This window comes from Pseudoalteromonas sp. D15MCD-2 (assembly GCF_038562745.1).
In the GTDB taxonomy this organism is placed as follows: Bacteria; Pseudomonadota; Gammaproteobacteria; order Enterobacterales; family Alteromonadaceae; genus Pseudoalteromonas.
This window is the reverse complement of record NZ_JBCFQE010000002.1, coordinates 288,358-346,028: the sequence shown is the minus strand read 5'-3', so window position 1 is coordinate 346,028 and position 57,671 is coordinate 288,358. Positions and strand designations below refer to the sequence as shown.

General features: G+C 42.4%; 45 protein-coding genes and 1 pseudogene (1 of these 46 running past the window's edge). 28 read left to right on the top strand and 18 right to left on the bottom strand.

Annotation, left to right across the window (positions count from 1 at the left end; all coding sequences use genetic code 11):
• Positions 1-590: 590 nt before the first annotated feature.
• From AADY36_RS18205 to AADY36_RS18185, 5 genes are all read right to left on the bottom strand, one after another.
• A complete protein-coding gene (locus tag AADY36_RS18205) occupies positions 591-1,253 on the bottom strand; it encodes a class I SAM-dependent methyltransferase (protein WP_342409422.1) in 663 nt (220 codons plus the stop codon).
• A gap of 9 nt (positions 1,254-1,262) precedes the next feature.
• Positions 1,263-4,916: an SbcC/MukB-like Walker B domain-containing protein gene (locus AADY36_RS18200; protein WP_342409421.1), complete on the bottom strand. Its 3,654-nt coding sequence runs from the start codon at positions 4,914-4,916 to the stop codon at positions 1,263-1,265.
• Positions 4,913-6,145 carry an exonuclease SbcCD subunit D C-terminal domain-containing protein gene (locus AADY36_RS18195; RefSeq protein ID WP_054563149.1) on the bottom strand — a complete coding sequence of 411 codons (1,233 nt, stop codon included), beginning with the start codon at positions 6,143-6,145 and terminating at the stop codon, positions 4,913-4,915. Before AADY36_RS18195 ends, AADY36_RS18200 begins: the two co-directional genes overlap by 4 nt.
• 69 nt (positions 6,146-6,214) lie before the next feature.
• Positions 6,215-6,451, bottom strand: a complete 237-nt coding sequence (locus AADY36_RS18190) for a hypothetical protein (RefSeq protein ID WP_054553375.1) — start codon at positions 6,449-6,451, stop codon at positions 6,215-6,217.
• A gap of 134 nt (positions 6,452-6,585) precedes the next feature.
• The gene (locus AADY36_RS18185; protein WP_054563150.1) at positions 6,586-6,822 is read right to left on the bottom strand and encodes a hypothetical protein; all 237 of its coding nucleotides are present in this window, start codon (positions 6,820-6,822) and stop codon (positions 6,586-6,588) included.
• 271 nt (positions 6,823-7,093) lie between these two features.
• Between AADY36_RS18185 and AADY36_RS18180 the strand changes: the two genes are divergently transcribed.
• From AADY36_RS18180 to AADY36_RS18165, 4 genes are all read left to right on the top strand, one after another.
• Entirely contained in the window at positions 7,094-9,532 is a 2,439-nt protein-coding gene (locus AADY36_RS18180) for a M1 family metallopeptidase (RefSeq protein WP_055198914.1), read from the top strand.
• Positions 9,532-10,035, top strand: coding sequence for a DUF6702 family protein (locus AADY36_RS18175; RefSeq protein WP_054563152.1), 504 nt, complete (start codon positions 9,532-9,534; stop codon positions 10,033-10,035). The genes AADY36_RS18180 and AADY36_RS18175 overlap by 1 nt, the downstream gene beginning before the upstream one ends.
• Positions 10,036-10,159: 124 nt before the next feature.
• The gene (locus AADY36_RS18170; RefSeq protein ID WP_054563153.1) at positions 10,160-10,777 is read left to right on the top strand and encodes an HAD family hydrolase; all 618 of its coding nucleotides are present in this window, start codon (positions 10,160-10,162) and stop codon (positions 10,775-10,777) included.
• A 130-nt stretch (positions 10,778-10,907) separates the two neighbouring features.
• Entirely contained in the window at positions 10,908-11,633 is a 726-nt protein-coding gene (locus AADY36_RS18165) for a YebC/PmpR family DNA-binding transcriptional regulator (RefSeq protein ID WP_054563154.1), read from the top strand.
• A gap of 175 nt (positions 11,634-11,808) precedes the next feature.
• Here AADY36_RS18165 and AADY36_RS18160 read toward each other — a convergent pair whose 3' ends face one another.
• Positions 11,809-13,983 (bottom strand): malate synthase G, encoded by a 2,175-nt coding sequence (locus tag AADY36_RS18160; protein ID WP_446728745.1) that lies wholly within the window; start codon positions 13,981-13,983, stop codon positions 11,809-11,811.
• Positions 13,984-14,213: 230 nt separating this feature from the next.
• Between AADY36_RS18160 and AADY36_RS18155 the strand changes: the two genes are divergently transcribed.
• Positions 14,214-15,815 carry an isocitrate lyase gene (locus tag AADY36_RS18155; protein WP_054563156.1) on the top strand — a complete coding sequence of 534 codons (1,602 nt, stop codon included), beginning with the start codon at positions 14,214-14,216 and terminating at the stop codon, positions 15,813-15,815.
• A gap of 917 nt (positions 15,816-16,732) precedes the next feature.
• On the opposite strand, the gene AADY36_RS18150 is transcribed toward AADY36_RS18155, so the two are convergent.
• Positions 16,733-18,754 carry a S9 family peptidase gene (locus tag AADY36_RS18150; protein ID WP_342409420.1) on the bottom strand — a complete coding sequence of 674 codons (2,022 nt, stop codon included), beginning with the start codon at positions 18,752-18,754 and terminating at the stop codon, positions 16,733-16,735.
• Positions 18,755-18,916: 162 nt separating this feature from the next.
• On the opposite strand from AADY36_RS18150, the gene AADY36_RS18145 reads away from it, so the two are divergent.
• The 4 genes from AADY36_RS18145 (at position 18,917) to AADY36_RS18130 (ending at position 21,974) form a co-directional block, all read left to right on the top strand.
• On the top strand, positions 18,917-19,294 hold the full coding sequence (locus AADY36_RS18145) for a VOC family protein (RefSeq protein ID WP_054563159.1): 378 nt from the start codon (positions 18,917-18,919) through the stop codon (positions 19,292-19,294).
• 352 nt (positions 19,295-19,646) lie between these two features.
• Positions 19,647-20,102, top strand: coding sequence for a hypothetical protein (locus AADY36_RS18140; RefSeq protein WP_055021765.1), 456 nt, complete (start codon positions 19,647-19,649; stop codon positions 20,100-20,102).
• A 432-nt stretch (positions 20,103-20,534) separates the two neighbouring features.
• Positions 20,535-20,795, top strand: a complete 261-nt coding sequence (locus AADY36_RS18135) for a hypothetical protein (RefSeq protein WP_054553385.1) — start codon at positions 20,535-20,537, stop codon at positions 20,793-20,795.
• Positions 20,796-20,993: 198 nt separating this feature from the next.
• Positions 20,994-21,974: a WD40 repeat domain-containing protein gene (locus tag AADY36_RS18130; RefSeq protein WP_342409419.1), complete on the top strand. Its 981-nt coding sequence runs from the start codon at positions 20,994-20,996 to the stop codon at positions 21,972-21,974.
• 49 nt (positions 21,975-22,023) lie between these two features.
• Here AADY36_RS18130 and AADY36_RS18125 read toward each other — a convergent pair whose 3' ends face one another.
• The 5 genes from AADY36_RS18125 to AADY36_RS18105 are packed head-to-tail and all read right to left on the bottom strand — an operon-like array spanning position 22,024 to position 27,124.
• Positions 22,024-22,881: an aminotransferase class IV gene (locus AADY36_RS18125; RefSeq protein WP_055199349.1), complete on the bottom strand. Its 858-nt coding sequence runs from the start codon at positions 22,879-22,881 to the stop codon at positions 22,024-22,026.
• A 2-nt stretch (positions 22,882-22,883) separates the two neighbouring features.
• A complete protein-coding gene (locus AADY36_RS18120; RefSeq protein WP_342409418.1) occupies positions 22,884-23,747 on the bottom strand; it encodes a glutamate cyclase domain-containing protein in 864 nt (287 codons plus the stop codon).
• Entirely contained in the window at positions 23,732-24,463 is a 732-nt protein-coding gene (locus AADY36_RS18115) for a 5-oxoprolinase subunit PxpA (RefSeq protein WP_055199353.1), read from the bottom strand. The genes AADY36_RS18120 and AADY36_RS18115 overlap by 16 nt, the downstream gene beginning before the upstream one ends.
• A gap of 6 nt (positions 24,464-24,469) precedes the next feature.
• Positions 24,470-25,267: a putative hydro-lyase gene (locus AADY36_RS18110; RefSeq protein ID WP_287204460.1), complete on the bottom strand. Its 798-nt coding sequence runs from the start codon at positions 25,265-25,267 to the stop codon at positions 24,470-24,472.
• 48 nt (positions 25,268-25,315) lie between these two features.
• A complete protein-coding gene (locus tag AADY36_RS18105; RefSeq protein WP_342409417.1) occupies positions 25,316-27,124 on the bottom strand; it encodes a glycoside hydrolase family 3 protein in 1,809 nt (602 codons plus the stop codon).
• Between the two features lie 350 nt (positions 27,125-27,474).
• On the opposite strand from AADY36_RS18105, the gene AADY36_RS18100 reads away from it, so the two are divergent.
• Entirely contained in the window at positions 27,475-30,339 is a 2,865-nt protein-coding gene (locus AADY36_RS18100; RefSeq protein ID WP_342409416.1) for an FAD-binding and (Fe-S)-binding domain-containing protein, read from the top strand.
• 59 nt (positions 30,340-30,398) lie between these two features.
• Here AADY36_RS18100 and AADY36_RS18095 read toward each other — a convergent pair whose 3' ends face one another.
• Complete coding sequence (locus tag AADY36_RS18095) at positions 30,399-31,586, bottom strand: acyltransferase family protein (protein ID WP_342409415.1); 1,188 nt, start codon at positions 31,584-31,586, stop codon at positions 30,399-30,401.
• A 374-nt stretch (positions 31,587-31,960) separates the two neighbouring features.
• Here AADY36_RS18095 and AADY36_RS18090 point away from each other — a divergent pair, with 374 nt between their 5' ends.
• On the top strand, positions 31,961-33,574 hold the full coding sequence (locus AADY36_RS18090) for a sensor domain-containing diguanylate cyclase (RefSeq protein WP_342409414.1): 1,614 nt from the start codon (positions 31,961-31,963) through the stop codon (positions 33,572-33,574).
• A gap of 52 nt (positions 33,575-33,626) precedes the next feature.
• Positions 33,627-34,328: a M15 family metallopeptidase gene (locus tag AADY36_RS18085; protein WP_342409413.1), complete on the top strand. Its 702-nt coding sequence runs from the start codon at positions 33,627-33,629 to the stop codon at positions 34,326-34,328.
• A gap of 516 nt (positions 34,329-34,844) precedes the next feature.
• On the opposite strand, the gene AADY36_RS18080 is transcribed toward AADY36_RS18085, so the two are convergent.
• Positions 34,845-35,339, bottom strand: a complete 495-nt coding sequence (locus AADY36_RS18080) for a hypothetical protein (protein WP_342409412.1) — start codon at positions 35,337-35,339, stop codon at positions 34,845-34,847.
• Between the two features lie 127 nt (positions 35,340-35,466).
• Between AADY36_RS18080 and AADY36_RS18075 the strand changes: the two genes are divergently transcribed.
• Positions 35,467-39,480, top strand: coding sequence for a rhombosortase-dependent M36 family metallopeptidase (locus AADY36_RS18075; protein ID WP_342409411.1), 4,014 nt, complete (start codon positions 35,467-35,469; stop codon positions 39,478-39,480).
• Positions 39,481-39,537: 57 nt separating this feature from the next.
• Here the strand turns inward: AADY36_RS18075 and AADY36_RS20880 are convergent, their stop codons facing one another.
• Both AADY36_RS20880 and AADY36_RS18070 read right to left on the bottom strand, forming a co-directional pair.
• Positions 39,538-39,858, bottom strand: a complete 321-nt coding sequence (locus AADY36_RS20880) for a pentapeptide repeat-containing protein (RefSeq protein ID WP_446728749.1) — start codon at positions 39,856-39,858, stop codon at positions 39,538-39,540.
• 203 nt (positions 39,859-40,061) lie between these two features.
• Positions 40,062-42,227: a M3 family metallopeptidase gene (locus AADY36_RS18070; RefSeq protein ID WP_055021775.1), complete on the bottom strand. Its 2,166-nt coding sequence runs from the start codon at positions 42,225-42,227 to the stop codon at positions 40,062-40,064.
• Positions 42,228-42,658: 431 nt separating this feature from the next.
• On the opposite strand from AADY36_RS18070, the gene AADY36_RS18065 reads away from it, so the two are divergent.
• From AADY36_RS18065 to AADY36_RS17995, 15 genes and pseudogenes are all read left to right on the top strand, one after another.
• A complete protein-coding gene (locus tag AADY36_RS18065) occupies positions 42,659-43,990 on the top strand; it encodes a dihydroorotase (RefSeq protein ID WP_054563172.1) in 1,332 nt (443 codons plus the stop codon).
• 11 nt (positions 43,991-44,001) lie between these two features.
• On the top strand, positions 44,002-44,886 hold the full coding sequence (folE2, locus tag AADY36_RS18060) for a GTP cyclohydrolase FolE2 (RefSeq protein ID WP_342409410.1): 885 nt from the start codon (positions 44,002-44,004) through the stop codon (positions 44,884-44,886).
• 145 nt (positions 44,887-45,031) lie between these two features.
• Positions 45,032-47,191 (top strand): S46 family peptidase, encoded by a 2,160-nt coding sequence (locus AADY36_RS18055; RefSeq protein WP_342409409.1) that lies wholly within the window; start codon positions 45,032-45,034, stop codon positions 47,189-47,191.
• A gap of 186 nt (positions 47,192-47,377) precedes the next feature.
• Positions 47,378-48,019: a thermostable hemolysin gene (locus tag AADY36_RS18050; protein WP_342409408.1), complete on the top strand. Its 642-nt coding sequence runs from the start codon at positions 47,378-47,380 to the stop codon at positions 48,017-48,019.
• Positions 48,016-49,473 (top strand): annotated as a pseudogene (locus AADY36_RS18045) (AMP-binding protein); the annotation flags it as partial. The gene AADY36_RS18050 and the pseudogene AADY36_RS18045, both read left to right, overlap by 4 nt.
• Before the next feature lie 12 nt (positions 49,474-49,485).
• The gene (locus AADY36_RS18040; protein WP_200907870.1) at positions 49,486-50,175 is read left to right on the top strand and encodes a TenA family transcriptional regulator; all 690 of its coding nucleotides are present in this window, start codon (positions 49,486-49,488) and stop codon (positions 50,173-50,175) included.
• Positions 50,172-50,948: an SDR family oxidoreductase gene (locus AADY36_RS18035; protein WP_054563176.1), complete on the top strand. Its 777-nt coding sequence runs from the start codon at positions 50,172-50,174 to the stop codon at positions 50,946-50,948. The genes AADY36_RS18040 and AADY36_RS18035 overlap by 4 nt, the downstream gene beginning before the upstream one ends.
• Positions 50,949-50,968: 20 nt before the next feature.
• On the top strand, positions 50,969-51,616 hold the full coding sequence (locus AADY36_RS18030; RefSeq protein ID WP_054563177.1) for a hypothetical protein: 648 nt from the start codon (positions 50,969-50,971) through the stop codon (positions 51,614-51,616).
• A gap of 3 nt (positions 51,617-51,619) precedes the next feature.
• Positions 51,620-52,279, top strand: coding sequence for a response regulator transcription factor (locus tag AADY36_RS18025; RefSeq protein ID WP_342409407.1), 660 nt, complete (start codon positions 51,620-51,622; stop codon positions 52,277-52,279).
• Positions 52,279-53,589, top strand: a complete 1,311-nt coding sequence (locus AADY36_RS18020) for an ATP-binding protein (RefSeq protein ID WP_342409406.1) — start codon at positions 52,279-52,281, stop codon at positions 53,587-53,589. Before AADY36_RS18025 ends, AADY36_RS18020 begins: the two co-directional genes overlap by 1 nt.
• 19 nt (positions 53,590-53,608) lie before the next feature.
• Entirely contained in the window at positions 53,609-53,929 is a 321-nt protein-coding gene (locus AADY36_RS18015) for a cupredoxin domain-containing protein (protein WP_342409653.1), read from the top strand.
• On the top strand, positions 53,913-54,662 hold the full coding sequence (locus AADY36_RS18010; RefSeq protein ID WP_342409405.1) for an iron transporter: 750 nt from the start codon (positions 53,913-53,915) through the stop codon (positions 54,660-54,662). The genes AADY36_RS18015 and AADY36_RS18010 overlap by 17 nt, the downstream gene beginning before the upstream one ends.
• Positions 54,650-55,354: a hypothetical protein gene (locus AADY36_RS18005; protein ID WP_054563182.1), complete on the top strand. Its 705-nt coding sequence runs from the start codon at positions 54,650-54,652 to the stop codon at positions 55,352-55,354. Before AADY36_RS18010 ends, AADY36_RS18005 begins: the two co-directional genes overlap by 13 nt.
• Positions 55,355-55,554: 200 nt before the next feature.
• Positions 55,555-55,764: a cold-shock protein gene (locus AADY36_RS18000; protein WP_004587186.1), complete on the top strand. Its 210-nt coding sequence runs from the start codon at positions 55,555-55,557 to the stop codon at positions 55,762-55,764.
• A 172-nt stretch (positions 55,765-55,936) separates the two neighbouring features.
• A complete protein-coding gene (locus AADY36_RS17995; RefSeq protein WP_082422996.1) occupies positions 55,937-56,632 on the top strand; it encodes a substrate-binding periplasmic protein in 696 nt (231 codons plus the stop codon).
• Here the strand turns inward: AADY36_RS17995 and AADY36_RS17990 are convergent.
• Both AADY36_RS17990 and AADY36_RS17985 read right to left on the bottom strand, forming a co-directional pair.
• Positions 56,629-57,360, bottom strand: a complete 732-nt coding sequence (locus tag AADY36_RS17990; RefSeq protein ID WP_054563192.1) for a substrate-binding periplasmic protein — start codon at positions 57,358-57,360, stop codon at positions 56,629-56,631. The two genes, AADY36_RS17995 and AADY36_RS17990, sit on opposite strands and share 4 nt — an antisense overlap.
• Positions 57,361-57,517: 157 nt before the next feature.
• On the bottom strand, positions 57,518-57,671 hold the end of the coding sequence (locus AADY36_RS17985) for a NupC/NupG family nucleoside CNT transporter (RefSeq protein ID WP_054563193.1). Its footprint extends 1,070 nt past the window's final position; only the last 154 of its 1,224 coding nucleotides appear in the window; its start codon lies off the right edge, out of view — the gene reads right to left on this strand; its stop codon occupies positions 57,518-57,520.

Genomic DNA, 57,671 nt, shown 5'->3' with positions numbered 1-57,671 from the left:
TCTAAATGTTGTTTTCATGGGCTATTTTATCGTGCCAGGACTATTCAGTGAGCACTTTATCCAAGCCTACTTCGTAGGTGGCTTTTTTCTCATTCCATTTCAAATTATAGCGGTATTAGTTGCTAAACTATTAAGCTGTAAAATCAGCAAGTTAAAAGAGTTAAATAACATAAATCGCGCGAAATAAATTTCACGCCTACGCGATGTAACTTTACTCTTTCCCTTTGAAACTCGCTAACTTGTTGGGTTTCGCTGAGCTCTACCCAACCTACAAGCCATCGCGCGAAATAAATTTCACTCCTACGTGTTGTAGCTTTACTCTTTCCCCTCGTAGCTCGCTAACTTGTTGGTTTCAATCTGAGAGCTGACGGCTGAAAGCTGACAGCCCTCTTAGCTCGCTAACTTGTTGGGTTTCGCTCTGCTCTAGCTAACTTACAAAACATCGTGCGAAATAAATTTCGCGCCTACGCGATGTGACTTTACTTTTTCCACTTGTAGCTCGCTAACTTTCCCCTTTCCCCTTGAAACTCGCTAACTTGTTGGTTTCAACCTGAGAGCTGACGGCTGAAAGCTCACAGCTCTAGTTACTCCTAACTCCCAACCACATACCCTGCAAAACCAAGTACTTTAAAATACTGTTTTGGAGTGCTGAAGCGGGTTTCATTCATTAACTCTGCAAAACGAATTCGGTCTAATGGGTAAAACTCGTGCTCTAGGTTGTGGCGCATGCGTTCTACGCCGACTTCGGTTAAACCTAACTGTGTACACAGCTGTAGTTGAGATTCGCGCTCAAAAGTGGTTTCTGGGCGCATTAAATCGGCAATGTATAAGTCGCTCGATTTTTTAAGTTTGCTGTGGATCGCTTTTAACAGCGCTTTTTTATCGCCGTTATCTTCAACAAAGTGCATTACCAGTAAACACAGTGCGGCGTCACATTGAGTGTCGATGTCGTTGATATCGCCGCAGTGTACTGTTACGCGATCGCTGATGTTATGCTGGCCAAACTGTTGCTCGGCAATATCGAGCATGTCTTGTGAAATATCTTGAGCAATAAATTGCCAGTCTGGTTTTAGCGCCGCTAATTCGATGATTTCTTTACCAGTTCCGGCACCAACCACTAAAATGCACGCATCATCGCTCAGCGTGGTTGCTAATTGGGCTGCGGTTGCTTGATGTAATAGCTCATAACCTGGAACTAGGCGCAAAATGCGTTCGTCGTAGTGATTTGCTTCTTCGTGATTAAAAGTTGGCATGCTAATCCTTTAAATAACTGAGATGGTCGAATAACCACCTGGTTTTTTCGCTACATGCACTTGCGTGGCAACGCGTTCGGTCATTTCTGATACGTGAGAAATAACCCCTACTTTGCGGCCTTGTGCTTGTAGTGAATCAAGAGCATCCATCGCGATGCTTAACGTTTCACTGTCCAACGTACCAAACCCTTCGTCGATAAACAAAGAGTTTATTTGCACTTTATTCGACGACAACGAAGCAAGCCCTAATGCCAGTGCTAACGACACTAAAAATGACTCACCGCCCGATAATGTATTAACAGAGCGCTGCTCATCGGCCATGTCTTTATCGATAATAGCGATATCGAGCGTTTGCCCTATGGCTGTTAATTTGTAGCGTTTATTTAGCGTCTGTAAGTGACTATTCGCGTAGTGCAGCAGTATTTTTAAGGTTTGCGTTTGCGCTAAATTACGCATGGTTTTACCGCTGGCATCCCCGAGCACCTTATTGAGTAAATGCCAGTGCTCATAGCTTTTTTGCTGTTCAACCAATTGCTTTTGCTTATCAGCCAGCGCTTCGCTATTTTGTTGATGGGTTTTAAGCTCAGTTGCAACTTGCAATAGTGCATTATTCGCTTGTACTTGTTGTTCTGTGGCTTGATTAAGCTGTAATTGCAGCTCATCTTCACCGAAAGCTGGCTTGTCTTTTTGGTGCTGAGCCAGCGCCTGCTGTCGTTGTTTTAAAAGAGCCTCTGCGTCTTTTAAGCTATTCTCTGCGGTGTGGTAATCTGCCAGAGTTTGTTTTATTTCAGCGGGGTTTATCGTTAATAGCTGACTAACGGCTTGCTCATCCAAGCTTGGGTGCTGCGCTTTAAAATCGTTAAACCACAGGCTAAAACGATCATTAAGCACTGCTTGCTCAGCGGTGAGCTCTTTTTCACGCTCGTCAATATTGGCGATTTGAATGGCTTGTTCGTCACGCGCCTTCACCGCATTACTATGGTTTGTCTGGGCAAATTGCAGTGCCTGCTGCGCTGAATCTATCGCCTTTTCAAGCTCTGCAATAAACTCATCTACCGATATTGCTGCGTCACTAAATAAGCCCTCGCGCTTTGATTTTATCTGCGTGAGTTCGTTTTGAGTTTGGCTTAGTTGCTCGTTGCACTGAGTTAAAGAGGTATGTGCTTCGTTAAGCTGCGGCGTTACATGTGCAAGGTGCTGCTCAATGGCTTTTAAGCTAGTTTTAAGCTCATCTGCCGTTTGCAGCGAAGCTTGATAAGCTTCAACGTGTTCTGCAATGTTCTCTAAAGAAATGCTTTGTGTATTGAGTGCCTGCCACCAAGGTGCACTAGTGAACTGTTGATTCAGTGTCGTATAAAGCTGCTGATGCTCATCATTGAGCTCGTTTAAACGTGTTTGCTGATTATTCAGCTGTTGCTGTAATTCGTTTAACTGCTGCTCTTTGCTATGTAGCGTTTGCCCTTGCTGATTATACTCAGCTTGCTTAGCCGCAAGCGTGTTTTGCAGCTGCTGTTGCTGCTCGAGGGTTTTGTAGTATTGCTGTTTTTGCAAGCTGAGCTGTTGTTGACGCTCGTTTAACTGATCTTCGGTTAAATCATTTAGCTCCGTACGATTAGCTGCCATGGTTTCTTTGAGGCTCTGTTGTTGAGCGCTCAGTTCTGAGATTTGCCCAGTTAACGAGCTTATCTGTTGGCAGCATGCCGCCAGCTCATTACTTTTAGCTTGCTGTAATGCTTGCTGAGCTTTTAAGTGCTGTTTGGCGTTAGTTAACTGGTTGGTAAAGTCGTTAATAAGTTGACTAAATTGCTCGTTAACCATTTCTTCATGCATAAAGGGGTGCTCTTTTGAGCCACATACAGCACAAGGCTCTCCTGCTTTTAAGGTGGCACGTAACTGGCTGACCCCTTCACTAGCTCTTATTTGCACTTGTTGTAAGCTTTGCTCACAAAGCGAAACCTGCTGCTGCGCTTGCTCTGCCCCTTGCTGAGCATCTTTTAATCCTGTTTGTAGTTGCTGCTCAGTTTGGCTTAATGTGTTTAGCTGGGTTTGCCAATTTTTTAACTGCTGATGATTAGTTTGCCATACTTGGCGCTTTTCAATCAGGTGTTTAATCGCCTCAAGCCCCGCATCAATATCCGCCATTGATTGAGTATTTAAACTCGATTTAAAGGCGGTATCTTGCTCATTTAGGCGCTTAATTTCTTGCTCAAGGGCTTGGTATTGAGTTTTACACTGCTGCGCGGCTGTTTGCTGCTCATCAATCTTAGGTTGAAGAGCTTTTATGTTTTGCTGTGATTGGCTAATTGTGTGCTGTTGCTGACTAAAGCGGCTTAACTCACTTTTATAGAATGACCAGTCTTTCGCTAATGGTTGCCATTGTGCATGCGTTTCTAAATAGCTATTTATTTGCGCTTGTTGATCGAGCTGTTTTTGCTGCTCTGCTTTATGGCTATTTAGTGTATTAGTCAGCTCTTGATGATGGTGCTTTGCTTTCTCTGCTTGTAATTTTTGCGCTGCTGCTTGCTGGTTTAATACGGCAAGTTGCTTATCTAACTCACGGGCCTGGCTAATAATAGGCTGCGCGGCTTTTTGTGCTTGCTTTGCTTGATTTAGTTGCGCGGTTTGCTTCTCAAGTGTTTGCTCAGCGTCTTTGATCAGTGTTTCATGGTCAACATTTAAAAGCTGCTCACGGTTTTTAATAAGTTGCCCATGTTGAGCAGCAATCGAAGTGACGCGTTCGCGGTTATCTTTTATTTCTAGGCATTGCTGGGCTTGTTTCGCTTCGGTGGCTTTTTCAGCAAGCGCGTGCATTTGTTGCTGTAACTCTTGCTTTGCTTGCTCTGCCTGGTTTAGCTGTTGTTGCTGCTGAGATGCTTGCTTGTACCACCCTTGGTACTGTTCAAATTGTTTTATTTGCTTTTGCAACTCAGCAAGCTTTGCCTCAAGCGCTTTCTGTTCTGCTTGTTTCGTTTCGACCTGTTCAGGGCTTAAAACCTGATAATTACTTAAACTTAACTTTAACTGCTCTAATGCTTGCAGCTGATCACGATGGCGTTCAAAAATTCGCTGACCAATACGGCTGAATTTATTGGTGCCTGTTAAGCATTCAAGTAGTTGCGCACGCTCATCCCCTGTTGCTTTTAAAAATGCCGCGAATTCATGTTGCGCAAGAAGTACTGCTCTTGAGAATTGCTCAAAGCTCAAACCAATAATACGCTCGATTTCTTTACCTGCAGCACTCCTATCAGCGATTAGGGTTTCATCAGGTAAAGAGTGCAGGCTATGTTGTGCAGGTTGTAACTTGCCATCGGCTTTATTACGCGCTCGGCTAAAGCTTAACCTTGCTCGGTACTGTTGTTTATCTTGGCCAATAAAGTCGACTTCGGCATAGCCCTGCCCTGCCCCGCGGCGTAATAAATTACGCGAATCATTGAGTTTTATATTGTCGCCGTTAAAGTCAATTTTATTGCCTGTATCGCCGCGTAACCTTGCGGTTTTATTATAAAGCGCTAAGCAAATGGCATCGAGTAATGTACTTTTACCGGCGCCAGTATCACCGGTGATGGCAAACAACCCTGCTTCTTTTAACGGTGAAGCGCTAAAGTCGACTTCGGCGTCTAAGATAGAGGCTAGTTGATGAACACGAATCGCTAAAATTTTCATAGTAGGTCCTCTGCATTCAACTCGTCGATGACTTGGCTTAGTAAGCTTTCTAATTCTTTTGGCACCGCCTGCCCTGCCATATCTTTATTGTTTGCAAATGCTTGCTCTAAAAGTGAATGTGGGTTTAGCGCTTCAATCTGCGATACATCTTCAAATAGGGTTTGTTCATCGTCTTGCTGGTTGCTTTGCTGACGTACTCTTTCAATGCCACAAAACTTAACCTGCTTACCTTCAAGGGCTTGTTCTATTTGTTCTCTGAAAGTGGTGTCAGTGTCGTGGGCGCTCAATTTAACCCGCAGATAGGGCGCTAAATCTTCATCTGTTAAATCGAGTTGTTTTATAAGCTCACATAGTTCGTTCAGTGGTACGCAGTCTTTTTCTGGTAGCAACATGACTTTACAAAAGCTAGGAATGTAAAGGGGGTTTACAGATGTACCTGAGTCACTAATCTCTACTATCACAACTTGATGCTGATAGCGTCTTTCAGAAAATGACATCGGCATTGGCGTGCCACTGTAGCGAATGGTCTCTTTCTTCGCGACAGTCTGAGCTTTATGAAGATGCCCTAGCGCGACATAATCAGGCTGATCAGTAAATATGCTTGCCGATATCGCATCTTCACCGCCAATGACTAAATTGCGTTCAGAATCAGATGAGATGTCTCCACCTTTTGCATGCAGGTGGCCCATGGCAATTAATGGCGCGCTTGGTAATTCGCTTGCTGCTTGCAATGCATCTTTGTAGGCAAGGGCAACTGCTTGGTTGTAACTTAACGGTTGCTCTTGTTGGCGGTTATAACTGCTTAAATCACTGCTACGTAAAAATGGCATAGCAACAACATTCGCATCGCCATTTTTTGTGCTGATTGGCAGGACCACTTCATGAGGAGCGTTGCTATCAAAGCGGCCAACAACATGGGTATCAAACTGAGCCAATAAAGGTTTTGCTGCCATAATACGATTTGCTGAATCGTGGTTGCCAGCAATAATCACTATGTGTAAGTCGGGGCAATGTTGCTTAGTGGTTTTAATAAATCGGTAGAGTTGGTTTTCTGCGCTGGCAGGTGGCGTTGCCGTATGATAAATGTCACCCGCAACCAGTAGTAAGTCGATCTGTTCTGACACAAGCGTATCGGTTAACCAAGCTAGAAATGCTTGATGCTCATCGAATCGGGAATGCTCGTAGAATTGTTGGCCTAAATGCCAATCAGATGTATGAAGGACTTTCATTAAACGCTCTTATTATTTATTAAGAGCGTCAATATACCTAAGCTGAGCCAAGATGCCCAGCCTGCTTTGTTAACTTAAGCTATACCAAGCAAAAACCACCATAGGCAATGCTAACAATGCCATTATCATAGGTACTTTAAGCGCTTTGGTTTGCTTAGCTTGTAAAATCTTAAGGGCATTTGTTTCATTACATGCCGCTACTTTGTCTATATAAAAATACCCTGAATCTAGGTACTGTTTACAATTTTGTTCGTCCGCTGGAATTGCAATTAGTTCTTGTTGTTTTTTTAGGATATAGAAATCCATACGCTCACCGAATTCTATGCTGATTACCAAACATTTTGGGGTTTAAAATGCATGCTTCGCAGACCCCAAAATCAAAAAAGTGGGCGATTTTAAATACAAATGGCAGTAAATTTCAATAGCAAATGTCGCAAAATTTAATTTATTGCAAAAATAATGGCAATTAAGGATAAAATTACCAGTGCAGTTGGGTAAATTAGCCACTTTTTAGACCCATTTACACTAGGGTTCGTGCGAGATAATGCATCTGACTCATCACAAGCTGCAATCACTTCGACAAATTCAAATCCACGTTCTTTGTACTCGTTTAGAATTGATTCTTGAGCAGGAATGGCTGCTAAACGAGAGTCTTTTTTTACAATATAAAACTTCATCTAATCACCCTTTCATCATTAACTAGAATTTAAGCAGAGTATCTACTTATCAACTGTAATACTTTGGGATGAATTAGTGCTGAACTAAAATTAACCAGTGTTTTGTAAAGGGGGTTTACATGGTGTTAATCAAGGCAATTTTTTTGTGAAAAATAGGTCTTCATTAAAACATCGAATACTACCCGAAAAATCCCGCACTTTATCGTTATTTTATTGCAACTTTGTTAGCAGTTTGCGATGGTACGCTGGCAAATTAATTACAGGATTAACAATGAAAAAAGCAGTTCTCAAATTGAGTGCTTTGGTATTGCCTTTAGCAGTATCTTCAGCTGTGATGGCGTCATCTGTTGAGCAAACTAAAGGCTCATTCGTTGACAAGTTCCGTCAGCTAGATGAAGCACTCCCAACCCCAAATGTTTACCGCAGTGCCGCAGGGGCACCCGCTGAAAATTATTGGCAACAGCAAGTAAACTACGACATCGATGTAAAGCTTGATGAAAAGAAACGCCGCTTAACAGCAAGCCAAACTATCGAATACAAAAATAACTCGCCGCACACCTTAAAATATCTTTGGTTACAACTAGACCAAAATATCTTTAAATCTGACTCAATTGCTGAAATGACATCTACTTTCAATGGTAAAACATTGCAAGGTGACCCTCAGCCAAAATCAACTAAATTGAGTCTAGGTCAGTTACGTCGTCAGCAATTCATGGCCGACAACGAGCTGGGTTATCAAATCGCCAATGTTAAAGACGAAGACGGAAAAGAGCTTAAAGTTACTGTAGTAGATACCTTAATGCGTATCGACTTAAACGAGCCGCTTAAACCGGGTAAAGACGTTGAGTTCAGCATGGACTTCGCCTTTAACATTGTTGAAGAAGACGCCGTTGGTGCACGTTCAGGTTATGAGCACTTTGAAGAAGATGGTAACGATATCTTCTTATTAGCGCAGTGGTTCCCTCGTCTTGCTGCATACACTGACTATGAAGCCTGGACTAACAAAGCTTTCTTAGGCAGCGGTGAGTTTACGCTTGAGTTTGGTGATTATGATGTAGAAATTACAGTACCTGCTGATCACATCGTATCGGCAACGGGTCAACTTGATAACGCTCGCAGTGTTTTAACCAGCACACAGCGTAAGCGTCTTGAGCAAGCTGAAGATGCTAAGCGCCCTGTTTTCATCGTGACTGAAGAAGAAGCGTTAGAAAACGAGAAAGAAGGCACAGACAAAACAAAAACATGGCACTTTAAAGCTGAAAATGTACGTGACTTTGCATGGGCTTCTTCACGTAAATTTATGTGGGATGCAAAAGGCTATCATCAAGGTGGTAAAGATCAGCCGTTAGTAATGGCGATGTCTTTCTACCCGAAAGAAGGTGGCGACCTGTGGAAAAAGTACTCTACTGAAGCTGTTGTTCATACAATGGAAGTGTATTCTCGCTTCTCGTTTGACTACCCTTACCCTGTGGCTCAGTCTGTAAATGGTCCTGTAGGTGGTATGGAATATCCAATGATCACCTTCAATGGCCCGCGTACTGATTTACAAGACGACGGTACACGTACTTACTCACAAGCAGAAAAGCGTTTCTTAATCGGCGTTGTTATCCACGAAGTAGGTCACATTTACTTCCCTATGGTGGTTAACTCTGATGAACGTCAATGGACGTGGATGGATGAAGGTCTTAACAGCTTCTTAGATGGTGTTGCTGGTCGTGAATGGGACCACACAATTCCTTGGGGTGTTGAGCCTCGCGATGTTGTTGCATACATGAAGTCTGAAAACCAAGTGCCGGTTATGACACAGTCAGACAGCGTATTACGTTTAGGCCCTAATGCTTATACTAAGCCTGCTGCTGCACTTAACATTTTACGTGAAGTGATCCTTGGCCGTGAGTTATTCGACTTTGCATTTAAAGAATATGCACAGCGTTGGAAGTACAAGCGCCCTACTCCTGCTGATTTCTTTCGCACTATGGAAGAAGCATCAGGTGTTGACCTTGATTGGTTCTGGCGTGGTTGGTTCTACACTACAGATCACGTTGATATCTCTCTAGACAAGGTTTACCAACTTCGTTTAGATACCAAAAACCCTGATATCGACTTTAATCGTTTACGTGATATCGAAGCTGACAAGCCAATGCCGTTATTCGTAAAACGGAATAAAGAAGAAGGCAAAAAATTGTGGGTTGAAGAAAACCCCGACGTAACTGACTTCTACGACGAAAACGACCGTTTCACAGTAACTAACAAAGAGCGCAACGCGTATAACAAATTCCTTAAGGGTTTAGAGCCTTGGGAACGTAAAACGTTTGAGCGTGCAATCAAAGAAGATAAAAACTACTACGTACTTGAGTTCTCAAACTTAGGTGGCTTAGTCATGCCTATCTTACTTGAGCTTACTTATGAAGATGGTACGAAAGAAGAGCAGTACATTCCGGCTGAAATCTGGCGTCGTAACCACAAGCATGTACAAAAGCTAATTGTTACAGAAAAAGGTAAAAACCTAGTGTCTGTTACAGTCGATCCACGCTGGGAAACAGCGGATGTTGATGTAGAAAACAACAACTACCCGCGTCGCATTATTCCATCACGCATTGAAGTGTACAAACGTGAGAAGAGTAAAGCGAAAGTTAGCCGCGATATCATGCAAGATATTAAAACTGAGCTGAAAAAAGACGACGATAAAGATGCCCAGGAGCAACAATAATGCGCTTTGCAGCCATTATTTTTGCTTTATTACTGAGTGCGCCAAGCATGGCGCACCAGTTAAAAGCGTCTGTGACTACCGTGTTATTTAACAAACGCACTAACAACATAGAGCTGATGCATCGTTTTTATTTACATGATACAGAACACGCCGTTGAACATTTGTTTGACGGCAATGCTGATATCTTAAGTAATAAAGAAGATCAAAAGCGTTTTGCTGATTATGTTGAGTCACATATTGCTCTACAAACTTTAGGTGGCAAACCACTTGAACTTAAAGATGTGGGTGCGCAAGTTGATGGTAAATTCTTTTGGGTTTATCAAGAAGTCACGATACCTGAGGGAATTCATGGCATTCGTATGAGCAACGGAGCACTTCGTGATCTATGGCCAGCACAAGTGAATATGGTAAATATTGAAGGCAAAGGAAAGGTAAAAACACTGACCTTTAGTCAAGATGATACCTGGCTTGAGGCAAGGTTTGAGTCGATCAATCCAGAGTAATTCCAATCCTAAAGGATTAAAAAAGTTCCTTTTTTAATCCTTTGATCCTTTAATTAACCCATTTCGTAAACTATCTTATTAATGGGCTTCAAAATTTTCCCAATTCTCATATACAGGGATTTATATGACTATCCATGACAACAATATCCGTGGTGTAATCTTTGACTTAGATGGTACTTTGGTTTCATCAGAGTTGGATTTTTCGCTTATCAAAGCGCAGGTAGGCTGTCCTGTTGAGAATGACTTACTTGCTTATATTGCATCATTACCTTCGCCTTACATGCGTGAAGAGGCGATGAACATAGTTCATCAGCATGAACTCATAGATGCACAACACGCTCATTTATTGCCAGGTGTTGCTGATGCAATTACTAGGCTTAAAGAAAATAACATCCCGATGGCGATTGTAACTCGTAACTACGACCGTGCAGCTGCTATTAAATTAAAGAATAACCCTTTACCAATAGAAACTGTGCTGACTCGCTCTGATGCGCCAGCTAAGCCTGATCCAAGTGCTTTAAATGCTATTGCGACATTATGGGAACTTGATCAATCAGAGTTACTTTATGTTGGCGATTACTTATTTGATATTCAGGCTGCACATAATGCCAATATGCGTGCTTGCTTGTACGCGCCAGATGAAATTCCTGAGTATGCGAATCAGGCCGATTATGTAATGCATCATTTTTCAGAACTACCTACTTTGGTTGACTCATTCCAAGAAAATAAGGTGTTATGTTAAATAGCCTTGTTTTTAATTTTTCCTGAGTAATTGTTAGTTTTTTATTTTTCAAAATGTCCTAGTACTAGCCCAAGCCGTCATGAGTTGCTAAAATATCGGCAATTATCAAATGTATTCATAGAGGCATAAGATGGGCAGAGCATTTGAAGTCCGCAAAAACGCCATGGCTAAAACAGCCAATGCAAAAACTAAAGTAAATTCTAAGTACGGTAAAGAAATCTACGTTGTTGCTAAAAATGGCGAACCAGATCCAGAAGTTAACCAAGCGCTAAAACGTATTATTGAGCGTGCAAAAAAAGACCAAGTTCCAGCACACGTAATCGATAATGCAATCAAAAAAGCAGCCGGTGGAGCAGGGGAAGACTATTCTCCAGCACGTTACGAAGGCTATGGCCCTGGTAACTGTATGGTAATTGTAGACTGTTTAACTGATAACCCTAACCGTACTATCAAAGATGTACGTTTACCGTTCACTAAAACAGATTCAAAAATTGGCACACCGGGTTGCGTTGCGCATATGTTCGATCACTTAGCTGTTTTAGGCTTTGAAGGTGATGACGACGAAGTTGTACTTGAAGCGCTAATGATGGCTGATGTAGACGTAACGGATGTAGAAGTAGAAGATGGCAAAGTGTCAGTTTTCGCTCCACATACAGAGTACTACAAAGCAAAAACTGCTCTTGAAGAAGCATTTGAAGGTATTAACTTTGAAGTAGACGAAATCACGTTTGTTCCACAAGTTCATACTGACATCACTGATCCAGATGATATCGCAAACTTTGAAAAGTTTATTTCGATGCTTGATGACTGTGATGACGTGCAAAACGTTTATCACAATGCGGTTGTAAAAAACTAATTTTTAAAGAATTAGTACGTAAAAAGGGGCATTTGGTAACAAATGCCCCTTTTTTAATAGATTTTTATTATGCCATGAATGGTGGCTATTCACTGTCGTTATGAGTTTAATAAAAAAAGCAGCCCTAGGGCTGCTATGAACGACACATGAAACTCGAAGGGGAGTTGTGTAGTGGCTAATTTAACGACTTATACTTTATACGGAACGCATGCAATAATGGTTCAGTATAGCCACTAGGTTGTTTAACTCCCTCTAATACAAGGGCTAAAGCTGCTTGATAAGCAACGCTTTGTGCTAAAGTTTCGGCTGAATCAGCCATATTATTGTAGGCCGGATCACCTTCATTTTGACCATCAACAACTTTCGCCATGCGTGCCATGGTTTTTCTAATTTGCTCTTCAGAACAAACGCCATGATATAGCCAGTTGGCCATGTGCTGGCTTGAAATACGCAGTGTGGCACGGTCTTCCATCAAGCCTACATGGTTGATGTCTGGTACTTTTGAGCAACCAATACCTTGGTCAATCCAACGCACAACATAACCTAAAATACCCTGTGCGTTGTTATCAAGTTCGGCTTGAATATCTTCTTTGCTTAAGCTGCTGGCATCTTTCATAAGCGGTGGAGTGAGCAAGCTGGTAAGGCTTGCTTCTTTGCGGTCCATAAGCGCTTTTTGACAAGCAAATACATCAATATCGTGATAATGCATAGCATGCAGTGTTGCAGCAGTAGGAGAGGGCACCCACGCGGTATTTGCACCACTTTTCGGGTGACCACTTTTTTGTTCCATCATTAACGCCATTTTATCTGGCATTGGCCACATGCCTTTACCAATCTGTGCTTTACCACTAAGGCCTGTTGCAAGACCAATATCTACGTTGCGGTCTTCGTATGCGCTGATCCAAGGCTCAAGTTTAATAGCGCCTTTTGGCAGTACTACACCTGCTTGCATTGAAGTATGAATTTCGTCACCAGTGCGGTCTAAGAAGCCGGTATTGATGAATACAACACGCTTTTTAGCTTCGAAAATACAGGCTTTTAAGTTAGCTGATGTACGGCGTTCTTCATCCATAATACCCATTTTAATGGTGTTTGCTGGTAAGCCTAACAACTGCTCCACACGCGTAAATAGAGTATTTGTAAATGCCACTTCTTCTGGGCCATGCATTTTTGGTTTAACAATATTAATGCTATTAGCTGTTGAATTTTTAAGGCTGCTTGTACCTTTTAAGTCATGAAGTGCTGCAGTGCTGGTGATAATGGCATCCATAATGCCCTCAAACACGTCATTGCCTTCACTATCTTGGATAGCTGGGTTAGTCATTAAGTGGCCAACATTACGCACAAACATCATGCTACGACCTTTTAGCGTGATTGTTTCACCATTTAAAGCTTGGTATTGGCGGTCTTGTGCTAAACGGCGCTCAATGGTTTTACCGCCTTTGTTAAATGCTTCTACAAGATTTCCTTGCATTAAACCAAGCCAGTTTTGATAAACGTTTACTTTGTCTTCGGCATCAACGGCAGCAACCGAATCTTCACAGTCCATAATCGTTGTAAGGGCTGCTTCTAGTAGTACATCTTTAAGGCCTGCTTTATCTGCTTGGCCGATTGGGTGATGATGGTCAATTTGCAGCTCTACATGTAAGCCATTATTTTTCAATAAGATAGCGCTTGGGTTTTGCGCTTCACCTTGGTAGCCAATAAGCTGTTCAGGGTTTGCTAAACGAACCTGACTGCTGTCACGTAATGTGATTAAGAGCTCATTATTTACCACCGAATAGCTAGTGCTTTCTATGTGTGAGCCATTTGCTAAAGGCAATGCTTTATCGAGGAACTGGCGGGCATAAGCCATCACTTTAAAGCCACGTACAGGGTTGTATGTAGAGCCTTTCTCAGCGCCGTCGTCTTCACTCAACACATCAGTGCCGTATAGCGCATCATACAAAGAGCCCCAGCGAGCATTTGCTGCATTTAAGGCAAAGCGTGCATTGCTTACTGGCACAACAAGCTGCGGCCCTGCAGTGCTTGCGATTTCAGGCTCTACTTGGTCTGTTTCTATGCTGAAGCTAGCTGGCTCAGGAACGAGGTAGCCAATGTCTTCAAGGAATGCTTGATAGTTAGTTGCATCCCATACCGGCTGCTGCTTATGGTAGTCATCAATCTTAGCTTGTAGTTGTTCGCGTTTTTCTAAAAGCGCACGATTGATTGGCGTTAGTTCATTGACGATATCAGCAAAACCTTGCCAAAAGGTGTCTGTGCTAATGCCTGTTCCAGGTAAAAGTTGCTGTTCAACAAACTGTGCAAGTTGTTGATCAACGCTTAAACCGTTAAGTGAGAGAGTGGTCATAATAATGTCCTTTAAACGAGCTTAATTTGATCATTCATGATTCAACCATATCGTAAAAAAGGCTAATAAGCAGGCTATTTGCCATTCACTAAAAATATAGTGGCAATAACAACTATAAATTTACTAAATCCAAAAAATCCGCCTAATGTTGAATTAAGCGCTACGAAGCAAACGCCAAGTAGCCACTCTCACTAACAAAAAATAGATAACCCGTTCGAAGGATTTTTATTATGACAACATATCAACGCGAAACCGATAACCTAGCTACTTTATGTCAAACACAAGGCAAAACGTGGCAGTCAATCAACCCTGAATACGCAAGCCGTATGCGCTTACAAAACCGTTTTCGTACGGGTCTAGACATTGCTCAATACACTGCAGACATTATGCGTGCAGACATGGCAGCCTATGATGCTGACCACAGCCAATACACACAATCATTAGGTTGTTGGCATGGTTTCACTGCACAGCAAATGATGATGGCAATTAAACGTCATAACAAAACAACTAAACGCAGCTATGTTTACCTAAGTGGCTGGATGGTTGCGGCACTTCGCTCTGAGTTTGGTCCATTACCAGACCAAAGTATGCATGAAAAAACATCTGTTCCAGCGCTAATCGAAGAAATCTACACTTTCTTAAAGCAAGCTGATGCACGTGAACTTGACCACCTTTACAAAGACCTAGACGAAGCGAAAGCAAACGGTGGTGATGTTCAAGCTGTACTAAATAAAATCGATAACTTCGAAAGCCATGTTGTGCCAATTATTGCTGATATCGATGCGGGTTTCGGTAACGAAGAAGCAACTTACCTACTTGCTAAAAAGATGATTGAAGCGGGTGCATGTGCTATCCAAATCGAGAACCAAGTATCTGACGCAAAACAATGTGGTCACCAAGCCGGTAAAGTAACTGTACCGCATGAAGATTTCTTAGCAAAAATTAATGCAGTTCGTTACGCATTCTTAGAGCTTGGTATTGATAACGGTATTATCGTTGCACGTACTGATTCATTAGGTGCAAGCCTTACTCAAAAAGTGCCTGTATCTAAAACACCTGGCGACCTTGCTAGCCAATACACATCGTTCCTTGAAACAACACCAGTAAACAGTGTAGATGACTTAAATGAAGGCGACACAGCAATGAAGCTGAATGGTCAGCTTTGCAAACCAACACGTTTAGATAATGGTTTATACCAGTTCCGTGAAGGCACAGAGAAAGACCGCGTAGTTCTAGACTGTGTAACTAGCTTACAATCAGGTGCAGACTTACTGTGGATTGAAACAGAAAAGCCAAACGTTAAACAAATCGCTGAGCTTGTAAACCGCGTTAAAGAGCAAGTACCCAATGCTAAGCTGGTATACAACAACTCACCGTCGTTCAACTGGACACTTAAATTCCGTGAGCAAGTATATGCTGAGTGGCAAGAACAAGGTAAAGACCTATCTGCTTACCCAAGCATCGATGACAACAAAGCATTAATGGCGCCAGAAATGGATGACACAGAGCTTGCAGCGGCAGCAGACGTACTTGTACAAAACTTCCAAAAAGATGGTGCACGTGAAGCGGGTATCTTCCATCACCTAATCACGCTACCAACTTACCATACAGCGGCGCTAAGCACTGATATTCTATCAGAAGGCTATTTCGGCGACCTAGGTATGCTAGCGTATGTTCGCGACGTACAACGTCAAGAAATCCGCCGTGAGCAAGCATCAGTGAAACACCAAGACCTAGCAGGTTCTAACATTGGTGATACTCATAAAGAGTACTTCTCTGGTGAAAATGCGCTTAAAGCCGGTGGTGAAGCAAATACCATGAACCAGTTCTAACCAAGTTGTAATTTCCTTTATAGCTATTCAATAATGTTGTTAGGGGCCTTCGGGCCCTTTTTCATTTGTAGCCATCAGCCATCAGCCATCAGCCATCAGCCATCAGCCATCAGCCATCAGCCATCAGCCATCAGCCATCAGCCATCAGCCATCAGCCGTCAGACTCGCAACTCGCACCTCGCAGTTCGCATCTCGCATCTCGCAGTTCGCATCTCGCACCTCGGATCACTCTTTAACCAAGTCTTGGATCAGCCATTTACTAGCTTTATAAAAATACAGATCACGCATTTACCAGCCTAAGGATTTTAGATCAGGATTTAACTACCTTCGTGTTATAAGCCTTAATTTAGGGCTTATTGGCAGAGCACAGCCTCTAGAATGGCTAAAATTAGGTCATATAAACGGCAATTTAATGCTGTTTTGTAAAATATTGTGATTTACAAACCGATTTTTTATTAACTCACCCAAGCTATAAACCGATTTTTTACCAACTCAACATCCTCACAAACCAAAATTTTACTAACTGAAGCTAGGTTTTTAGCGGCACAAACCGATTTTTTACTAACTCAAGTTACTGATTTTGGCTATAAACCGATTTTTTACTAACTGCTTTTGGATTAATGTCCGATATTTGAAAAATGTATGTAAGGAGTTACTCACATTTTGACTGTAAAGGGGGTTTACAGAAAAAGAGAGCTATCAGCTTTCAGCCGTCAGCTATCAGATTGAAATTTTAAAGTTAGAAAGGGGAAAGTTAGAAAGTAGCAGCGGGTTTACCCCGCGTTATAGTTTTACTAAATGACGCGGCATAAAGCCGCTGCTACAGGTAAGCGTGAAACTATTTTATGTTTTGTGTATGGCGCGGCATAAAGCCGCACCTAAACTATTGCTCGCAACTCGCAACTCGCAACTCGCAACTACTTACTATGTTTATCAAACCACCATTGAATATAGGCTACTTTGGTCATCAGGTTTGATGGGCGCGCGGTAATACCATGTGAGGCATTAGGAATACGCACCATCGCTGTATCAACACCTTGTAGCTTTAACGCTTGGTAAAACTGCTCGGTTTCAGAAATCGGCGTACGATAGTCTGATTCACCGGTTAACAGCATAGTTGGTGTTTTTACATTGCCCACATAGCTAATAGGTGAGCGCTTCATATAATGTTCAATATTGTCCCATGGTTTACCTGGGAACCAATAGTCAGCAAAGAAAGGGTAGAAGTCAGCAGTTAGTACAAAGCTGATCCAATTGATAACAGGTTTAGCAACAACAGCTGCTGCAAAGCGGTCTGTATGACCCACAATCCATGCAGTTAAAACACCACCACCTGAGCCGCCGGTAACAAACAACTTACTCTCGTCAATAAAGCCCTTATTGATGACAGCATCAACACCTGTCATTAAGTCATCAAAGTCATTACTTGGGTAGTTATGATGAATTGTTTGCGCAAATTCTTTGCCGTATGAATCACTGCCGCGCGGGTTCATATAAAGCACAACATTACCTTTGGCTGCGTATAATTGTACTTCAGGGCTAAAGTGAGGGCCGTAGTTTGCAACAGGACCGCCGTGGATCTCTAAAACAAGTGGGTACTTTTTGTTTTTATCAAAGCCCGGTGGGTAAGCAATCCAACCTTGAATAGCCAAGCCATCGTGGCTTGATTTAACCCAAATTTCTTCAACCTTAGCCAGCTCTTTGTCGCCCAGTGCATCTTCGTTTAATTGTGTTAAACGCGCCGTTTTACCACGCTTAATTAATGCTACATCAGCTGGACGCTGGGTATCTGCAAGTGTGAATGCAACTTCACCATCTTCGCTCACATCAAAGTCACCACCTGAATATGGGCGACCAAAGGCGACGCTCCCAATCTCTGAGGTAATTACCTTATGTTTACCACTACGCGGCTGGTAAGCTAGGTGTGTTTTGCCTTCGCTATCGTAGCTAAAATAAAGACCTCTGCCGCTATCATCCCATTTTATATCTTCGACACTACGGTCTAAATCAGCAGTGAGTACTGAGGTTTTTCCTGATTTCAAATCAAGTAAATAAATGTCGCTGTTTTCATAGTTAGTCTTTTTGTCGTCATAGCCTTTGTATGCCAGATAACGACCATTTGGCGAGACTTTTGGGCGTGAATCTGGGCCTTTACGGTCTGTTATTTGGGTAATTGAGCGATCCGCTAAGCTAAGTTTATAGATTTCAGATTCAGTTGGGTGTAATTCATTATCTTCATAACGATTAGCCGAAAAATAAAACGCATCGCCTTTTTCGTTAAAGCTAATAGCACCACCATGATCAAAATCACCAGCGCTCAATTGACGTGCATTGCCGCCCGTTGCACTGATGATAAAAAAGTGACGATAACCTTTTTCAGAGTAGCCACCGCCATCGGCACGGTAAAAGGTATCGTCAATATATTTAGCTGGCTCTGCCCACTTAGCGCCTTCAGGCTTACCCGGTAAAGATACTGGGCTTGCTGATTTTGCTGGCACAAACTGGCTAAACACCAATTGTTTACCATCTGGCGTCCAAGTTAATCCGCCAGGGCTTTGCGTTAGGTTACTAATTTTTGCTACGTTACCGGTTTTTAACCATTTTACATAGATTTGGCTGCTACCATCTCGGGTAGAAATAAACGCTAAACGAGTTTCATCTGGTGACAATACCGGAGAGTAATCCATATGCACGCCAGACGTTAGCGGTAGCATGGTTTTACCATCTGGGTTTACTGACCAAATATTACTGACTTTACGGTCGCTTTTGATATCCATGCGATTACGCACAAAGTAAATTGTATCGCCATTTTTTGTCATTTCTATTTGGTTGGCGTATTCAAGATCAAAAACATTTTCAAGTTGAAAGGTATTGCTAGCTCCTGCATGGCTGTAAAAGCTGGCTGCTGCAAGCAGTGCTAAAGACGTTTTAAACTTCATTTTATTTCCTTGTTAGTGAGCAGAAATTAGGGCGTGTTAACCTGTTATAAAGTAACAACCATCAGAAATATAGTCCATTGCGATGAATGGAGAAATCAATAGACAGATGGTCATTTCCATTTTATGTTGAGTACAGACACTTTTAAACGTAAGGAGCACACAATGATAGGTTACATAATGTTAGGCACTAACAACCTAGCTAAAGCAGTAAAGTATTACGATGAATTGTTCGCCACTCTAAACGCCGAGCGCTTTTTAGAAACTGACCGCTTTGTCGCATGGAGCACAGGTCAAGATAAGCCCGGTTTTGCGGTTACCAAACCTTATAACGATGAAAAAGCCACTGTAGGTAACGGCACTATGATTGCTCTAGCTGTTGAAACCCCAGCCCAAGTAGATGCCTTTTATAAAAAAGCCATAGAACTAGGTGGCACAGACGAAGGCGCTCCCGGCCCACGCGAAATGCCTGGCTTTTATGCGGGATACTTTAGAGACCTAGACGGTAACAAACTTAATGTGTTTTGTTTTACGCATGGGTAAAGAAAGTTAGCAAGGGGAAAGTTAGAAAGAGTAAAGTTAGAAAGAGTAAAGTTAGAAAGAGTAAAGTTAGAAAGAGTAAAGTGAATAGGCGCTAGGCTCTAGGAAACAGGGCCTAGCTTATGTAGCTTTATGCCGCGTAACTCTTAACTTTACTTTGGCTCTATGCTTACATGGCGTGCCAGTAACATCGTGTAATATCTGGCAACTTCTATTCTACATTCAGTAAGCAAAGTCCTTTATTCGATATTTTAAACTCGATACCTGAAGAGCTGGGGCCGTATATAATGGGCTAGAAACAAATAGCAGAGGACTGGGATATATATCATGTGTTTATTAACAAAGAGGTGGGTTGATGTATAAGCAGAGTGATATCAAATCATTAAGTTGGCAAGAGCATGTTATTCAGAGAAGCAATTTGTATTTTGGTACTAATGGACCTTGTCCAAAAGTTATTTCTGCAAATATAGCTGAGGGTGCATTAATTTTAGGGGCTGAATCAGTTGAAATAAAGAAAGTTGCTAAGTTTTGGTGCATTTGTGCAAATTTTGATTGGCTAAACGCTAAAAATGAAAATGGTGTTTATGGGGCTAAGATATTTAATCAATTTTGCCCATTCCAGGAGGCTGGTTCAAATTCTATTCGTTTTGAATGTATGGCATTTTTATTTTCTAAAACACTGATCCTTTTAAGTAAAAATGATGTAACGTTAATTAAAGGGACTGAGGATGATTTAGAACTTTTTACTAATACTTTAAGTCAGCTAAAATATAACGAAGTAGTCATTGCTTTTGAGTTTTCACCTGAATAGAGAAACATCAAAAAAATCGACTGTTAATTGTGAATCTGTTTCAAGCACTAACTAGAACAATAGATCTCATGGTAAGCAAAGCGAACTTTTTAGAAAACGCGCTAAAGCACGACCTACAAGTCGCAAAAAGTCGCGCGAAATAAATTTCACGCCTACAAGAAAATCGTGGGGTTATCGTAAGTAGAGATGGGGGAGCTGTTGTTAGGCGCTAAAGCACCCCCTTCCTCACATCTCGGCCCTCGCGCCTTAAAAACACTCACCACTCCAAAGTTGTATTTATTTTAGGAAATAGTTGTCTTTTTCACTATTTATTGGTGGAAATATCAACTATGCTTTTGCGTGAATACTTTATTGTATTGATTTATATGAGGTTATATTGTTGGTTCGATAATTGCTCCAGTCTTTTTACCAACACTTTTAAAGGAAATAAAAATGAAAAATACGCTAACCCTTACCCTTCTTGCTGTACTGCTTTTGGTTCTGTATTCACAGTTTACAGAATTAGCCTATAAATTTGGTTTTGCTGAGCTCAAACTAAATGCGGTTTTGGAAAACAGTGAACATATGAAAGTAAAGTGTGATGCATACTCACTAGGCTTTTTTGATGAAATAAAACTTCAAAATAAATTTCAAAAATGCATCAATGATTATGAAGCTGAAGGCTACGAAATCGTGAGCAGAACAGACCAATAATCGTTTTGAGTAAGCGCCATGCTCGCATGGCGCGCCGCTGCATCGCACAACTGCCAGCGCTTCGCGCGAAATAAATTTCACGCCTACAAAAACTGATGGCTGACGGCTGAAAGCTGACAGCTAGTTCCCCTACCAACTTCCGCTTATTTTCATTACACTGCTCCAATACAAAAACAATTATAAAAATTGAGAATGATCATGACGTCGAAACTGTTTAAACCTCTGTGCTGTGTATTTGCACTGAGCCTTGTGGGCTGTGGTGGAGGTGAGGTGTTTACTGCCCCTGCTAGTAGTGAATTTGCCCATGGTAATGAGTTACTAAGTGCCACGGCGCTTAGTGAGGATGCGAGTCACGCGTTAGTGGCAACCCAATCTGAGGTGTGCATTTGGGATAATCAGTTAAAAGCGCGTCTATACGATTGTATAACAGGCCAGGGCGCTGAACATGTTGAGCTTGTGGGCTTTAGCGCTAATAAATCCCGTTTTTTCATTTCAAATCGATTATCGGTGACTTTATACGATACTCGCACTGGGCGTAGTATTGGTACTTGGCTTACCGGGCAAGAAATCGCTAGAGACATCGCTATTTCAGCCGTAGGCGATACGTTGGTTATCGCTTATCGTAGCGGCAAGGCTGAGGTAATAAATACCCGTACAGGTGATACTAAGCGTTTTGATATTCATCGTTTAGATATTAATAGCGTGGCGTTATCGGCTGATGGTCAGTGGGCGTTTACCGGTTCAAGCGACAAGTACGTAAAGCTTTGGTCAACGAGTGATGGTAGCACTCGCTTTGAAGAGCGTTTAGCGACTAGAGTGAATCACGTTACTTTAAATAAAACAGCAAGCTTGGGCTTTGCAATTGACTCGGTTGATGATCGTGTATTTTTTGATTTAGCCAATAAAAAAGAGTTATCAGAAGTGGCCTCATACTCTAACTTTATTGAATTCACCGCATCGCAATTTGTTAATCAAGATAAATGGCTATTAACGGGCTCACCAAAAATGAAGATGCGTTTATATCGCGTTGCAGATGGTGAATTAATCGCTGAATACGAAGCTAAACAACAGCGCCAACGTACGTCGGTTCTGAGTGTGGCTTACGATGGTAAGCAACTATATTCAGAAACCAGTGATGGCCTATTGCAAGCTTGGCCTTATAAAGCAAATAAAAGCTAAAACAAAAACGCCTACTCTGAGTAGGCGTTTGTTTTTGAGTACGATTAAATTAGTAATCAAACTTATGCTTGGTAAACAAGCTTTGCACTTGCTGCCAAACTGCACCAGGCTTACCATCGCCAACTAACTTGCCATTTACTTTTACAACTGGGCCAACTTCTTTAGTGGCGCTGGTGATCCATACTTCGTCGGCATCAAGTAACTCATCTTTACTAATAATGCGCTCTTGCACGTTAAAGTCACTGTAACTGTGAAGAATATTGAGGATTAACCAGCGGGTGATCCCCGGTAAAATTTGGTTATCAAGTGGTGGCGTACTGATCACACCATCTTTAACAATAAACACGTTACTTGAACTAGCTTCGGTAATTTCTTCTAAGCGGTTAAATAGAATGGTTTCTTTGTTACCGGCTGCTGCGCCATGTTGATAATGGATCACATTGCCAAGCAGAGCCGTTGATTTAATATGGCAACGTTGCCAGCGACGGTCTTGCTCAAGCGATACAGTGTAAGTTGTTGCATTGTCGATATCGCCTTTTGGCTCTGCCGGAATTTCAAAAGCAAACGCGAATACGGTCGGGGTAATATTAGTTGGGTAACCGTGGGCACGTTTAGTGTCGGCGCCACGGCTAACGTGCAAATAAATCCCTAGGTTATCACCTTGGTTTTTCTCGCATAAATCATTACAGATTTTACGCCATGTATCGGCACTGTAATCGAGCTTAATTTCAAGTTCGTTTAAACCGTTATTCATACGCTCAATATGTGCGCCAAAGCCAAGCATTTTGCCTTGGTATGATGGGATCACTTCATAGATGCCATCGCCAAATAAGAAGCCGCGATCCATTGGTGAAATCTTTGCTTCATCAGCGCCAAGGTATTCACCGTTTAGGTATACCGTTCCCATTGTTAAACCTCATTCTCTGTCGAAAAGCCGCCAAGTTGGCGAAGCCGAGTTATTAATTGTTGACCATGCATTGCATGCAGGCCGTCTTCGGTGAGCTCATTTTTATGGGTGACGCCATCGACACTACCGCGCTCACTTAGGTAATGTAAAATGTTGAGTGGCTCAATATCAGCCAGCAAATCAGTGTTATGCCAGCGACTTAAAAAGGCAATGAGCCCGTATGCTGCCCAGTTAGATACATCGGCGAGTAACAGCTCATCACAGGTTGTTAAACAAGGAGTGATGTTTAGCGCTTGCATATGCTGTGCAAGGTTACCCATGCCTATTTCGTTACCGCCATCACCAATCGCTATGGTGGGGCAAGGTGCTTCTGTTACAAAAAAATCAAAGCAGCCGCAATGCTCAGAAATATCAATACCGCGCATATTATAATAACGCTGATGCTCGTTAAGCCCTGGGCGTTCTATTGATAAAACACAATCAGGTTTTAGCTGCGCAAGGGCTTTAATGCTAAAAGTGTGTGCATTATCAATGCTATTAATTGGCAGTTCAAAACAATTAAAGTCATTTTTTAGAGCACTGTAAAGGGGGTTGCCAGTAACCAAAATGGGCTGTTTACCAAGCTTCTCGAGTACCTTGTAAAGTGCAATTGCACCAACCGGACCATCAGTCTCGAAAGTATTGTTAACCGCAAAGCCAGTACCTATCAACACAGTGCCTTGTGCTTTATAAAGGTATTTTGCTGCGCGTAAATACGTACCCGTTAGTTGTTTTGCGTATAAATGCTGCATTCCACGCGGGTTTTGTTCAACCATCAAGGTTTCAATGTGTTGGCTGAGCGCTGCGTCGCTTAGACTTGCTGACATAGTGCTTTGATCTCTTGAATGAGCGCAATACCTGCTTCATTATCGCCATGAACACATAGACTATCGGCATTAAGTGCCAGTTGCTGACCACTTCGCGTTGTAACTGTGCCATGTGCAATTAACTGTTTTACCTGGTCCATTAACGCCGGTTTGTCGTGTACGCTGCCCGCTAAAGAACGTGCAACAAGTTTACCTTCGTCTGTGTATTGGCGGTCGGCAAACGCTTCTAAAATGAGTTCTAGTTCAAGCTCTTTTGCTTGTACTTTGTGTTTGGCTGCTTGGTTGGTAGCTAAAATCATCAACTTTAATGGCTTTGCATAACTTGCCACTGCGCGCATAACAATATTCAGCGTTTGTTCGTCACTCATCATATCGTTATACAATGCGCCATGTGGCTTAACGTATTCAAGCGTTAAACCATGTACTGCAGCCATACCATCAATTGCAGCAATTTGATAATGCAGGCAATTGGTCAGCTCTTTTTCGCTCATAGCCATTGAGCGGCGACCAAAGCCTTGCTTATCTGGGTAACTTGGATGTGCGCCAACCATTACTTTGTGCTGCTTGGCGAGGGTTAGGGTGTTTGCCATCACATCGGCATCGCCAGCATGAAAGCCACAAGCAATATTTGCCATATCAATATGTGGCATAACTTGCTCGTCTAAGCCCATTTTCCACATGCCAAAGCTTTCGCCAAGGTCACAGTTTAGTTTCATCGTCATTTATAACGCTGCCATTTTACTATTTGGAATATCGGTGATCAGCATATGCCCTGGGCTATGCGTGATGCAAAAATCAGGTGCCGCGTTGGCAATTGCAACTTGTGGAGTCACACCACAGGCCCAAAATACGGGCACTTCGCCTTCTTTAATGGTCACCGCATCACCAAACTCAGGTTTGTTGATATCTTTAATGCCAATTGCAGCAGGGTCGCCAAAATGCACAGGCGCACCATGTACACTTGGAAAACGGCTGCAAATTTGGATTGCGCGAATGGCATCGGCAGGTTTCATTGGGCGCATGCTTACAACCATATTGGCGTGAAAAATCCCTGCACTTTGGCAAGCCGTATTGGTCACATACATAGGCACATTTTTTTGTTCGCTGATGTTTCTGATCTCAAGACCCGCGGCAATCAGCGCTTCTTCAAATGAGAACGAGCAACCAATTAAAAAGGTGACTAAATCGTCGCGCCAATGATTCGTAATATCGGTAACCTCTTCAACCATTTGGCCTTGTTTAAAGACGCGGTAACGGGGTAAGTCGCTACGAATATCAATGTCTTCACCAACAGTTGGCATATCTGTAACGCCCGGTATACGGCTAGTTGCAATGATTGGGCAAGCTTTAGGGTTTGCTTGGCTAAACTGCAAAAAATCAAACGCGTATTGTTTAGGTAAAATCACTAAATTAGCTTGCACAAAGCCCGGAGCAAAGCCCGATGTATTGCCAGTGTAGTCACCCTCGCGTACCATTTTACGAATAGCCGCTGGAGTGGTTAAAGATGCATTTTTTTGCATGTGACTCTCCTTGAAATTAACACTTGCCCATTGTTGCTACAATAACACTCAGTTCAGGTCATTAATAGTAACGGGCAGCTGCCCTTTAGCAGGGGCTTTCCCTAGTAAAACGTTTGCCAGCGCTGTAAAAGCAGGGCCAGCAATCTTTTCATCTGTATCTACATCTATATTGTAAGCATAGGTGGCAAGTACAGCATCGCCAAATTTTCCAAATTGGGCAATATCGTAAGGGGCTCGTAAGCTGACAAATACGGTCTTTTTATGGGCTAATTTTGCTTGTTTTAACAATGATTCTAATGCCGCTGATTGATCGGATTTAGCAATTGCAAACTCAGGGTTATCAGCTAAATCATCCATCCCGCCGACTTCAACAGCACTTTGTTTTGGTGACGCATTAGCGGCAATGATTATGTCGGCTTCGTTAATTTCTTTTAATGTTGCAAGCGGCTCATAGCCTTGCAAACTTGTGCAGCTAAAGCTGATTAGCTTATCGGTGTTATCAATTAACGCCTGCTGCAAAGCATAGCACTTGCGGGTATCAGGCATAATAATATGCACTTTGCTGCCCGATTTAATGTTAAGCGGTAGGGTGTTTTTCTCGTTTTTCACCTCGGTGATAGCAGCTAATGCTAATTCGGCTTCTACTTTTCTATGGCTTTGATCACCGAGTAAAAGCTGCGCTTTTTTGATGGCTGCTTCGTCATCAAGTGAAGAGGTAAGTTTAAACTTTTCTTTAAGTTTTAAAATGCGTGTTGCAGAAGCACTCATTTCGTTGGCATTTAACGTGCCACATTGTACTTCTTGCTCTAATCGCTCAATCAGAGCCTCAAGTACTGCTAAGTCTTTAGGGCTTCTGATTTCGATTGGCATCAGGGCAATATCAACACCCGCTGCAAAGGTATTTACTACCGCTTCAATTGGTTCAAAAAAGTGGCTGATCCCCGCCATATCGAGGGCATCTGTGATCACCACACCTTGATAACCGAGTTCATCACGTAATAAGTCGGTGATGATTTTGCGCGACATCGTTGCAGGTTTGATCATGGTTTTGCCTTCTTTACTAACAAACGTGCTGTCGTCGAGGGCAGGGTATTGGATATGGGCCGTCATGATCATACCCGGTTGTTGGTTTTTAATAATTTCTTTAAAAGGGGGGAGATCTTGCTGCCAAATGGTTTCTTTATCATGCATTACTTTTGGCAGGCCTGTGTGGCTATCTACATTGGTATCGCCATGCCCCGGAAAGTGCTTTAACGATGAAATAACGCCGTTGTTTTCAAACCCTGCCACTTGGGCACCGCCCAGTTTTGCAACCAATTGTGGATCTTCACCGTAAGAACGCACGTTAATAACCGGGTTATCCGGGTTCATGTTTACATCGACCGTGGGGGCATAGTTAACATTAACACCCAGTGCCAATAGCTCGTCGGCAATAATGCGTGCAGATTCAGTTGCGAAGTGGGTACCATGTTCTTTATAGGTTGCGCCAATCGACATGTTACCGGTAAACGACGTTCCTACATCACGAGGAATACGGGCAACTCGGCCACCTTCTTGGTCTATCGAAATAAACAGCGGTAAGCCTAACTCTGACTTAGCAGCGGCTTTTTGTAGGTCATTATTAAGTTTGATCACTTGCGGCACGGTATCGATATTTTCTGCAAATAAAATCACCCCGCCAATATTATGTTTAGTGATGATATTTGCTAAATCGGCCGGCAGCTCTGTCACCGGTGTACGACATTTTTGCTCACCTGGGTCTTGCTCGCAGTAATAACGTAGGTCAAGCATGAGCTTTTGCCCTAACTGTTGTTTTAAAGTTAATGCAGACTCAGCAAATGATGATTGTAATGGCATGAAACATCCTAATCCGATAACCAGTGACGATAGTGCAAACTTATTTAACACAGCAAGCTCCAAAGCAAAACGCTTATTTAGTTTTTAGAATAAATTATTCTTGATGTTAATGGGTTTTTAAATATAAATACAGTATTTTTTTGCTACCCTAGCGGTTTTTGAGTCCGACTGCAAAAAGCTAAGTTAGATCACCAAATAGGGCTAATGGGCTTAAATAACCAAACCTTTATACTGATGAAAAGCGTGGCAAGTTGATAATTTATCAATTTAATGGGTCGCTTTTTAGTACAATTTAAAGTAATAATATATTCCATAATCATCAGCGTAAATATGACAAGCCTGGGGGCGAGATGGCTTTAACTCGATTACACGCATTTAAACAGCAAATTAAACCTTTTTTACCAGAGTCAGCATTAATAGAAGATTACTCGCGCCGTTATGCGTACGGAACAGACGCCAGCTTTTATCGATTAATCCCTGAGTTAATTGTATTAGTGAGCAATCAAAATCAAGCAAGGCAAGTGATCATTGCTGCCAACGAGCAACACGTACCCATCACATTTCGCGCCGCCGGAACGAGTTTGTCTGGGCAAGCAATTACCGATTCGGTATTGGTTTTGTTGTGCGATAGTTGGAGCAAGTTTGAAATCCTTGATGACGCCGAGGCAATACGGTTACAACCGGCTATTATTGGTGCTCGAGTAAATCAAGTATTAGCCCCATTTGGTAAAAAAATTGGCCCTGATCCCGCTTCAATTAATAGCTGCAAAATAGCGGGGATGGCGGCAAATAATTCATCGGGCATGTGTTGTGGGGTAGCGCAAAACAGCTACCATACAGTAAAAGATATGACCCTCATTTTTGCCGATGGCACAGTGCTTAATACGGCTGATAGCCAAAGCTGTAATGCCTTTTTGCAAAGTCATAGCCCTTGGGTTGATGAGCTAATGAGCCTGATTGATAGCGTAAAGCAAAACCCCGATTTGAGTGAGCGTATCGCCCATAAATACCGTTTAAAAAATACCACGGGCTATGGTTTAAATGCACTGCTGGATTTTTCTGATCCAATCGAAATCATTAAGCACCTCATTATTGGCTCTGAGGGTACGTTAGCTTTTATCGCCGATATCACCTACCACACCGTGGTTGAGCATAAGTACAAACACACAGGTTTCTTTATTTTTGACGATATCAGCAAGGTGTGTGAGCTGGTACAAAGGCTTAGTGAGCTTGATGTTGCGGCCGTTGAACTACTCGATGAACGTGCTCTGATGTCGGTGTCTGAACACGCTATAATGCCAAAAGAGGTGGCTAGCTACCCTGAGCAATCAGCGGCACTGCTAATTGAGTTAAGAGCTGAAAATGCTCAGGCTCTCGATGCGCTCACAAAGGTCACCGAGCAACTTCTTGCTGAGTTTAAGCAAAGTCAACTGGCAGCGATTGAGTTTTCAGCAGACAGCGCCCGTAATGCGGCACTTTGGAATATCCGTAAGGGCACCTTTCCTGCGGTTGGCGCGGTGCGCGAAACTGGCACTACTGTGATAATTGAAGATGTTGCCTTTGCCCTTGATAAATTAGCTGATGGCGTGAATGCGCTGCATCAATTATTTATTAAATATGGTTATGATGAAGCCATTATTTTTGGGCATGCCCTTGCCGGAAATCTGCACTTTGTATTCACCCAAGCTTTTGATACACCAGAACAAGTAAGCCGATACGAGCAATTTATGGCTGATGTGGCGAACTTAGTGGGGGTTGAACTAAAAGGGTCATTAAAAGCTGAGCATGGTACAGGGCGGAATATGGCGCCGTTTGTTGCCACCGAATGGGGAGACGATGGCTTTGCGGTGATGGTTGCGCTTAAAGCATTATTCGATAAACAAAATATTCTTAACCCTGGGGTTATTATTAATCACGACAAAAATGCTCACACTCAGCATTTAAAAGTCATGCCAAAAAGTGATGATATTATCGATACCTGTATTGAATGTGGCTTTTGCGAAGTTGTTTGCCCATCAAAAGGGCTTACCTTAACACCGAGGCAGCGTATTACTTTATGGCGACACCGCACAGAGCTGCACAATCAATTACTTACAACCGAAGATGTAGCAAGCAAACAGAAGTTAAATCAAAAGCTCAGTGTTATTGAGGCTGACTTTAAATACCTTGGTATTGATTCGTGCGCGGCAACGGGTCTTTGTGGTCTTAAATGCCCAGTGGGGATAAACACGGGCGAATTTATAAAATCACTCAGAGCAGAACAAGTCTCATCAAACAAGGTTTCGCGGTCATTATCACGCTTTGCTAGCAAGCATTTTGCGGTTGTTGCTACAGGGGCACGGTTTGGTTTAACCGTGATGCAGGTGCTTGAAAATGCAATCGGCAGCAGTAACCTTAGAAGCCTGAGTAAACCTGCTAATAAGTTGCTTGGTATACCGCTGTATTACTCGGCGTGGCCAAGGGCTGAGCAGCCAATTAATAGAAAACTTCACCAATCCCAACAAGCGAAAAAATTGGTGTATATGCCAAGCTGCGCAAGCCGAATTTTTGCGGCCGATAAACTTGCTGATGATAAGCGCCCACTGCTTGATGTTATCTATTCACTCGCTGCCAAAGCAGGCTATGAAGTGCTACTTCCGCAACAAGCCGATTCACTTTGCTGCGGTATGCCATTTGCTAGTAAAGGCTTTAATAAAGAGTCTAAAAATAAAAGTGAGCAGTTACTTACTGAGCTTGAGGCGCTTTCAAATAATGGCCAATATCCCATCGTTTTTGATGCCAGCCCTTGTGCCCTTACTACTCTAAATGCCGCGCAAAATACGGCACTCACAATTTATGAAAGTGCTGATTTTGCTGCCCAGCATTTACTGCCTAATTTACAAGTAACGCCAGTGAATGAGCCGGTAATGCTCCATATTACCTGTAGCTCAAAGCGATTAGGTAAAGAGCAAAGCCTAGTATCACTTGCCAAGGCATGTAGTAACGAGGTGATTATTCCAGCTGATATTGAGTGCTGTGGTTTTGCCGGTGATAAGGGTTTTAACTTGCCAGCGCTCAATGGCAACGCGTTAAAAACCCTTAAACAACAAGTACCAAAAAACTGTAGTCGTGGCGTGTCTAATAGCCGTAGTTGCGAAATTGGTTTAACTGAACACAGTGGCATTAGTTATCAGTCTATTTTGTATCTACTCGATAAGCAAAGCCATGCAATATAACAGGGCTTAATTGCTAATTTGATGAGCCAGTTGCTGACTGGCTCATCTATTTTTAAAGCTTACACTTTCCAAAAAATGCCTTTGCGGTAGCAGCTGTACATCACCCCATAAGACACCACTAAAAACAGCAGTGAAAAGCTAAAAGAAGCGAGGTAATCATTGCTGAACACTAATTGTATTAGGCCATAAATATAGCCTTTTAAACTGCTATCGCCGAGCGGGATCATAATTAATAGCCGTGCAAACACGCCTGCGAACATAAAAAATAATATTGCATTCGCACCAAATACAATAAACGGAGCGCCCCAGCTGCGCAGCTTATAAATATCTAAAATAGCACTGCACAGTGCATAGAAAATCGCTGCCAGCCCTGAGCTGAGCAACACATAGCTCGGCGTCCATAAGGCTTTATTGATAGGCGTTAATGGCGAAATAGCATAGCCGACAAGAACAGCTAAAGTGCCCAGAAAAATAAGTGTACGGGCTTGTTTTTTAAGGTCGGTTTGCTTAGTTAAATAAACCGCAGCCAAGATACCGCTAAGCGCACTTGCAATGGCTGGCAGTGTTGAGAACAGCCCTTCAGGGTCAAATGGCAGTGGCTTAGCATTGGCATAATACAGGTGATGACTACCAAGTACGGTATTGTCTATGAAGGCACTTAAGTTATTGCCATGTAACCACAAGCCACTGACTACCTCGCCGTTTGGCAAGGTATAGGGGATATAAAGCATGGCGGCGCCATAAAACAATAAAAGAGCGATGCAAGTAATGGCTATTTTCTTAGGCGATAAATAGAGATAACAACACAGAGCGACTAAATACACCAAACCGATACGTTGCAGCACGCCCAACACGCGCAGCTGCAATAGCTTGTCATTAAGCCAACTAAAAGAAGGGTCTCGAAAGTTGTAATAAAACAAGGCTAAAAACCAACCGAGGGCAATGAGTTTAATGGTGCGAATAACCCCCGCTTTTAGTATTTGTTGATCACTGACCCCTTTAGTACGCAAGCTATTTACTGAAAGCGTGATAGACATGCCGACAATAAAAATAAAAAACGGAAAAATTAAATCGGTAGGCGTCCAACCATGCCACTGTGCATGTTTCAAAGGCCAATACATCGCTCCCCAACTACCCGGGTTATTCACTAATATCATGGCAGTAATAGTCAAGCCCCGCATTACATCTAACGCCATGAGGCGATGTGAAGGGAGTTTGTTGATGATTTCAGCACAGTGTTGACGCATAGGAAAACTTTATTGTTGTTTTGTTTTTACAGTGTAATAAATTATTACACTAGAGCAAGCTGCTTTTTAAACAATATAAATCCTATTTGTTAGCTGTTCTTTTAACAGTACTAAGCTTTATAGTTTATTAAATTCAACATGTTAAATAACGAGGGTTGTTGGTAAGTGGTTTTGATGCCGTTCATGTTTAACGAGTGCTTGGTAGCTGAAGTTATTAAACAGAGTTACTTTAATTAATTAGAGTAATTGCACTCATTTGTTTGCGCTAAATCAAATTATGACAAAAGTTTTATAGAGGTACACAGAACATCTTGCTAGTATAAAGGTATTAGATATTCCCAATATGGACTTTGGGCCTGTATGTGAGAAGTATCGTGCTTAATAGTCTTAGTCGTGGTTTAAATCTACGCCGCTTAATTTTAGTGTTAGCGTTTTCAGCAACGCTTATAACCTTTCTAAATAGTTATTACTCGAGCTACCAAGTTCAAAAGCAACAACTAATAGATAAAACCCTTAATAATCATAAAGCATACGCCGCTAAGTTGGTGTCAGCGACCGATAATTTTTTACTTAATGCTCAGCAACAGCTTGCTTATGTTGGAAAAATTCTTGAAGACGATTTTAATAATCAAGGCTTAATTAATGCTGAGGCAGACCGACTAAGGCTACAAACTAATAGTTTTAATTCGACCATTATTGTTAATGCGCAGGGTGATATTCTAGGGGTTTCTCCAAAGTCATTGAAGCTACAAAACCGTAAAGTAGATAGCTTTGGCACTAAAGCCGCTTTATCGTATCGCACCCCAATGATCAGCGAGCCGTATATTTCGATGGCGAGCAATTTACTGATCTTTATATCGCAGCCTTTATTCGACAAACAAAGTAATTTTATTGGTTATGTAGGCGGCACCTTATACTTAAAACGTACCAGTATTTTAAATGAACTGCTGCAAGTTCATTACTATCAAGACGGTTCTTATTTGTATGTGGTTGATGAAAATCATCGCTTACTGTACCACCCAGATAAAAGCCGTATTGGTGAGCAAGTGTTTGATAACAAAGTAATTGAAGAGGTACTAAAAGGAAACGCCGGCACACAGCTTGTTACCAACAGCAAAGGCGTTGAGATGCTTGCAGGCTACGCACCTATGACGGTCGCTTCTTGGGGGGTCGTCACTCAGCGCCCACTCGAAAACACACTTGCTCCGCTTGATAATTTAATGTGGCAAGTGTTTGTAAAAACTGCCCCAATTGGTTTGCTGACATTTATATTCATTTGGGTATTAGCACGTTTAATTGCTCAGCCTTTGAGGCAGTTAGCCGAAACTGCAAATACTTTAGATCGCCCTTCAACGTCACTTGAGCTGACACAAATTCGCTCATGGTATTTTGAAAGTAATGAGCTCAGAAAAGCCATGCTAAAAGGGGTAGGGCTATTACAAAGTAAAATAGGGCTATTGCGCCAAGAAGCGCAGACTGATCCCCTCACTTGCCTGCATAATCGCCGTAGCCTCGATATGCAAATTAGCCATTTGATAGCTCAGCGCTGTCCTTTTGCCGTATTGGCTATCGATATCGATCATTTTAAACGGGTGAACGATGAGTTTGGTCATGACATTGGTGATGTGGTACTGCAGTCGTTGGCTAAAATTTTGTTAGATGTCACTCGCGATAGTGATGTAGTTGCTCGTACAGGCGGTGAAGAATTCATTGTGATCATGCCAAAAGTTGAAGCAAAACGTGCGTATCAACTGGCTGAGCGTTTGCGTATGCGGGTGTCAGAAAGCTACATAGACCCCGTTGGCTGCATTAATGTATCGATTGGTATTTCAGGCTGGCCAATTGAGCAATTAAACATTGATGAAGTATTTAAGCTTGCTGATCAGGCTTTATATCAAGCTAAAAAAACAGGGCGTAACCGCTCAGTTGTCGATGCCACATATAGCCAAGATCTTGCTCCAGTTTCTGAGCTTTCAATCTTGGAATAAGTTATTTAATGTGCAATAGTGGATGCTATTAAGTTATTTATGGAAAATCAAAATGGCATTCACTTTGTTGGCTCGTTTAACTAAATCTACTTCTCTGTTAGGTATTGCGCTTATGAGTGCAAGTGCTGCTTGTGCAAACCCTAGCGATGATAAACGTAGCGAATTTGTGGATGTAGGTGCTTTGCTACCTAATGCCGTGTTAGATATCCGTTATTTTGGTCATCATAACTTTGTTGGCAAACCAGTTGATGGTTACAACGCACCTAAATGTTTATTGCACAACAGTGCTGCTAAGGCTCTTAAAAATGTGCAAATAGCAGCGCAAATCCAAGGTCTGAGCTTAAAAATATTTGATTGTTATCGTCCGCAGCGCGCCGTTGATCACTTTGTGCGTTGGGTTAACGATTTAGAAGATACCCGCACTAAAGCTGAGTTTTATCCAAACTTAGGCAAAGACAAGCTGCTTGGTGATTACATCGCCGCTAAATCGGGTCACAGCCGTGGTTCAACGATTGATTTAACCTTAGTAGATGCGAAAGGTAAAGAGCTCGACATGGGCTCACCGTTTGATATGTTCGACACTCTTTCTAATACCGAGGACCCGCGCATTAGTGCAGAGCAAAAAGCCAATCGATACAAATTAAAAAGCCTGATGACAGAGGCCGGTTTTGCTCCTTATTCAATGGAATGGTGGCATTTTACCTACCAACCGCAAGCATATCCCGCCACCTATTTTGATTTTGTGGTGGAGTAGGTAAGTTAGCGAGTTACGAGGGGAAAGAGTAAAGTTAGCGAGGTTCGAGGTAGCAGCGATTTTACATCGCGTCCTAGAACCTAGAACCTAGGGTCTAGAACCAAGCGCATGATGACGCGGGATAAACCCGCTGCTACAAGTAGGCGTGAAACTTGTTTCGCGCGTCTGACGGCTGATAGCTGAAGGCTGACAGCTCCTTCTAGAGCCTAGCGCATGATGACGCGGGATAAACCCGCTGCTACAAGTAGGCGTGAAACTTGTTTCGCGCGTCTGACGGCTGATAGCTCAAGGCTGACAGCTCCTTCTAGAACCTAGCGTATGATGACGCGGGATAAACCCGCTGCTACAAGTAGGCGTGAAACTTGTTTCGCGCGTCTGACGGCTGATAGCTGAAGGCTGACAGCTTCTTCTAGAACCTAGCGCATGATGACGCGGGATAAACCCGCTGCTACAAGTAGGGGGGAAACTTGTTTCGCGCGTCTGACGCCTGATAGCTGAAGGCTGACAGCTTCTCTACTACATCACCTCTTTTATCGGCGAATAATCAACTTTAATTTCAACAACATCGACATTGGCATTTTGTTTAAAAGCGTTTTGCACTTTTAATAAATCAGTGTCTTTTTCTGCAAGGTAGCGGTAGCTTTTGTTGGTCATTTTTTTCAGCGTATATTGGCTGCTAAGCGCTACTGGTAAGCTGTTTTCTTTTAGCGTTAAGTAAATTGCACCCGTTGCGATGCCGCGCTCTTGCATTGCATGATTAAAGACTTCTGTGCCCTTGGTTAAAGTAGGTGCATCAAAGGTAATTTTTTCGCCATTATTACTAAAAGCGTTCGTCGATTTTTGCTTGTTGATTTCGACAGCTTTTTTAACATCTTTAACTGAAACTTGTTCTTTTTGTGAACTGGTTGTTGGCTGCTGTGTTGTGTTTTGCTCGCTTATTTCATTTTTTTGACAGCCTGATACTAGTACTAATGCTAGTGTAAGTGCTTGTATCTTAATTGTTTGGTTCATTATGTTCCTGCTTGTTTGTTACTTTTGTTTACAATTAATTCTGTTTTTTGATTGCCATATTGGGTACATTGGCCGCGGTTATGATTGTTAACCGAAAATAAAAATATAACAATAGGGAACGTAAGGAATGTCTCAATTTAAAGTAACAGCAGTTGCTACCATGGTAACGGCTATCTTGGCATCATCTCAAGTACAGGCAAGTGAACAAACTCGCTTTTATAATGCTTCAAGCGTTAGCTCTCAAGTACAATTTAATCCTCAAGTATCTCAGCAACGTGCATTAGCTGAGCGTCGCACTGTATCGGGTCACAAATCTATTTTCGATGCGCAATTAGGTAAAGCTACTTTCCTATGGAATGCAGTAGGTCAAGCTAAGCCTGATATGGCAATGGTGCTTCCTGAGCAACGTAGCGCTTACGCTGCAGATTTTTATTTAAATGCCTTAACAGGTGTTAGCACAGCTAAAAAAGGTGTATCAAGCGCTGTATTAGCAGATTTATCTGAGCAAAAGCTTGGTTCAATTACAGCTAAATACAAGCAAAAAGTTCATGACATTGAAGTATTCAACCGTGAATACAACCTGATCATGGATAAAGAATATAACCTAGTTGCTGGTTCTGGTTATTTCGCTAACACAAGTTCAAATGCAACGCAGTCGTTCGCGCCACTTGCTGAGTTTGTTGGTGCTGAGCAAAGCATTAAACGTGCGATTAAAGAACTTGCTGACATCAATGTGTCGTTAACTAAATCAACTGAGCAAGGTGACTATGTTAAGTACACTGTGTCTAACCAAAGTGGTGACAAAGTTGTATTAGGTCAGCCTCGTGCTAAGAAAGTATTCTTTGAAGTAGCGGGTGAGCTGCAGTCTGCATACTATGTTGAAGTAGAAGTTGCTGACAAAAACAGCCTAGAAAGCGATTACTTCAGCTACGTTATTGGCGCGCAAAACAGCAAAGTTTATTTCAAGAAAGACTTAAAAGCACACGCGGCAGACTTTAACTACCGTGTATGGGCTGACGAAGATGGTTACCCGTGGGAAGGTCCACACGGTGACGTGATCCCAGCTGATAGTCCAGATCAAATTGATGAAACTGAAATCCTAGATGCACCACTTGTAAGCCTGTCTTACTACAAAAAACTAAGCACGATGGATCCGTGGCTTGCTGATGACGCTACAACAACATCAGGTAACAACGTATTTGCTTATGCTGATGTAATTGCACCTCAAGGTTACACAGAAGGTGACTTCACTGCTGAAACTACATCAGATTACACATTCGATTACCCTTACCAAGTTGATCAAGTAGCAAACAGCTACGACAACCGTAAAGCGGCAATTGTTAACTTGTTCTACATGAATAACTTCTTACACGATTTCTTCTATGACCATGGCTTTGACGAAACATCAAATGTTGCTCAAGTATCTAACTACGGCCGTGGTGGTGTAGAAGGCGACCCAATCGAAGCACAAGCGCAAGATAATAGCGGTTTAAATAACGCTAATATGGCAACACCTGCTGACGGTGCAAGCCCACGCATGCAAATGTACTTATACAACTCGAAAGATGCGAAAGTGGGTGTAGACTTTGGTGTGGTTGTAACATCAGATGAAACAATTGGTCTACTTGAGTCTTCTAAAGTATCTGGCTTTGGTCAAATGCAATTTGCTGATATCGCAGGCGAAGTTGTTCGTTTAGTTGATAGCAATGATGTAGATTCTGGTAGCGTAACAGACGGTTGTGAACCTGCAACAAATGCAGCTGAACTGGCTGGTAAAATTGCGCTAGTCGATCGTGGTTCTTGTAACTTCACAGCAAAAGTACTACACGCTCAAGAAGCGGGTGCAATTGGTGCAATCGTTGTAAACAACAACCCAGATACAGATGAACCAGCGCCAATGGGCGGTGAAGACGATGCAGTTATCATTCCTAACATGGGTCTGAACTATGCTGACGGTCACGCACTTTACGATGGTATCGCTGCAGGCGACACTGTTACTGTTAATATGTTCAACAAAGCAACGTTAAAAGACGGTACGCTAGATAACGGTATTATTGCTCACGAATGGGGTCACTATATCAGTAACCGTTTAGTGGGTAACTCATCAGGTCTTATCAACTTCCAAGGCCGTGCGATGGGCGAAGGTTGGGGTGATTTCCACTCATTGATGTTCATTGCTAAAGCTGATGATATTAACATCCCAGGTAACGACAAGTTCCAAAAAGCCTACGGTAGCGGTACATTCGTAGAAGATTTCTACTATGGTATTCGTCGTGTTCCATATTCAACCAATATGGAAGTAAACCCGCTGTCTTTCCGCCACATTACTGAAAATGAAGGTGCTGATGTAGGTATTGCTCCAACTAATGTTGGTTCACCACACGCAGCAGGTGAAATTTGGGCAACTATGCTTTGGGAAAGCTATGTAGCACTTATCAACGAGCACGGCTTTGAAGAAGCTCAAAACCGTATGGCTAACTACTTAGTTGCTGGTTACAAGCTAACTCCAGTTGCTCCGCTATACACAGAAGCACGTGATGCTATCTTGGCTGCTGCGTACGCAGTTGACCCAGAAGATTACAAACTAATCTTAGGTGCATTTGCTAAGCGTGGTATGGGCTTAGGTGCTAAAGCGCCAGAGCGTTTCAGCGAAGATTTAACAGGTGTTGTTGAATCAGACAAAATGAAACTTGCTAGCTTCACATTCAAAGATGTGGCAATGGATCCAAACTACAATGGTGCAGAACTAGGTTATTGTTCAAACGATAACGTGCTAGACAAAGGTGAAACAGGCACGTTAACAGTTAGCATCATGAACACAGGTAGTGAAGTACTAACTGGTACTCAAGCACAGTTAACGGTTGTTAGTGGTCACGATGTAACGTTCGAAAATGATGGTTTAATCACTTTTGACGATACAACTCCTTACGCTTCACAAACAAGCGCACCTATCACGTTTACACTAAATGATGCAGGCACTGCTGATACACTTGAAATCGAAGTGTCATTCCCAGAGCTTTCTGCAGATGACGAGATTGTTGAAGCAGCAAGCGATACAGTATCTTACCTTGTGAACATGGACTTTGAAGATAAAGCACCAGTTAGCTCACAAACTGCTGACGATATGGAAGTAGCAGGCGCTTCATTACGTGACTGGAAAGAAAACGTAATGACAGGTGATGACTTAGCTGTTGGCACACAAAGCATGGCAACTGGCGGTAATGTTAACTTCTTCAACAGCTTTGGCTTCGGTCTTGGCGAGCAAACCATGTACCTAAACAACAATGACTTCCAGTCAGATGTTGCGGTTGAATCAAGAGAGTTTGATATCGGTTTTGCTGGTGATTTTGAAGTTTCATTCTGGCACTTCTACCTAATCGAAAACGAATGGGATGGTGGTGTTGTAGAGATCAGCGTGAACGGTGGTAACTGGGTAGATGTTACTGAAATGGGCGGTACATTTGATGTTGGTTACGATGGCCCACTAATCGAAAACGATGCGCAAGCGCTACAAGATCGCGATACCTTCACAGGTAACAATGTTGATGGTAACGGTGTTTATGGTAACTACGAAACAATTCGTTTCGGTACTGAACTAAACGGTAACCGTGCAAAATTACGTTTCCGTATGTCATCAGACAGTGCAGTACGTGAGTTCGGTTGGTGGATTGATAACGTAACTGTTAGCAATGTAACGTCACCAATCTTCTCAAACGTAATTGCTGGTGATGCATTAGCATGTGATAACGCACTACCATTACTTTCTGTATCGGGTGATGAGTCTGTTTCTGAGTCTGCTTCAGGCACGTTAACGGCAACAGCGTCAGACCGTAACAGTGATGACACGCTAAGCTACACCTGGACGCAACTAAGCGGCACAACAGCAACACTTACAGGTGCTGACACTGCAACTCTAGGCTTCACGCCAGGTGCTATCTCAAGCGATGACGAGTTAGTATTTGAAGTAACAGTAAGCGATGGTACAGACTCTGTATCAGAGCAGTTCACTGTTGCCGTAACTAACGAAGCTGAGCCAGTAGAAGAGAAGAAAGTAACTAAATCTAGCAACGGTAGCTTTGGTTTCTTAACACTACTACTTGCACCACTAGCGCTTATCGGCCGTCGCCGTAAACGTAAATAAGACTTTTAAATAGTGATAACAAAGCCCTTACAGCTCGCTGTAAGGGCTTTTTTGTTTTTAAGTTAGCGAGAGTAAAGTTAGCGAGAGTAAGTTAGCGAGAGTAAAGTTAGCGAGAGTAAAGTTAGCGAGAGTAAAGTTAGCGAGAGTAAAGTTAGCGAGAGTAAAGTTAGCGAGAGTAAAGTTAGCGAGAGTAAAGTTAGCGAGGGGAAAGTTAGCTAGGGGAAAGTTCGCGAGGGGAAAGTTAGCTAGGGGAAAGTTAGCTAGGGGAAAGTTAGCGAGGGGAAAGTTCGCGAGGGGAAAGTTCGCGAGAGTAAAGTTAGCGAGAGTAAAGTTAGCGAGAGTAAAGTTAGCGAGAGTAAAGTTAGCGAGTTTCGAAATGTGAGGTAGCAGCGATTCTACATCGCGTCCTAGCGCCTAGAGCCTAGAACCTAACACCTAGAGCCTTTTTGTAGGCGTGAAACTTGTTTCGCGCGTCTGACCGCTGATAGCTGACAGCTCCTTTTACTATCGTAGTGGGGTTATAAACACTCGACAACCCCACATTTCTGACTTACAGCTTAGAGCTTAAAGCTCAAGGTAAGCTATTGAACCGTTGCTTTTAGGCCGCGGCGTTTTAATAGCGCTGACGTGTCTGGCTCTTGACCACGGAATGCTTTGTACGATTCCATTAGGTCACGCGAGTTACCGACTTCTAAAATTTCTTTGCGGTATTTATCACCCATTTGGCGAGTTAAACCACCTTGCTCTTGAACATAAGCAAAGGCGTCTGCCGCTAAGATTTCACTCCACATGTAAGCATAGTAACCCGCTGAGTAACCGCCGCCCATTGAGTGTGAGAAGAACGCAGATTTATAGCGAGGTGGTACAAATGGTACATCAACACCATGTTTTGCAAGCGCTTGTTGCTCAAACTTTTCAATGTCTTGTAATGGTGCATCAGCAGAAAGTGAATGCCATTCCATATCAAGTAATGCAGCTGCAACGTATTCTAGAGTATCAAAACCTTGGTTGAAGCTACGTGATTGAATTACTTTTTTCAGTAGCTCATCAGGAATTGGCTCGCCAGTTTTATGGTGTTTTGCATAGTTAGCGATAACTTCAGGGTACATTGCCCAATCTTCTTCAAAAGTTGATGGGAACTCAACGAAGTCACGTGATACTGAGGTGCCAGATAGAGTCGGGTACTTCACGTTTGAGAACATGCCGTGTAAGCCATGACCCAGCTCGTGGAAAATCGTTGTCGCTTCATCATAGCTGATAAGCGTAGGTTCGCCATTCGCGCCTTTTTGAATGTTCATAACGTTTACGACAACTGGCTTTTGTTCTTTAAGGCCAGATTGTTTAACGAATGAGCTCATCCATGCACCGCCACGCTTACCTTCACGAGCAAAGTAGTCAGCAAAGAAAATGGCTAAGCTCTTTCCATTTTCATCAAATAACTCATAGGCTTTTACATCAGGGTGGTAAACCGGAATATCGTTACGTGGTTTAAAGGTGATGCCGTATAAACGGTTCATAGTGAAGAATACGCCGTCTTCTAAAACGCGGTTGAACTCGAAATATTCTTTCACAGCATTTTCGTCAAGGTTGTATTTATCTTTACGCACTTGCTCTGCGTAGAATAACCAATCCCATGGCTGCAATTTAAATTGTTCACCTGATTCATCAATTTTAGCTTGAATAGCCGCCGCTTCAGCGTTGACGTTCTGCATTAATGCAGGGATCATACTCGCAAACATATCAAATACAGCTTGTGGTTTTTTCGCCATTTGTGACTCTAAACCAAAATCAGCCCAGCTGTCGTAACCTAATAGTTTCGCTTTTTGAGCACGTAACTGAGCAAGTTCTGCCACGATATCACGGTTACTATTTTCGCCCGATAATGCACGCTCAGCCGATGCACGCCATACTTTTTCACGTAAATCACGGTTTTTCAGTGTTGCCAGAATAGGCTGACGCGTGGTGTTTGTGATCTTAATTAGGTATTTGCCTGGATGGCCAGCCTCTGCTGCGGCATTGGCAAGCTGCTCAATTTGACCTGCTGGTAAGCCCTCAAGCTCTGATTTGTCATCCACTAAAACAACATTTGTTTTAGTCAGCGCTAATAAGTTTTGTGAAAACTGAGTTGTTAAGCTTGAGTGCTTCGTATTGATATCACGAATTTGTTGTTTTTGCTCTGCACTTAATTTTGCCCCAGCACGCACAAAACGTTTGTAGTAAACGTCTAATAAACGCTTTTCTTCAGCAGTTAAGGCAAGGCTGTCAGCTTCGCTGTGAATAGCCGCTACTTTCTCAAAGAGTGCTTTATTTAAGAAAATATTGTCGTTATGAGCAGCTAGTTTTGGCGCTAATTCTTTTTGTAATTCACGACGTGCCGGGTTTGAATCCGTACCCGCTAAGTTATAAAAAATACTGCGTGTGCGTGTTAATAGCTCACCACTTTTCTCAAGCGCAACAATTGTATTGGCAAAATCAGGCTTTGCTGGATTGTTGATAATAGCTTGCACTTCAGCCATTTGCTCAGACATGCCTTTATTAAATGCCGGCATGAAATGTTCATCTTTAATCGCACTGAAATCAGGCGTTTCGTATTGTAATACGCTTTTCACAAACAGTGGGTTAGCTTGCTCTTTTGCAGCAACAGGTGCTGATTGCTCTGATTTAGGCGTTGATGTTGTTGTTTGCGGTTCTGAACAGGCTGTGAGTAACAGCGCAGAACTGATCGCGGTTGCGATTAGGTGTTTCATAGTTTTTCTCTTGTCATTTTTAAAATTAAATTGTGTCGATATAACCTTGCACATACGTTTTATAAGCTCTTGATTTGCATAGCGGTTAAAACGGATTACAAAAAGATGCTAAAAAAGCACTTATATGAGGCAGGTATCACCATGTGATCAATGAGCCCAGCATACTGTGTCTTATTACAATTGACCTCATACGTTGCGATAAGGTGATTATTGGCTGCGATAAGCCGTTAAAATTCTCTAAGATCGGAAAGCCACTTATAACTTTACAGCTTAAATAGCCCGACCCAATTGATCTTTTTGACTCATAACAGTGTCCAAATAAGAACTTTGTGGTATGTTATATTGTAACAATTTATTCTGCAATCAATCTTGCCATGGAGTGCATTTTTTTACGATAAGTTGCAAATGTTGCTGAATAAGCAAGGAGTCATATGGCTATCATAATTAAACACGCCTGCGTCGTTAATGAAGGGCAGCGCGAAATAAACGATGTACGAATTGTGGGCAATCGAATCGCTGAAATTGCCAAAGGTATTAGTGCTAAGGCCAATGATGAAGTAATTGATGCAAGCGGTTTGTTGCTATTACCAGGCATGATCGACGATCAAGTTCATTTTAGAGAGCCTGGCCTTACCCACAAAGGCACGATTGCCAGTGAATCTGCCGCAGCAGTGGCCGGTGGCATTACAAGCTTTATGGAAATGCCCAATGTTTCACCTTCGACTACCACGGCAAAAGCACTTGCTGATAAATACGCGATAGCAGCGCAAACGAGCGCTGCGAATTATGCGTTTTACTTTGGCGCGACCCCAGACAACCTCGATGAAATTAAGGCTCTTGATGCCAAAAAGGTATGTGGCGTTAAAGTGTTTATGGGAGCATCAACAGGCGATTTACTAGTTGAACACCCTCATGCCCTTGAAGCCATTTTTCGGGAAAGCCCAGTACTCATTGCCACTCATTGCGAGCAAGGGGAGGTTATTCAACAAAATCAGCGCCGTATAGAAAAACGTTATGGCGAGTTACAAATAGAACATCACCCGTTAATTCGTGATGAGTTAGCGTGTTATGCATCATCATCGTATGCCGTGTCGCTGGCAAAACGTTATGGTTCACAGCTACATGTTTTACACCTAACAACAGCAAAAGAGCTAGAACTATTTAGTAACGCACCCATAGAGCAAAAGCACATAACCGCCGAAGCTTGCGTACATCATTTGTGGTTTAACCAAGACGATTACGCAAACTATGGCAATCAAATTAAATGTAACCCCGCCATAAAATCAGAGCAAGACCGCCAAGCGCTACTCGCAGCAGTACGCGATGGTCGCATTGATATTATTGCCACCGATCATGCCCCTCATACTTGGCAAGAAAAGCAGCAACAATACAGCGCTGCACCAGCTGGCCTCCCTCTAGTTGAACATGCATTACTATCGTTACTTGAGCAGGTAAAACGTGGTGCGTTGAGCCTTGAGCAAGTCGTTGAAAAAACAGCGCATAACGTGGCAAAGCGATTTGCTATCGAAGAGCGGGGGTTTATCAGAGAAGGTTATTTTGCTGATTTAGTCCTGGTTGACCCAAACGCAGAAAAGCACGTCGAGCATACAAACACACATTATTTATGCCAATGGACGCCATTTAATGGCACCACTTTTTCAAACCGAATCACACATACCTTTGTTAATGGTGAGTGTGTCTTTGATGGGCAGCACGTAACCCCGTACAAACAGGCCGCTATGGCCTTAACATTCAATCGTTAAAAGAAGTCGATATGCAATTACCCGATATTACCTCGCACTCTAATGTAGATTTTCAGTCGCCTTTAAAATGGGTTGGTATGGAAAAAATAGCATTGCCTTTGAAGCTTGCACAAACTCATGTTGATGTGCACCTGAACGCCAAAGCTGATGTGTTCGTTAGCCTTGATAGCAATGCTAAAGGCATTCATATGTCGCGTCTTTATTTACTACTTAATCAGCTACTGGCTAAACAAAGTTTAACGACTCAGCGTGTTAATGAGTTTATGGAGGCTGTTTTAGCATCACAAAAAGGCTTAAGTAAAGGCGCAAAACTGGTGCTGCATTTTGATTTACCCGAGCTAAAACCAGCGTTACTTAGCGACCATGCCGGATACAATGCTTACCCTGTCGTTTTAACTATTACAAAGCAGCAAACGCTTGCCATTAACTTAAAAGTCGATATTGCCTACAGTAGCACCTGCCCGTGTTCAGCGGCATTGTCGAGGCAGCTTTTGAGCGAAGCAGTCGATAAGCAATTTAGTGATGCGAATATAGATAAAGCCTCTTTACTCAATTGGCTTGCAAGTGAGCAGGGCTCTATTGCAACCCCTCATAGCCAGCGTTCATATGCGTATATTGATGTCACGTTTAGTAGTGGGAAGTTGCCAGATATTGGCGGCTTTATCACAGTATGCGAGCAAGCCATTGGTACCCCAGTACAAACCGCTGTGAAGCGTGAAGATGAACAAGCATTTGCCGCCCTTAACGCAAAAAACTTACTGTTTTGCGAAGATGCAGCAAGGCGGTTGAAGCAGTGCTTCGAAACCATGCCGAGTATTGCTGATTACCAGTTTAAGGTTGAACACCAAGAAAGCTTACATGGCCACAATGCCGTGGTTTATGAGTCTAAATACTAAACTTATGAGCCTAAGTTTTAGGCTCATAAACCTAAAATGGTTTACAAATTTTGACATTTGCGGTCGCAAATTATTGCTATTGGCTAGCACAATGATAATGATACGAGCGCTAAAAAGATAAACATAACAAATATAAAGGACGACTATGCGTTTTAAATTTATTGCTGCTGCAGTGGGTCTCGCTGTAGCAAATGTTGCTATTGCCGACGAAGGCATGTGGCAACCTCACCAGTTACCAGAGCTTGAATCAGTGTTAAAAGCGAAAGGCTTGAGCATTGATGTAGAGTCAATTTCAAAATTAACAGAGTTCCCGATGAACGCGGTAATTAGCCTTGGTGGTTGTACTGCTTCGTTTGTTTCACCAAAAGGCTTAGTTGTCACAAATCATCACTGTGCCTATGGTTCGATTCAATATAACTCGACCACCGAAAACAATATTTTAGAAAATGGCTTTTTAGCTAAAACTACCGGCGAAGAAGTCCCTGCTGCGCCGGGTTCTCGTGTTTTTGTAACAGAGCAAGTAACTGACGTTACAGATAAAGTAAATAAAGGGACTGAAAAGTTAACCGGTAAAGCACGTTTTGATGCTATTCAAGCAAATGAAAAAGCACTTGTTAGTGAGTGTGAGCAAGACAAGAGCTACCGCTGTAATGTGTATACTTTCCATGGTGGTCTTGAGTATTACCTTATTAAATCGCTAGAAATTAAAGATGTACGTTTAGCGTATGCACCTGCTATGGGCGTAGGTAAATACGGCGGTGATATCGATAACTGGATGTGGCCGCGTCACACGGGTGATTTCTCGTTCTATCGCGCGTATGTTGGCAAAGATGGCAAGCCAGCTGAATATTCAGAAGATAACGTGCCGTACCAAAGTGATGCGTTTTTAAAAGTAAGCGCTAAAGGCGTTCAAGAAGGCGATTTTGTGATGGTTACTGGTTATCCGGGCAGCACAAACCGTTACCGTATTTCGCCTGAAGTTGATTACGTGTTTAACACAGCTTACCCATTAGCGCGTAAATATAACTCTAAATATGTCTCGTTAATTGAAGAAAATGCGCCTGAGGGCTCAGAGGCACGTATCGCTTATGAAAGCACGATTGCGGGCTACAACAACTACATTAAAAACTATGGCTCAATGATTGAGAGTTTCAATAAAGGGTCAATGTATAGCCGTAAGCAACAATTCGAAAAAGATCTCACTGCGTGGATCAACGAAGATAGTAAGCGCAAAGCTAAATACGGACATGTACTTGCTGATTTATCTGCGCTAGTTGCTCAGTCGCAAGAGCATAACCAGCGCGACCGCATGTTAGGTTACGTACACCGCTCACAAATGATCGCAACTGCTCGACGTTTATACCGTTTAGCTTACGAAAAACAAAAGCCAGATGCTGAGCGCGAAAGTGGTTATCAAGAGCGTGATATGCCACGTATCGAGTCTCGTTTAAAAAGCATGAGCCGTCGTTATGATGAAGCCGTTGATAAAGCTATTTTACTGTACTTTATTGAGCAATATGCTGCATTACCTAAAGACGAACGAGTTGCAGAGGTTGATAAAGCTCTTGGTCTAACTAACGGTTTTGATAAACAAAAGCAGAAAGCCTTGCTTGATGACATGTATGCTAAATCGGTTCTTGCAGATGAAAGCAAACGTTTATGGATGGCAGATCTTGACCTTGCTCAGTTAAAGCAAAGTAGCGATCCATTTATTCAGTATGCGCATGCAATCTTTGCGGTCACAAAAGATATTGAAGATGCTAAAAAAGAACTAGCTGGTAAACAGCAAGCTGCTCGCCCTGCATTAATGGAAGCAATCATCGCTTATAACAAGGCACTTAATAAGCCAGTTTATGCTGATGCTAACAGCACCCTGCGTGTAACTTACGGTACGGTAGGCGGCTATTCACCGCAAGATGGCTTAGTGGCAACCCCCTTTACATCTTTAGAAGGACTACTTGCTAAAAACACCGGTGTTGAACCATTTAACTCACCAGAGAAACAAAACGAGTTAATTAAGCAAAAGCTTTATGGCGATTACACAGGCGGTATGAATACGGTTCCGGTTAACTTTTTATCTAATGTAGATACCACAGGTGGTAACTCAGGCTCTCCAACGTTAAACGGCAATGCTGAGCTCGTTGGTTTGTTGTTTGATGGTGTGTACGAAAGCATTATTGGTGACTGGGATTACGATGAAAACTTAAATCGCTCAATTCACGTTGATTCACGATACATGTTGTGGGTGATGGATAAAGTTGATAATGCTCAAAACCTACTTAAAGAGATGACTATCGTTAAGTAATCTAAGTTTAACGTTAATTTAAGTATTAAAATGCCAGTCTAACAGACTGGCATTTTTGTTTTTAATGAAAATAAAATCATTTAATTTCATAAGGTTGAAAAATATTTATAAAAATTAATTTTTCTTAAGTTTTATTTAAGTTTCGCTCGATAAATTTTACACATAACCTAAGTGGAGCGAACAATTATGCTTTCAGTTCAACAATCACATCAAACTCAAGTTCAAGAGCCTGCCTTTGTTTGCACGCGTGAAGGAGGTCAATTACGTGACCGCCTTGAGCGTAATATTAAGCAAGGTTTTGCTGCAGCCTATGACGCGAAAATTTCGCAGTTCATGCCGCTTCTTTGTGAGCTTAATATTGATGATGAATTATGTACGTTAGGCCTTCGCTCTGCATCACAATCTTTGTTTATTGAACAATACCTCCCTGCGTCTATTGAGCACTTTGTTGGTGCCAAGCGTGAGCACATTTTTGAGCTCGGTAATTTATGCTCAACGCATCGAAAAGCCACCTTGGCACATTTTGTTTTAATGAATGAAGCGCTCTATCAAGTAGGAGCAAAATATTTAGTGTTTTGCGCAACCCGTAAAGTGAGAGCGCTATTAAAAATGCTGGGTGTGAATTGCAAAGAAATCGGTGTTGCCAATGCACAAGCACTACAAGACCCAGCAAGCTGGGGTAGCTATTACGACAATCAACCAACCATTTGTGTGGTTGATCTAAACGAAGCACATCAACGTGTACTAAACACCCCAGTTTTATTCAATATCAAACAGCAGTGTTTGCAGTCATCGCGTGAGCTTGCTGTATTTTTGGAGGTGTTATGAGTTGGTTGACACAATTACCACATAAAGATAGCGATACCTTAATGGTTTGCCACAAAAGCGATGGTGTGCGCTCACTAACTAAAAAAGAATTTACTGAGCAAGTAACTCGTTTACTACCTACTTTGGCAGAATTTGATGCCCAAGGTGTGGCTTATCAATTAGATAACACACCTGCTTGGTGTGTATTAGAAGCTGCGCTTAGCGAACTTAAAAGAGTGGCAATTCCGCTACCAACGTTTTTTACGGCTCAGCAAGTTGCGTTTGGTTTGCAAAATAGCGGAGCAGGGCTATATGTATGTGACCGCGCTTATGAAGGTGAGCATGCAAAGTTAGTGGCGTTAGTCGATGTATGCAAGCATTACCCTTTGTACGTTTATCAGTTGAGCAATACAAAGCCAATTTCTTATTTTGCTAACACGCAAAAGATTACCTTTACGTCGGGCTCAACGGGCACACCAAAAGGCGTGTGTTTATCGCTTGAGAATCAATTGCAAGTAGCAACATCACTTTATCAAAGTATTGGTTTAGAAAAACCAAACCATTTGTGTTTGTTGCCGCTACCGGTTTTGCTTGAGAATTTAGCCGGTGTTTATGCACCGCTATTAGCGGGCGGTACGGTTAATTTAGTGCCTTTAGCTGAACTTGGCTTTTCAGGTGCACAGTTACTTGAGCCACACAAATTAATAGCCGCAATTGAACGTACTGAGCCAAATACTCTTATTTTAGTGCCTGAGCTACTGACTTGTTTAGTGGCTTTTGCAAAGCAAGGCTGGGAAGCACCTAAAAGCTTAAAGTTTATTGCAGTAGGTGGTGCTGTTGTAAGCCAAGCGCTTATTAAGCAAGCCCGTGAGCTCGGTTTACCCGTTTATCAAGGCTATGGTTTGTCTGAATCGTCATCGGTAGTGAGTTTAAACACTCGCGATGATGATGACATCGACACCGCAGGGCGAGTGCTTAAGCACATTCAATACAAAATTGAAAATGGTCAGCTTTATATCAAGGGTTCATTGTTTTTGGGCTATTTAGGTCAAGCTGCACATAATGCTGACGATTGGTATGCAACTGGCGATCTCGTTACTGAGCAAGCAGGTCGCTTGGTTATACAAGGCCGTTTGAAAAACCAACTTATCACCAGCTTTGGTCGCAATATCAGTGCTGAGTGGCCAGAGTCGTTATTGCTTAGCCACAGCCAGGTACAACAAGCGGTGGTGATTGGCGAAGGTCAGGCATTTCTAGCCGCACTTATCTATGCAAACCAAGCGATGAGTGACGCTGAACTTGCTGCCCATATTAGGGCACAAAACGCGCAATTACCCGAATACGCACAGATCAGAAAGTGGCATCGAATGGCAGAGCCTATGAGCCACACGCAAGGTTTATTAACCAGCAATAATCGCCCAAAACGCGATGTTATCAATCAATTTTTTGCTGCAGAGATTTCTGCACTTTATCAAGAGGCGACGAGCATGAGTCAATTTTTCAATACATTACAAGCCGAAACACAGAAAGAGCGCGACTACCTTTTAGCTGCGCCAATTATTAGCCGCGTTTTTAAAGGTGAAGTAAGCCTGAGTGAGTATGCATCGTTCTTAACGCAAGCTTATCACCATGTTAAACACACAGTGCCACTGCTAATGGCAGTCGGTGCAAAGCTGAGCGATAAACAAGAGTGGTTGCGCGAAGCCGTTGCAGAATACATCGAAGAAGAGTTAGGCCACCAAGAATGGGTGCTAAACGATATTGCAGCATGCGGTTTTGATAAAGAGCTAGTGCGCGATTCTCGTCCACAGTTTTCGACCGAATTAATGGTGTCGTACGCCTACGATACAATTAATCGCGGTAACCCTTTGGCATTCTTTGGCATGGTTCATGTGCTTGAAGGCACTTCGATTGCATTAGCCGATAATGCAGCAGGGCAAATCCGTGAGGTTGTAGGTTTACCTAAAAAGGCGTTTACCTACCTTACTTCGCACGGTGCACTTGATATTGAACATGTGAAGTTTTTCGAAAATCTCATGAACAAAATAGATAACGAAGACGACCAGCAAGCCATTATTCACGCCGCAAAATGTTTTTATAAATTGTACGGCAATATTTTTCGTGACCTCGATATCGAGCCTTTCTTTAGCGAGGCTGACTTGGAGCAAAGCGCATGAGTAGCCCAGTTTGTGTGCTAACCGGTGCAACAGGGGGCATTGGCCGTGCAATTGCCCTTCGCCTTGCAAAAGAAGGTTGGCGTTTATTACTTGTTGGTCGAAATGTGAAGCAACTTGCTGCACTGCAATTGGAATGTGGCAATGATGCTGAGTATTTTCAGGCTGACCTAAGTAACAGCGAATCTCGCGATGATCTTGCTAAGTTTGCTCAGCAAATTGGCGGGGCAACGTTACTAATCAACAACGCAGGCGTTAATGTAATGCAGGGGTTTAGTGAAATTAGCGAACAGCAAATTGATCACCTGTTAAATATTAATCTGCATGTGCCCATTAAATTGTGTCAGCTGTTTTTACCACAAGTGACCCGCAATAAAGGCACGATTGTCAATATTGGTTCATCGTTTGGCAGCATTGGTTATCCGTATCAAACCTTGTACTGCGCAAGCAAATTTGGCTTAAGAGGGATGACCGAAGCCCTTGCCAGAGAGCTCAGCCACAGCGATGTGAAAGTATTGTATTTAGCGCCTCGTGCAACTGACACCGCAATTAACTCGCCACAAGTGCGCGCGATGAATAAAGAGCTGGGTAACACCATGGATCCGCCAGAAAAAGTGGCTGATGCATTAATAGATTTAATTAAATCAAAAAAACGTCGTCGTTTTATTGGTTTTCCAGAAACATTATTTGCCCGTATTAACGGCGCATTTCCATCACTCGTTGATAACGCAATAGCAAAACAACTTCCTAAAATTAAAAGTTTTTTTGCCAACTAAATTGATCAAGGTGAATGATTATGACTAAACTAAATTTAAAAGCCCTAATGATGTTAGGTGTTATCATGGCTGCGCCTGCAAAAGCCGACTTTAATAGCGATTTAAGTTCGGTGCAAAAGCAGTGGGCAGTGGTTAATTACGAGTTAGTTGACGATGCGCAGTTAGATGCATTCGAAAAATTAGCAAGCGAAACCGCAGAGTTTACCAAAGCGAACGACCAGCAAGCAGCCAGCCATATTTGGTACGGTATTGTGCTATCGAGCTATGCGGGGGCGAAAGGAGGCTTAGGCGCGCTAGGCCTTGCAAAAGACGCTAAAGCGCAATTTGAAAAAGCGCTAAGCCTAGATCCAAAAGCGCTTGATGGCTCTGCATATACCAGCCTTGCAACCTTATACGGTAAAGTACCGGGTTGGCCAATTGGTTTTGGTGATGACGATGAAGCGAAAAAATTGTTTAAGCAAGCGCTTGAACTAAACCCGCGTGGTATCGATAGCAACTATTTATATGCGTCATTCTTGTATGACGAGCGTAAATATAAATCAGCTAAAGAGTTTTTATTGGTTGCACAGCAAGCGCCAGCGCGTCCTGAAAGACCAAAAGCAGATCTTTACCGCCAGCAAGAAATTACTAAATTATTGGCTAAGGTAGAGAAAAAAATAAAGAGATAAACTATGCATTTATTGCTCGTTGAAGACGACCATTTAGTGGCAGAAGGCCTTTGTCGTTCTTTACGTCAACAAGGATACAGTGTTGAACATAGTTCTACTGTTCAATCAGCAATGCAGTGGCTGCAAAGTGAAGAAATTGAGCTGGTAGTCCTTGATTTAGGGCTACCAGACGGTGACGGCATTGATATTCTAAAGCACATCAAAAAGCATCGTAAAAATATACCTGTGGTGATTTTAACAGCCAGGGGCAGTATTGATGATAAAGTCATGGGGCTAGATTTAGGCGCTGATGATTATCTAGCAAAGCCCTTTGATCCCGCAGAATTATTTGCCCGTCTACGGGTTGCCAGTAGGCGTTTGACCCAAGCACAAACCAGCACTTTAAAAGTTGGCAATGTTGAAATGGACACCGCCGCTTTTACCGTGAGCTTTCAAGGTGAGCCAGTAAACTTGCCGCGCAAAGAGTTTATGCTTCTTAAAGCCTTGCTAGAAAACCAAGGTCGTGTGCAATCAAAACAGCAGTTAGAAAGTAAACTGTATGATTGGGGTGAAGAGGTGGGGTCTAATACCATCGAAGTACACATTCATCACTTGCGTAAAAAATTCCCTAAAGAGTTTATTAAAACCTTACGCGGTATTGGTTATGTGGTGGGTAAACGCTAGTGTCAATTCGTAAAAGGCTGACTTTACTCATTTTGTCTATGGTGATCTTAACCTGCTTTTTGGCTTTCACTAAAGGTTACCGTGAAAGCATGAATCAGGCTGAAGCACTGCTCGATAATGAGTTGGTAACGCTGGCACATGTGTTAATCGAACAGCCACTCAGTAAAGAAACCCCAGCTTATACCAGTGATTTACCACAGCTATTGTTTCAAGTTTGGGTCGATGACAGCTTGGCCTCAAGCTCAAAATCATTGCAGCAAAATCTTAGTAATCAAAGTCAGTGGCAAACCGGGTTTAGTGTTGAGAACTTAGCTGGGCAACGAGTCAAAGTGTATCGCTTAAGCGAAGGTAATAAGCGCGTGCTTATTGCAGAACCTTTGAGTAAACGTGTGGCGCTAACCGAAACCGTGATTTTGTCGGCCATGACGCCGCTGTTATGGAGTGTGCCTATTCTTGCACTCCTTATTAGTGTGTTTGTAAAACAAGGGCTTGCACCACTAACTCGGTTATCTAATCAACTTAAACATCGTCAAGCAAATGACTTTACTGCAATCCCTTGGCAAACCCCAGAGCAAGAAATAAAACCCGTAATTAGCCGCTTAAACGATCTATTCAAACGGGTTGAAAGTGCCTATTTACGAGAGCGCTTTTTTGCCTCTGATGCGGCCCACGAACTGCGTACCCCGCTCAGTAGTTTAAAAATCAATGTGCATAATTTAGTGGCTCAAGGTGTTGAGAGTGTTGAGCTTGATGCGATGGAAAAAGGCGTTGATAAACTAAGCAATATCGTTGAACAAATGCTGATTTTGGGGCGTACTTATCCAGAGCAATGGCAAGCGCAATTTAGCCCCGTGTCGGTGTTAGAAATTAGCCAACAAGTTGCCTCACAACTTTATGATCGTATTGACGAAAAAGATCATACCATTAGCATCGATGGCGATGATTTTATCATTGCCGGTGACGAATTCACCTTAGTTACTTTGTTTGGCAATTTACTGAGTAACGCCATAAAATATACCCCAGCTGCGGGAGAGATTTCTATTACTCTGAAAACCGAAAACAATCGTTTTATCTGGCAAATAGATGACTCGGGCCCCGGTATTGATGAAGCTCAAAAACAGCGCATTTTTAACCGTTTTTACCGTGTGGGTGGCGATAAACATCCCTCTGGTGAACAAGGAGCCGGGCTTGGTATGGCCATTGTTGAACACATAGTGTCGATTTATAACGCTGATATTGCTTTAGCTGACAGTCACCTTGGTGGCTTACGGGTGAGTGTTTCCTTCATGCAAGGAGATGTCAGTGAATAAATGGATTTTGGCGCTTTCTATGCTGCTACTATGTATGTCGTCTTGGCTTGCCTATGCCAAAGAGTACAAGCTGATCTTAAAAGACCATTTGTTTTATCCTGCAGAAATAAAAGTGCCTGCCAATAAAAAGCTGCGGCTTTTGATCGAAAACCAAGATGACACTCCAGAAGAGTTCGATAGCTTTGACTTAAATCGTGAAAAAGTGCTTTACCCAGGTCGCACGAGCGTCATTTATATTGGGCCGCTCAGCCCTGGGCGTTATGACTTTTTTGGTGAATTTTCGCCTAATACAGCCAGAGGAGCTGTCGTGGCTACGGAGGTGAATGATGCTGATAACTAGTTTATTAATGAGCATTAATCAGCTTTTGCCTGTGGTGATTTTAGCCGTGCTTTTGAGTTTAATTGTGCCTTTAAGCCAGCGCCAACTGAGTGTTTATGCAGTGATTGGTACGCTACTAAGCTTAGTGTTTGTGCAAGGCGCTGCTTGGCTGAGCCAGTTATTTGATCACAGAGGCTTAGAGTTCATTCAAATGCTGCTGTGTATTGTCATCTTTATCGCTGCATTAATTAGCTGTCAGCAACGAAAAATGGCGGCTGCGCTGGCCTTGATTGCAACCATGACGTTGTATTTAAGCCATTACATGATTTATTTAGTCAGCTTTTGGCATAGCAGAGATACTGCTGAGCCATTGCTACTGGGTACATCTTTAGGTGTGGGGATTTGTATTAGCTTTGGCGTGTTACTGTTCTTTTTGCTTGAGAGTATTACTAAGCGCGTGGGCGTGCAGCCTTTGGTTGTGTTACTTGCCTTAAATGCAACAGCAAAGCTATTGATATTTATTGATTTAGCAAGTCAGATCGATTTACTCGATGTGACCTCAAATTATTTAGATTGGCGCGGGTTTTTAGTTGAAAACTCAGAGCTTGGGCGCGTATTAAAAGCCTTAGTCGGTTACGAAGCTACGCCGAGTAAAACCGCGCTTTGGGTGTATGTCATTGCAGCATTGGCATTTATCACCTTAGTTCGCGTGTTAAAAATCAAAAAGACCAAGGAGCCTGTATGCGGTTCTTAATAGTTAGTTTAAGTTGCTTGTTTTTAATAAGTATCAGCCAATTTGCGCAGGCAGATGGCATGGTGGTTGATAAGGTATATCACCCTTATGTGATGCCGTTTGAACGTGAAGTTGAGTGGCGTTTGGTGTCTAGGCAAACCGATAGCGGCAATGTACTTGCACAGCGTGCAGGCTTTGGCGGCGCAATTAACGACACCATGAGCCTTGAAGGCTACTTGGTTGGCGAGCGCGATGATAACGGTGACTTTGGTTTATCTTCATATGAAGTGGAGTTACGCTGGCAGTTGGTCGAGCAAGGCCGTTTGTGGGCCGATTGGGGGGCGTTATTTGAGCTTGAAAAACAGCATACCCTAGATGCTTACGAAGCAACGACCGGCTTTTTATGGGAAAAAGAGTTTGGTCGTACAAGCCTGACTATGAACGCTTTTTTAGTGTATGAATGGGGGGCTGATATTGAAAACGAGTGGGAAAGTGAGTTTCGCTTACAGTATCGTTATCGCTATCGTTCGGCTTTTCAACCATCAATAGAAGTCTACGCGGGTGAGGACTTTATTGGTGTGGGGCCAGGCTTTATTGGCTTACACAGATTTAGCCCTAAACGCCAGCTAAAATGGGAAGCAGGTTTTATTAGTGAACTTAGTCAATCAGGCAAAGATCATAGCTTTCGCTTGGCTTTAGAGTTTGAATTTTAATGTCGATAGTGTTTGACTTATCAAACTAACTCTATATAGTGGGCACCAGCTAGAAAGAAAGCGTGTAATTAATAAATCTTTATTTCGTTGTTGTATAAGTAATACTTGTAGTACCGTCCTGAAGTTTTTAAGTACCATCTCATTTTTTGCTACACCCGCCCGCTAGGGCATGTTTAATTTTTTATATCAGGAATAATACTATGTCTAACATCGTATCAGGTACAGTTAAGTGGTTTAACGAATCTAAAGGTTTTGGTTTCATCGAGCAAGAAAATGGTCCAGACGTTTTCGCTCACTTCAGCGCTATCAAAAGCGAAGGTTTCAAAACTTTAGCTGAAGGCCAACGTGTAGAGTTCACTCTTTCACAAGGTCAAAAAGGTCCTCAAGCGGATAACATCACTCCGTTATAATTTTTACTTTTAGTAAAAATTAAGAAGAAGCAAGCTACGGCTTGCTTTTTTTATGCCTAAAAATTGACTGGGCTAGTGAATATTTCTATATTTAATGCAGCTATGTCATTAGAGTGTATTAATTATCTTAAAATATTTGTTGTTAGCATGCCTAAGCTTTGCACCTGTAGTATTGGCAAAAGATAGTGTCACCATCTACACCGAGCAATTTCCGCCGTATAATTTTTCAAACAAAGGGCACTTAGAGGGCATAAACCTCGAGTTTGTCAAAGCAATGTGTGTTGATGCAGACATTGAATGTCAATTCGAGCTCTTACCTTGGTCTAGGGCGTATCACTTAGCTCAGCAAAAGCCGCTGTCAGGTCTGGTCTCTACGGCACGTATTCCCGACCGTGAAGATTTATTCAAGTGGATTGGTCCAATGGCATCCTCTCGTAACTTTTTTTATCGTTTACAATCAAATGACCGTATTAATCCTATCGATTTATCGCAAGTGAAAGATCATAGCCTGTGTGTTGTTAGAGACAGTATTTACGAAAAATTTGTAGAGAGCATTGGCTTTGAAGGGGATAAAAACCTCCTCAAAGTGAGTCACTATTACGAGTGTATTAATTTATTTTTCAAAAATAAAATAGAGCTCATTATTGGATCTGAGCTTTCGTTTAAGTACCAATTAATGCAGTACGGTCACCAAGGGCGAGAAGTGGTTAAGTTAGTTGAGTTGCCTCTAAATGGCACGGTAGGAAACTTTCTAGCCTTAAATAAGGCCTTACCCGAAGAGCTAGTCAGCCGATTACAGGCAAGTTATGACAAGCTGAGTAAGCAGGGCTTGTTAGAGACTTATATTGAGCAATATAAAGCAAATTAAGGGCGCTGTGCTAGCATCATCACAGCATTGTATTTAGGTGTCATTATTACTTCATTAAACGCTGCTTTTAAGGCATCGATATAGCGTTGGTCGGTATTAATATTTGCTGCGAGATAACCTTTCATGGTTAAAAAGTCGATTGCATGAGCAAAGCTGAAACGAGCTTCATCCAGTGCTAATTGCTCAGCCATGGCCGCAATATAGTTCTTATCATCAATGATTAAATCAACCTTGCCCGACATCAACAGGTGATACGACTTATTAATATCAGAGGTATATACTACAGTGTAACCTCGTTCTGTTAGGCGCTGCGCTGCTAGGTCATGACGTTGTACCGCTATCTTATATTGCTTGGCTTGCTCATTTGAAGTGATGTTTATATCGCTGCGAGAGCTCAACTTAACAAAGCCCATTTGATAGGTTGCCACTTCACCAATCCAATGAAAGTGTTTTTCGCGTTCAGCAGTTTTCGCCATACTATAAATAAATATATTCGGTTTCTTCAGTGCCATATTGTAGGCACGGGCCCAAGGGTAAAGTTCTATATTCGCGTTCAAATTAGCTTTAGCAAAAATGGCTTTCACAAGCTTGGTGCTCTCACCGGCAACTTGGTTATTGATTAGAGTTTGATTAGGTGGCGACAGTTCAGTCACAACGGTTAGGGTCGGCTTACTCAGTGCTGGCCAACTAAAGAAAAGAATTAGCAAATAAAGTCGTAAATAGTTCATTTATGTACTTAAAAGGACTTAGTAATTAAATCTTAGCACATAAAACGATAAAAGGGCCTTGCGGCCCTTGGTGAAGTATCGTTCAAGTCAGATAGACCTTTAACCCCTTAAAGTCCTATCCTATTGTTTTGCAACTACGGCTCATCTCATTAAGTTTCTAAGCTAGCGAGAGGAAAAAACCTGCAATTGCTGCACTCATGAGGTTAGCCATAGATCCTGCTAACACTGCTCTGAGCCCTAAGCGTGCGATATCCTTTCGCCGACTAGGCGCCATACCGCCTAATCCACCTAGTAAAATTGCTATCGATGAT

Excerpts from the sequence above, each read along its gene's own strand:
- AADY36_RS18125 (WP_055199349.1), bottom strand. The coding sequence starts at position 22,881 with ATGGGAACGGTATACCTAAACGGTGAATACCTTGGCGCTGATGAAGCA.
- AADY36_RS18195 (WP_054563149.1), bottom strand. The coding sequence starts at position 6,145 with ATGAAAGTCCTTCATACATCTGATTGGCATTTAGGCCAACAATTCTAC.
- AADY36_RS18150 (WP_342409420.1), bottom strand. The coding sequence starts at position 18,754 with ATGAAGTTTAAAACGTCTTTAGCACTGCTTGCAGCAGCCAGCTTTTAC.
- AADY36_RS18190 (WP_054553375.1), bottom strand. The coding sequence starts at position 6,451 with ATGGATTTCTATATCCTAAAAAAACAACAAGAACTAATTGCAATTCCA.
- AADY36_RS18065 (WP_054563172.1), top strand. The coding sequence starts at position 42,659 with ATGGCTATCATAATTAAACACGCCTGCGTCGTTAATGAAGGGCAGCGC.
- AADY36_RS17990 (WP_054563192.1), bottom strand. The coding sequence starts at position 57,360 with ATGAACTATTTACGACTTTATTTGCTAATTCTTTTCTTTAGTTGGCCA.
- AADY36_RS18110 (WP_287204460.1), bottom strand. The coding sequence starts at position 25,267 with ATGCAAAAAAATGCATCTTTAACCACTCCAGCGGCTATTCGTAAAATG.
- AADY36_RS18155 (WP_054563156.1), top strand. The coding sequence starts at position 14,214 with ATGACAACATATCAACGCGAAACCGATAACCTAGCTACTTTATGTCAA.
- AADY36_RS18160 (WP_446728745.1), bottom strand. The coding sequence starts at position 13,983 with ATGACCACTCTCTCACTTAACGGTTTAAGCGTTGATCAACAACTTGCA.
- AADY36_RS18185 (WP_054563150.1), bottom strand. The coding sequence starts at position 6,822 with ATGAAGTTTTATATTGTAAAAAAAGACTCTCGTTTAGCAGCCATTCCT.
- AADY36_RS18105 (WP_342409417.1), bottom strand. The coding sequence starts at position 27,124 with ATGCCATTACAATCATCATTTGCTGAGTCTGCATTAACTTTAAAACAA.
- AADY36_RS18120 (WP_342409418.1), bottom strand. The coding sequence starts at position 23,747 with ATGTCAGCAAGTCTAAGCGACGCAGCGCTCAGCCAACACATTGAAACC.
- AADY36_RS18030 (WP_054563177.1), top strand. The coding sequence starts at position 50,969 with ATGACTAAACTAAATTTAAAAGCCCTAATGATGTTAGGTGTTATCATG.
- AADY36_RS18040 (WP_200907870.1), top strand. The coding sequence starts at position 49,486 with ATGAGTCAATTTTTCAATACATTACAAGCCGAAACACAGAAAGAGCGC.
- AADY36_RS18100 (WP_342409416.1), top strand. The coding sequence starts at position 27,475 with ATGGCTTTAACTCGATTACACGCATTTAAACAGCAAATTAAACCTTTT.
- AADY36_RS18200 (WP_342409421.1), bottom strand. The coding sequence starts at position 4,916 with ATGAAAATTTTAGCGATTCGTGTTCATCAACTAGCCTCTATCTTAGAC.
- AADY36_RS18115 (WP_055199353.1), bottom strand. The coding sequence starts at position 24,463 with ATGAAACTAAACTGTGACCTTGGCGAAAGCTTTGGCATGTGGAAAATG.
- AADY36_RS18050 (WP_342409408.1), top strand. The coding sequence starts at position 47,378 with ATGCTTTCAGTTCAACAATCACATCAAACTCAAGTTCAAGAGCCTGCC.
- AADY36_RS18130 (WP_342409419.1), top strand. The coding sequence starts at position 20,994 with ATGACGTCGAAACTGTTTAAACCTCTGTGCTGTGTATTTGCACTGAGC.
- AADY36_RS18005 (WP_054563182.1), top strand. The coding sequence starts at position 54,650 with ATGCGGTTCTTAATAGTTAGTTTAAGTTGCTTGTTTTTAATAAGTATC.
- folE2 (WP_342409410.1), top strand. The coding sequence starts at position 44,002 with ATGCAATTACCCGATATTACCTCGCACTCTAATGTAGATTTTCAGTCG.
- AADY36_RS18085 (WP_342409413.1), top strand. The coding sequence starts at position 33,627 with ATGGCATTCACTTTGTTGGCTCGTTTAACTAAATCTACTTCTCTGTTA.
- AADY36_RS18140 (WP_055021765.1), top strand. The coding sequence starts at position 19,647 with ATGTATAAGCAGAGTGATATCAAATCATTAAGTTGGCAAGAGCATGTT.
- AADY36_RS18015 (WP_342409653.1), top strand. The coding sequence starts at position 53,609 with ATGCTGCTACTATGTATGTCGTCTTGGCTTGCCTATGCCAAAGAGTAC.
- AADY36_RS18180 (WP_055198914.1), top strand. The coding sequence starts at position 7,094 with ATGAAAAAAGCAGTTCTCAAATTGAGTGCTTTGGTATTGCCTTTAGCA.
- AADY36_RS18010 (WP_342409405.1), top strand. The coding sequence starts at position 53,913 with ATGATGCTGATAACTAGTTTATTAATGAGCATTAATCAGCTTTTGCCT.
- AADY36_RS18205 (WP_342409422.1), bottom strand. The coding sequence starts at position 1,253 with ATGCCAACTTTTAATCACGAAGAAGCAAATCACTACGACGAACGCATT.
- AADY36_RS18095 (WP_342409415.1), bottom strand. The coding sequence starts at position 31,586 with ATGCGTCAACACTGTGCTGAAATCATCAACAAACTCCCTTCACATCGC.
- AADY36_RS18170 (WP_054563153.1), top strand. The coding sequence starts at position 10,160 with ATGACTATCCATGACAACAATATCCGTGGTGTAATCTTTGACTTAGAT.
- AADY36_RS18135 (WP_054553385.1), top strand. The coding sequence starts at position 20,535 with ATGAAAAATACGCTAACCCTTACCCTTCTTGCTGTACTGCTTTTGGTT.
- AADY36_RS18070 (WP_055021775.1), bottom strand. The coding sequence starts at position 42,227 with ATGAAACACCTAATCGCAACCGCGATCAGTTCTGCGCTGTTACTCACA.
- AADY36_RS18145 (WP_054563159.1), top strand. The coding sequence starts at position 18,917 with ATGATAGGTTACATAATGTTAGGCACTAACAACCTAGCTAAAGCAGTA.
- AADY36_RS18000 (WP_004587186.1), top strand. The coding sequence starts at position 55,555 with ATGTCTAACATCGTATCAGGTACAGTTAAGTGGTTTAACGAATCTAAA.
- AADY36_RS18025 (WP_342409407.1), top strand. The coding sequence starts at position 51,620 with ATGCATTTATTGCTCGTTGAAGACGACCATTTAGTGGCAGAAGGCCTT.
- AADY36_RS18055 (WP_342409409.1), top strand. The coding sequence starts at position 45,032 with ATGCGTTTTAAATTTATTGCTGCTGCAGTGGGTCTCGCTGTAGCAAAT.
- AADY36_RS18035 (WP_054563176.1), top strand. The coding sequence starts at position 50,172 with ATGAGTAGCCCAGTTTGTGTGCTAACCGGTGCAACAGGGGGCATTGGC.
- AADY36_RS18175 (WP_054563152.1), top strand. The coding sequence starts at position 9,532 with ATGCGCTTTGCAGCCATTATTTTTGCTTTATTACTGAGTGCGCCAAGC.
- AADY36_RS18075 (WP_342409411.1), top strand. The coding sequence starts at position 35,467 with ATGTCTCAATTTAAAGTAACAGCAGTTGCTACCATGGTAACGGCTATC.
- AADY36_RS18080 (WP_342409412.1), bottom strand. The coding sequence starts at position 35,339 with ATGAACCAAACAATTAAGATACAAGCACTTACACTAGCATTAGTACTA.
- AADY36_RS18165 (WP_054563154.1), top strand. The coding sequence starts at position 10,908 with ATGGGCAGAGCATTTGAAGTCCGCAAAAACGCCATGGCTAAAACAGCC.